Raw genomic sequence first — 57,671 nt, forward strand, 5'->3', positions numbered from 1 at the left:
AGCTATTTGACTGTGCTAACGCTCTACCGATAGAAGTTAAACTCAGTCTTGCGCCATGTTTAACTGCATCAACAGCTTCCATTAATGACTGTTTAATTCGTTTATCAAATTTAATTGGATCTATCATATTTAGTGTGGATAATGTCATTTGATGTCTGTATCTGTTAGGTTTGTTTTTTGGCGAAAGTATATTTAACAGATCACAGGCATCACTTCAAAAATTTGTGGGGATCCTTAAGGCTAAAGCCTCACCTACAATTCGATATCTGTTTTGTAGGTTGAGCTTTAGCTTAACTGGGTTGTTTTCCACCTCTTAATCACTCTTAACCTTGTAAGTCTAAAGCCTCACCTACAGGTCGATACCTGTTTTGTAGATTGAGCTTTAGCTTAACTTGGTTGTTTTCCTCCGATTAACCTTTTTTGATCTTCGTAAGACTAAAACCTCACCTGCGTTTAACTGTTATTTTAATATAAATAAATGACACTCTTTTTAAGCTATGCCCTAACATGTTATCTTATGCCCTATATTTATTGCTCTAAATGAAGCCAGCTCATGAGTCATACAAACAAAAAAATATTATTAGCTATTTCAGGTGGGATTGCTGCTTACAAATGCCCTGAATTAGTAAGACGTTTGAAAGAACGCGACATGGAAGTAAAAGTAGTGATGACTCAATCAGCACAATCATTTGTAACTCCCTTGTCCTTACAAGCAGTTTCAGGAGAGCCAGTTTCTGACTCTTTATTAGATCCCTCAGCAGAAGCTGCTATGGGGCATATTGAATTCGCAAAATGGGCTGATTTAATTTTAGTGGCTCCTGCCACCGCTAATATCATAGCCAAAATGACCCATGGCATTGCCGATGACTTGTTAACAACACTTTTATTAGCAACTCCCGCACAAGTGGCTATCGCCCCCGCAATGAATCAACAAATGTATGCTCACGCAGCAACACAAGCTAATTTAAATACTCTCAAAGAACGCGATATAAAAATCTGGGGACCAGCTAGTGGGGAACAAGCCTGTGGAGATTTAGGCTTAGGCAGAATGTTAGATCCATTAGACTTAGTTGATCAGTGTATTAAGTTTTTTGCATCTTCAAATTTAGACGAAAACAATACACTTTTACAAGGTAAAACAATTACAATCACAGCAGGACCCACTCAAGAAGCGTTGGATCCCGTTCGTTATATTAGCAATCATAGCTCAGGGAAAATGGGATATGCATTGGCCATTGCAGCAAAGCAGCTTGGCGCAACAGTAAATATTATCAGTGGCCCAGTTAATTTATCTACGCCTGAAGATATAAACCGGATAAACGTTTCAAGTGCCAGAGAGATGCAGCAAGCAGCGTTAGAGCTTGCATCACAATCAGATATATTTATCGGTTGTGCTGCCGTAGCTGATTATCGTGCAGCAGATATCCAAACACAAAAAATAAAAAAACAAGGTGATGAAATCACCCTCACGTTAGTTAAAAATCCAGATGTAATTGCCTCTGTAGCCGATTTAACAAAAAACAGACCTTTTACCGTTGGTTTTGCTGCTGAAACACAAAATGTGGCGCAATATGCACAAGGTAAATTAAAAAATAAAAATTTAAATATGATTTGCGCAAATGATGTTTCTCAACCGGGTTTAGGCTTCAATTCACACAGAAATGCTTTAACACTATATTGGTATGATAAATCAGGTAAAGATATGCAATTAAACTTACCCGAAAATACTAAGCAAGCATTAGCTATCGAGATCATAAAAACAATTGCTAATGCTTGTTTTTAAACTGTGCGCACTCTATTATGCAGAGCGCATACTTAGCATTAAATAATAAAATAAAAATTCAGTCCTAAAAATAAGAACAAGAAGTAAGGGATAATAAATGCCTGCAAAAAAAAGTAGCAATAGAAAAGAGCAAATACTGCAATCATTAGCTCATATGCTAGAAACAAGCCCAGGTCAAAGGATCACAACGGCTAAACTCGCAGCTGAAGTGGGAGTTTCTGAAGCCGCGCTATATCGCCACTTTCCAAGCAAAGCCAGAATGTTTGAAGGCTTAATTGAATTTATTGAAGATACCTTGTTATCGCGTATTAATATCATTTTAGATAATGAAAAAGATACAAAAAGCCGTATCTATAACATTTTATTATTACTATTAGGCTTTGCTGAAAAAAACCCAGGGATCACACGCATCCTAACTGGTGATGCTCTACAAGGTGAACAAGAACGTTTGCGTTTACGAATACAAGGATTATTTGAAAAACTTGAAACGCAATTTAAACAAGTATTACGTGAGCGAAAATTACGTGAAGGTAGAACTTTTAATATGGATGAATCCCAATTAGCTAATTTATTCTTAGCTTTTGTTGAAGGTAAAATGAACCAGTTTGTACGTTCTGACTTCAAACAAAAACCCAGCGTATCATTTGAAGCTCAATGGCCACAACTCGCTTTAGCTTGGCAATAACTCGTAAGTACCTACTTACACCCGTAACCCTTAATAATATGGGGTTTTAGCAAGCCAAATCTGAGTTATACTCTAGGCGTGAAAGTGAAGATGTGGTTATTCCCCTTTAAACTTTCACAACAAAAAAAAATGATTTTAATTGGGTTTGCCCTCTGGAAGCCTGAGGGAAAAATAGCTCAGCGTTACCTCTTTAACTAAGGGAGTAACCATTGGCTTCAAGTGATGCCTTGATCTGATGACCTCCACAAGCTCTGAAATCCGCACTTTGATAGGCTGCAAGTATAAATGTAGGCACCTTTAATCAAAAAAATATCTTTACCTATTATATTCATATCATTTTTTTATCTATTCATCTTATTTAACTCGACCTTGCTTATTGAATGTTTACAATGAACCTACCTTTGAAACAAATCAGTAGTTCTAAGTTAAATTTATGAAACAACTTTCCTCTTTAATAGCTGGTGCAATTATAATGGTTGCAACTTCAGCCTATGCACAAAAAGCACTGAAGTTTAATGATGTATTTGATTTTAAATATGCAAAATCACAACAGTTATCTGAAAATGGAAAGGTTTTGGCTTTTTCAGCTCAACCTTATCGCGGTAATGCTCAAGGCCATATTTATGATCTAACAAATAATCACTTGCTAGCCCAAATCCCAATGGGCACAGAACCTGTTATCAATAAAAATGCTAACTGGGTTGCTTTTACGATTAAACCGAGTCTGTTGAAAATAGAAAGCGCATCAAAAAAAGAAAAGAAAGAGCTTAAAAACTCACTTACAATTATAAACACCGTAACAGCTGAAAAATTCGAATTTGAAAATGTAAAAGATTTCAAGTTATCAGATGATGGTAACTGGCTTGCCTATCGTTTAGATCAAAAGTCAGATAAAAAAACTCCTGACAATGAAAACAAAATAACAGATAAAAACACGGAAAAAAAAGACAAGTCTAAATTAAAACCAGATAAAAAAGATAAACCGCTCAAATTAATTATTGTTAACTTAAAGACTCAAGAAACCCATCATCTAGACAATATTTTAAATTATGACATGAGTCATATCAGCGCTCAAATATTGGTGAGTGAAGTTTTTAAAAATGGTATAGAGAATCAAATTACTTTAGTTGATTTAAATAGAAATATGACCTCGACTTCAATAATGAATGACCCCGGCATAGTTGTAAGCCAAATAAGCTGGCACCCAAAAAATGCCAGCGTTGCATTTAGCACAGGTAATTACAGCAATGATGATAAACGTCGTCGAAAACATCACCTTCATATTTGGCATGATAAAAAAAGTAAATTAACTGAAGTTACAATACCTGAAAAAAATTGGTTTATAGGTAAAACGGCTAAAATAGACTGGTCAGAAAAAGGCGAACGGCTTTATTTTGAAACCCGTCCTAAACTTGATAAAAAAATAGATAAAAAGAAATATGAAACACCGGATGACTTAGTTAATTTTGAGACTATACGGGCACAAAAAGGTTTGAAAATTTGGCATAACAAAGATGTTCAAATAAAACCCAGAGAGCACATAACCTGGGATAAAGATAATAAAAATCGTCATTATCAAGCTGTTTATCATGTATCAAATAAGCAAAGTATTCAATTGGCAACGCCAGATATGAATAATGTCAATTTACATAAAGAAAGGTTATCCCTACTTGGCCAATCAAATAATCAACACTTAGAAAAAATCATGTTTGATGGTTTTTTTGATGATTATTATGCTGTTGATATACATACAGGTAAACGTAAAATAATCGTTAAAAATACTCGCTCAAAGCCAGTTTTATCTCCTAAAGGACGGTTTGCTGCCTATTTTAATAAAGGACATGTTCAACTTAAGAACATGCAAACAGCTAAGCTATATAATCTAACCAAAGAAGTTAAAAGCAGCTTTAGTGATGACCAGCATGATTACCCCACAGAAGTGCTCGGTTATGGTTTTGCAGGTTGGATGACAGATGGAAGCGCCGTTTTAGTTTACGATAAATATGACATTTGGGCATTTAATACAACTTCATTAAAAGCAAAACGATTAACTTACGGTAAAAAAAGCAATACCCGCTACCGTGTCATTAAACTTGATAAAAATACAGTGGGTTTCAAACAAGACAGTTCGATATTTATTAAAGCAGTTAATCTTAAAGACAAACAAACTGAAATTTCAAAATTAAACTTAACTAATAATGCTTTAACCAAAGTATTAACCGGCAAAGCACGCTTTGATTTACTCAAAAAAGCAAAATATTCAAATAAAGTGCTATTTACACAACAAAGCTACCATCAATTTCCAGATATCTGGCAAACAGATATTAACTTTGAAAATAAAAAACAAATTACTCATTTAAATCCTCAAATGAAAGATTTTTCATGGGCACAAAAACCTGAGCTTATAAGCTATAAAGGTTGGGATGGTGAAGATTTACAAGGAGTTTTAATTAAGCCTGAAGGCTATAAAAAAGGCGACAAACTGCCCGTTGTTATATATTTTTATCGTTATATGAGTCAGCGCATGTATGACTTTCCAAAAATGACGTTAAATCATAGACCTAATTTTCCAATGTTTACATCAAATGGATACGCAATATTTTTACCCGATATACGCTTTGAATTAGGCTATCCAGGTCGTTCATCAACCAAGACAATGATAAATGCAGCACAAAAACTCATAGATCTTGGTGTAGCTGATCCAAATAAAATTGGTTTACAAGGACATTCTTGGGCTGGTTACCAAAGTGCATTTATGATCACTCAAACAGATATGTTCAAAGCTGTTGTATCTGGCGCTCCTGTTTCAAATATGACCAGTGCTTATAGTGGCATTCGTTTAAAGTCAGGTTTAGCACGTCAATTTCAATATGAAACAGGTCAAAGCAGAATAGGTAAAACGTTATTTGAAGCTCCTGAGCTTTATATCGAAAATTCACCTGTATTTTTTGCAGATAAAGTAAAAACACCAATTATGATCATGTTTGGTGATAAAGATGATGCGGTACCATGGCAAGAAGGTGTGCAATATTATTTAGCATTACGTAGGGCAGGTAAAGATGCGATATTTTTACAATATGAAGGTGAGCCACATCATTTAAAAAAATTCCCTAATCAGGTCGATTTTTCAATCCGTATGATGGCATATTTTGATCATCACCTTAAAGGAAAACCAGCTCCTTTATGGATGCAAGAAGGCGAAGCTTTTATTGAAGAGTAATTTGTTTCATTCTTAAAGCTACAGTTTTGTTAGTTATAAAAAAGCAGTGATTCTTAAATCACTGCTTTTTTATTTTATTGAAAGTAATTTTTACTTACGCTTCTTATTATCCCCGACTCTCGGTTTTGTATTTGCGGTATTAAACTGGCTTGCACCTGTATGACGCGAAAGCGCTGGGCGCCCACCTCTTTTTGCCGCTAGCGATTTATTATTTGGGAATTTCCCCGCCACTTTACCTGAACCTCTTTGTTCATCTCTAGACTCTGGTGGTACTAAATGTTGTGGGGCTTTGCCTATTAAGTTTGCCATACCCATTTTTCGTAAAGCTTCACGAATTATCGGCCAACCAGCAGGATCATGGTATCTTAATATTGCTTTATGTAGCCGACGTTGACGCGCCCCCTTAGGCACCGGTACATGATCTTTATTATTTTTTATATTACGAAGTGAATTCATCTCCGTATGATAAATAGTTGTCGCATTTGCCATAGGTGAGGGGTAAAAATTTTGCACTTGATCAAGTTTAAAGTTTTGTGATTTTAACCAAATCGCTAAATTCACCATATCTTTATCAGTTGTGCCTGGATGTGCCGAAATAAAATAAGGAATTAAATATTGTTTTTTCCCTGCTTCTTTTGAGTATTTATCAAATAGCGCTTTAAACTTATCATAAGTCCCCATACCCGGCTTCATCATACGAGATAACGGCCCTTCTTCAGTATGCTCTGGTGCAATTTTTAAATATCCACCAACATGATGTGATGCTAACTCTTTAATATAGCGCGGATCTTCAATTGCTAAATCATAACGAACACCTGAAGCAATTAATATTTTTTTAATGCCTTTAACCTGACGGGCTTTTTTATATAAAGATATAGTAGGACTATGATCTGTATCCATGTGCTTACAAATTTCAGGGAAAACACAAGATAGACGACGACAAGTGCTTTCAGCCTTTTCACTTTTACAGCCCAATTTATACATATTAGCGGTTGGACCACCTAAATCAGAAATGACTCCAGTGAAACCAGGCACTTTATCTCTTATATTTTCAATTTCATTGATAATAGACTCTTCAGAACGGCTTTGGATCACGCGACCTTCATGCTCTGTAATTGAACAAAATGAACAGCCACCAAAACACCCTCGCATAATATTTACCGAGGTTTTTATCATATCAAATGCAGGTATTTTTTTATCGCCATAACTTGGGTGTGGAATACGTTGATAAGGTAAATCAAATACATGATCCATTTCAGCTGTTGCAAGTGGAATTGCAGGTGGATTTACCCAAACATGACGGTCACCATGGCGTTGAAATAACGCTCTTGCACAACCTGAATTAGTTTCTTGATGTAAAATACGAGAAGCATGAGCATATAAAGGTTTGTTAACACTTACTTGCTCAAAAGCAGGTAATTTAACGTAGGTATTTTCCCAAGGTTTTAACCTTTGCCCTTTAACCCTTACCGGTGCAGCTTGTACTGTGATAGGCTTTGCAGCATCACTGTCTAAATCAATACCTGCTTGTTTAAATTCAGATTTACTACAGCCAACATCATCTGCACCATACGGATTGGGAATAGGATCTATTTTGCCAATTTTATCAATGGCGGTTGAATCTGAACCTCGCCAACCATCTAAAGGTGTTTTACGAATAACAGCCGTTCCACGAACATTATGAATAGTGTCAACTGATTCGCCATTTGCAATTCTGTGCGCTACCTCTACAAGAGGCCTCTCTGCATTACCATAAATAAGAATATCGGCTTTAGCATCAAAAATAACACTACGTCGTACTTTTTCAGACCAATAATCAAAATGTGCAGTTCTGCGTAAACTTGCTTCTATGCCACCGATTACAACAGGTACATCCTTATAAGCTTCTTTACAACGTTGGCTATATACTAATACAGCACGATCTGGACGCTTTCCGCCTATATTATCTGGTGTATAAGCATCATCATGACGCATACGTTTTTCAGCGGTATAGCGATTGATCATCGAATCCATATTTCCGCCAGTGACACCGTAAAATAAGTTAGGTTTACCTAAACTCATAAAAGCATCTTTGTTTTGCCAATCCGGTTGAGAAATAATACCAACCCGAAAGCCTTGCGCTTCAAGAACTCTACCAATCACAGCCATACCAAAACTGGGATGATCTATGTATGCATCACCCGTTACAACTATCACATCACAACTATCCCAACCTAATGCATCCATTTCAGCACGAGTAGTAGGTAAAAAAGGCGCTGTATCGTAACATTCAGCCCAATATTTAGGGTAAGAAAACAGCTCGCGATGGGATGATAACGTGATCATGCAATAACTCAGATAAATGCAAAGGTTGCGGATTATACCTGAGTTTTACCTCAAGGTGAATTGATTAAAAAACAAACAGGAAAATCCAATTTAAAATTAAACACTCGAAAATGTAATGAAATTATCTTAAGGTTAAGTTGAAATACTATTTTCTTTCACAAATTCAATTAACTGCTCTACTGGTAGTGGTTTTGAATACATAAAACCTTGCGCTTCATCACAGCCTAAATTAATTAAATAATCGGCTTGATCTTGTGTTTCTATGCCTTCAGCAATTGTTTTAAGGTTCATTTTTTTACCTAAAGAAACAATTAATTCTGCAATGGCACCCGCATCTTTTTCTGGAATATCTTTAACAAATGCCCTATCGATTTTAATTCTATTGATAGGCAATTTTTGTAAATAGCTTAATGACGAAAAACCAGTACCAAAATCATCAATCGCAATTTCAATTCCAAACTCTTTTAACTCCGTAAGCACATTGATAACCACTTCAGGCTCATCCATTACAATGCTTTCTGTTACCTCAAGTTCTAAATAGTGCGGCTCTACTCCATACTTTTTAAGCGTATTTTTAACTTGCTGTACATAATTCGGGTCTCGAAATTGAGGAACTGAGACATTTACAGCCATCCTTACTTTATAACCAATCGATTCTAAATACTTTTGCTGTATACAGGCTTGCTCTAATACCCACTGTCCAATGTCAATAATTAAACCCGCATGTTCGGCTAAAGGAACAAAAACAGCGGGTGAAATAAACTTCCCATCACTTGTTGGCCAACGTAAAAGTGCTTCACACCCAATCATTTTTAAATTTTTAAAATCAATTTGAGGTTGATACCAAACTTTTAATTTATTATCTGAAAAGTCTTGTCTTAATTGGCGAATAATTCCCAAACGCCAAGTCATTTTTTCTTCCATTTCAGGATGGTAAAACTCAAAATTTAATTGCGGTTTCTTTTTAGCAAGATTAAGTGCGATATAAGCACTTTTAAGTGTTTGCAAACCACTCGAATGAAAATACTGGCCTTCACAAATACCAAATGTAAAGTTAATAGGTAATAAATGCTCTCCGGCCCTAAAAGGCACATTTAATATTTCATTTAACCTCATTGGTTCTAATAAAGACTTTTCTATTACAATGGCAAAAACATCAGCTCCGATACGTGCAAGCAATTTAGCGCTAGATAACTCTTCTTGCAATCGCGTCACAACCGACTTTAATAATAAGTTACCTATATCTTGCCCTAAACCATTGTTTATATCTGAGAATTGCGAGATATCAACTAAAAATAAACAGTTAGATTGTTCCGAATTATTAGCAAACAAAGCCACTCTCTCAACAAAATCGGTACGATTAGACAGGCCTGTTAAAGCATCTTTAAAAGCTGAATTTCTGAGGTTATTAAATAGCTTTATATTATCAAAACCAACACTTACATTAGTTAAAAATATTTCTGCAAACTGTAGTTGTGCTTCTGTGGGAGTATTTATGATCTCAAGAAAAACGGCCGCTTTTTGATCATTTTCACTTAATAAAAAAGTTACATCAAATTCAGTAACCTGTAGCTTTAATTGCGTTAAACAATTTTGAATTTGATGAATAGCTCTACCATTATCTAACTGCTCAATACCAGTACCAATATGACCTTGATAGTCAGAACTTCCACCTAAAACCAATAACCCTTGCTCATTTTGGCCACATAAAACCCCTAATGCAGGGCAAGCTAATATATCTGCTAGCTGAGTAACCACCGCATTTGAAAAATCAGTAATATCTGTGATACCTAATATAGATTTAGAAGCCGAGATAACTTTTTCTAAACCTAAACTTTGCACTTCTAATTGGCAAAGTTGCTCATAAGAACGAATTGCAGCAACCAAAGATGTCACTAACTTGCTACGTGTTAATTCTGTTTTAGTTTTGTAATCATTTATGTCATATTCACGGATGACTTGCTCTTCCGGTGCATAACCCGGCTGGCCCGTTCTTAAGATAATACGAATATTATGATTATTGAGTGTTTCTCGAATTTTCTGAACAGCAATTAAACCTGCATCATCTGTTTCCATTACGACATCAAGTAGTACGACGGCTATATTTGAATGTGTAGATAAAAAATCAATGGTCTCTTTACCAGAATATGCATGGAAAAACCTAAGAGGTTTATCCCAGAATAAAACACCTGATAATGCTAACTGTGTAACTGAATGAATTTCAGGATCATCATCAACAATCAATACATCCCAAAATTCACAATGCTGAACTTCTTGCTCAGGTTCATCCTCTTGTAAAAAAAGGAAGTCATCACGGTCTGTTTCAGTCATGTCACCTCAACAATTAAGAAATTGATTATTATAAGATTGTTACAATCACGTTTTTTATTATAGTGTTACTAGTATAAATATATGGAAGTTCTACGCAACCTTCAATCATTATAGTTGAATATCCGTAAAAAAATGTAGTTCCACAGCAATTAAGTTACAATTATTACCTTGATTATATTAACAAACAATTCTTTAAAAAGAGCTTATGGCTTAATGAAATAAAAGGTAGTTTAATGAAAAAGTCGCTCAAATTATTATTTCTTATTTTCTTAAATATAATCATTATTGGTCTATTTTTACCAACACAATACCATATAGAAAAAAGTATCAAAATTAATGCAAAACCCTCAGATATTCATTATTGGGTAAATGATTTAGCCCATTGGAAGACTTGGTCACCGTGGGAAATTATTGATCCCTCAATCAAAATGAAATTAGGAAACAAAACGAAAGGAGTTGGCGCAAACCAATCTTGGTTTGGAAAATCAGGAAAAGGAGAGTTAACTTTTATTCAAGTAAATCAAACGGGTGTGCACTATAATATGATTTTTAATGATGAACACTTGGCTACATCGTCAATTAGTTACCAAAAAAATAAAAAGAGTACCTTAGTGACCTGGGAATTAAGTGGCAGTAATCATGCTTTGATTACTGCTGGATATGAAGTACTTTTTATAAAATATATTTTTTCATCTAGTCTTGAATTAGGGCTGGAAAATCTGAAAAGTCAGACTGAAATGAATTTAAAAAATAAGAGTGATACTTAAAATGGATTTAAAAATATCTTCAGCCAGTGATAATTTAGCCCATATAATAAAAAGAAAACTCGGTACTAAAATACATAAAAGCGAACCTGTAGAACCATTACTTAAGCAAGAAAATACCATAGCAAGCAAACATGGTGTTGAACCAAAATACACAATAGATATGAGCGAAACATTACAACAACGCGCACAGAAAAGACAAAGATTAGCATTACTACGAAAACAACAAAATATAGAATCAATTATGGCATTAGCATTAGACTATTGCCCTCATACAGTATCTGAGCAGTCTCCCGATCCTGATTGGGTCGAGCGCTTTATTAGCTTAGCTGAAGACAGCTCAAATAAAAAAATGCAACAATTATGGGCAAAAATAATGATGGGTGAAACAACTCGTCCAGGTACCTTTTCCTATAAAAGTTTATTAACTTTAAAACAAATGACACAAAGAGAGGCTAGTGCTTTACAATTATGTGGGGGCTTGAGCGCTAAAAATATACTTGATAGTAGTAGTCTAATCTTGTTAAGTTATTATAAAAGACCCTCTCTTTTTAGCTTTTTACGCTTACAAAATAAAAACCACTTAAACTTAAGTAAAGCAGGATTAAACTTTCCTGATATTTTAACTCTAATTGATATTGATATTATATACGCCCAAGAAATTGAATCATCAGAATTAAAGACAGGTGATGAATATCAGCTTATATATCAAAATGCAGAACTCACCCTAAAAGCAAAAACATCAGGCTTAGTACTGAATTATTACAAACTCACACAAACAGGAAGTGAGTTAATTCAATTATCAAACTCCCCTATTAATAATCAATTTAAACATCAACTAGAGTCTATTTTTTTACGTGATTTTGAATTAATCTGGCGTTAGATATAGAATTTAGTCAATAAAAAAGCGAGATATCATTCTCGCTTTTTTATTGATTAAAACTTTGGCTAATCGTTAGAAATGCACTTGAACACCCAAAAATGGACCTTCAACTTCTAAGTCAGTTGTAATGTCATCAACATCATCAAGCTCTAATAATAATGAACGATAACCAAGCTTAATTGCAACATCCACCGCCATATTATCAATGACTTCCCAGGCAACACCTACTTGATAATCTTGAATTTTACTATCATCAATAGCCAATAAACTACCTTCAAAAAATACACTTAAACCTGTGAAAGGAAGACCCGCTTCTAAAGCTGCGTAACCTAAAGGAACATAACCTGAAAAGTTTTCTTTTTCAGAGATTGTATTCGTGCCATCTGTTCCAGTCACAGCAATACTGCCATCAAACTGCTTAATGTTAAAACCTAAATCAATTGAAACTAAAGAATTATCAAATATCTCATAATAAAAAACAAAATCGTTATGTGATAAATCAGAAACTGCATTTGCTTTTGAACCGACTTGGTAAACAGTATCCCCAAATTCAAAACCAGAGGTTAAAGTAGTAGTACCATTAACTTCAATTTCATTATGTTTAATCTTAACATTAGGCACTAAAGGAATAGGGTGCTCTAATGCAACATAAAAATTAGTCAAAGATTCATCTTCAAAATTAAAAGATTCTGAAGTGCCATTCCCTTCGGAAAAGTTACCCGTTGTTTCTGAGCGCCAGCCCTCTACGCCAGCATAAACACCCAATATCGTATCAGCTTGTGCTAACGGAGCAAGAAAACTTGTTGTGACTAGGCCTGTTGCAAGTAAAGCTGCTAAATAATGCTTTTTCATAATTTATCCCTGTGCTAAAAGTTCTGAAAGTTCAATCAAAGCGGCGTTTGCTCTAGAAATATAATTAGCCATTACTAAAGAATGATTTGCACCTATGCCAAAACCGCTACCATTTAAAATCATAGGGCTCCAAACAGTCTCTTGAGTTGCTTCTAACTCTCTGATTATTTGTTGTAAACTAATTTTAGCATTCTTTTTCTCTAAAACATCAGAAAAATCAAATTCAGCTGCTTTTAAAAAATGAAGTAACGCCCAAGATGCCCCTCTTGCTTCATAAAATACATCATCAATTAACCACCAAGATGTTTTTATTTGGTTTTGTTTTGGAGTTTGCGTTGCCTGCTGTGCAGCACTATCGCCAGCTAAATCTGTATTAATCCTTTCTTGACCAACACTTGCGCTTAACCGTTGGCTTAAGCTACCTAATCTTTTTTCAGACTCTTTTAACCATTCTCTTAAATTATCGGCTCGAGCATAAAATTGACTTGAATTTTCATTTTGATCTGCAATACCATTTCTGTATTGTATTAAATGATCGATACCTTTTTGATATTCTGATTCTGCACTAGGCCATGCCCAAGCAGTAGAGCTAATGTTAAACTGAGGCTGTGCTTTTTTTAGAGCGATATGCTCTGTAGACTGAGATTGCGAACGGCTAAAATCTTTACGCATTGATAGCGCAAGATCTCTGGTCATTTCTAAAGCTCCATACTCCCAGGCAGGCATGTTATCCATAAATACAGAAGGTGGCATCATATCATTTGAAAGATACCCACCAGGCTTATCTAACAAAGTACTAGCCACTTTAATTAAAGCTGATGTTGTAACATAGCCAACAACTAATTTTTGACTTTTTTCACCTGCGTGTTGCTGGGCTTCTTGCTTTACATTAAATACTGCAGGCTCAAAACTCCAATATACAGCCAAACAATAATTAATTAATAAAATACTTAATAGCCCTGTCGCTATTTTACCTTTATGTTCAAACATAACGCTCCCTTATTGATGGCTATGGTCTTATTATTCTTGACCCAGTTTTACAATATTAGCTTGAATAGAAATAGACTCACCTTTAAAAAAGTGAAGTTTTAATATGGTGGTTTCACCGGCCTTTATCAACTTTGTTGGTTCAAATAACATTAAATGTAAACCCCCAGGTCGAAATTTAATTTGGCTAAAAGGCGCAATATCAAGCATTGTTAATTGGCTCATTTTCATCATACCATCAATAAATTCATGTTGATGTATTTCAACTCGGCCAACTCCTTTTATTTCAGCACCAACAAGCGTTCGCATATCTTTAGTATCATTTTCAAGTGTGAAATATGCAACACTACTACTTGTTCCAGGAATAAAAGCGCGTACTTGAGCATCTATTATTAATGTATGAGCTAACGCTGAATTGATATTAAAAATGAAAAAAGTTAAGCAAAGGGCAATAAACTTCATAATCGTACCTAATTTATCTATTATGTATTTATTTTACCCCAACATCAAAACTGGTGCACTTATCTTATAGTTTTAATTTAAAAGAATATTTTAATTTAAAAAAGTAACTAAGTACGCTTTATTAATAATGTGATGAGTGTTGTTTTTTCTCACCTACTAATAACCAAATTACCAAACCCACTAATAAAAAAGGCCACAAAACAGCCACTCCACTAAATAATAATGCTGCAGCAACAACAAGTAAGCTAGCACCAATGATCCCAGCAATTCCCACCGCTAGAAAAACACACAGAGCAACTACTGCAAAAACGATAGCAATAACGAGCATTACTTTAGCAATCGGCTCAAACCATAAATTTTCAAACTGAAAGCTAAACGGCCAATGCATGTGAAAGTGATCAAAATGTACGAATCCACTTGCATATAAAAAGAAAATCAAACTAATAAAAATGATTGTTTTCATAAATACTCCTTAACTCTCACTTCGTATTCAATAACGTTCAGGTAAAACCAGAGCACCTATGAAGTAACCAATTAAGACCGCGACTGGAAACATAAAAAATAGCAGTAACGTTGCTAATCGAACTGACCAAATAGGGAAGTTATTACTTTTAGCTAAACCAGCACATATACCTGATATTTTTTTATTTAATTTATCTTTATAAAATGAATCTGTATCTTGATATTTACTCATAACTTGTTCCTTTAATACTAAAATCACTATGCTGCAAGTTTCTTTTTCAATTGTGTTAGTTCACTTTCAATTTCATCGTTTTTTTCAATTTCGTCAAATTGTTGCTGTAAACTTGAACTTCCTAAATCGTAAGATTCTACTTTCGCTTCAATTTCATCAACCTTGCGCTCAACCAATTCAAAACGTGCCAAAGCATCCTTTATTTGATTGCTATGTAGATGAGTTCGAACCTTTAATCTAGATAAAGCTGATTCTTCCTTTTGCATTAAACTCGCTTGTTTTATTTTAATCTGGTTTAATTTGACTTGTAAGCTATCAACATCTGCCTTTAACTGATTCAATGCAGAATCAATTTTAGCTAATTCATCTTTTAAACTATTAGCTTGCTTAGTTGCTTTATTCTTCTCTATTAATGCTGCTTTAGCTAAGTCGTCTCGCTGCTTTTCAAGTGCTAACTCAGCTTTTTTTTGCCAAAATATAATAGATTGATTCGCTGATTCAAGCTCACGGTTAAGTGTTTTTTTATCAGCCAAAAATTCAGCTTGTGTACTTATCACCTCAGCCAATGTTTGCTCCATTTCCTGGATCATTAAACGCACTAATTTTTCTGGGTCTTCAGCTTTATCAAGTGCTGATGCAATGTTTGATTGAATAATATCTGTTAGACGAGTAAATACTCCCATAACCATTCTCCTTGTTAATAAATAATAATTATATTTTTAAATTTACTAAATATAGCTATTACAATTGCCATGCCAATTTGAAAATAGAAATAATTCATTTAAATTCAGGGCCTTACAGGTAATTAAAATTTAAAAAATTATATGGTGATAATTACGATTAATTTTTAGTTGATTTAACGATTATGAATAGTCAAATTGACCAATCATTTTTTATACCCATCAATGCACATTAATTAGGTGAAATAACTTTTGTATTAAAAATAGATAACAAATTGAAAATTAACTGCGATTTGGAGAAAGCGATGAAGAAACGGTATTCGCTTTAGAGCAAAAGTGGAGATTATGAGTAAATTTGATAATGTTCAAAACTTAGCGTTTATTAAAAACCTAAAGTCATTTTCATACAATTTATAGAAGGTAAAACCAAACAAGTCTTATGAGTAGTTAGGTAGTTTTTGAAATAAATTAACACCAATATAAGTTGCAACCATACTCAATACGGGAATTAAAAATAAAGTTAAAAGCGGGAATAAATCAAACATAAAATTCACCTGATTTTTTACTAACTATTAAAAGATGACAGTAAAATAACGAAATAAATTTCAATATTTTTTTATTAGTGATGAATGGTTAAAATAAATGATGAGTGGAAAACAATTAAAATCCCCCTAAATTTAACCTAAATAACTTGTATCTAAGTTAAATTTATTTTCGCTCACTATACCATTGCACTAAGATAGGAGCTCGACGACTTAACTGAACTCCCATAAATGTCAGTAACAAACTTGCCACAGGAGTGAGCAATATACTGAACAATAAAGATGATTGGATCATAGCGAGTTCCTACTTAACGGCTTGAGCTATCATAAATGCTTTGTGCTTAACATGTATTTTTGCTTTTAAGTCTTTAATAATTACACTACTAGGACGAATCGCATTATCAAAGTCATTTAGTGCTGTTCGGATACTTCTTTGAGTATCTTTATTTATTTGTGTTTTTGCCTCATTTACTTGTGCCAAAACAGCATAATCCATCATGGTATTAAAACTAACTAGCTCCGCTTGAACTGAGGTAGATCCGGTAATAATTACAACACTTGCTACAACTTTTTGAATAAATTTAAACATTCTATTCTCCTTGAAATTAAATAATGTCGATATTGTTTTAAAGTTACATCAGGTATTACAAGGTATGTGCCAATAATGCACAAAAAACATAACAACATGATTTTAAAGGGTTATTAAAAAGATGGCTGTGATATTAGTTAATTTGACCAGTGGAATTAGTGGTTTTGACTAGAAAATTATAAATTTGATTTTTTGTATATTCCGATTTCGGGAATTAAAATCCCGAAATCAAGAAATACTAGGGTGACAAGCCTTAACTATTTATTCCGGCACAAACGAAAGTGCTTTTTCCATAGTTTGAATATCAGCGTCTTTTTTATGACCATTTTCAGATAAATATCGTCGAAACGCTCTGGCACCCGGCATTCCTTGAAAGATACCCAACATATGACGGGCTATATGCCAAAAATTTGCACCTAAAGCCATTTCACGTTCAAAATAGTCATACATATCACGCACTAATTCATGACGAGTAATAGGGTTAATCGTTTCAGCACCATAAATTAGGTGATCAACTTGAGCAAGCAGGAATGGGTTCGCATATGCTTCTCGCCCCATCATTACGCCATCTAACTGTTCTAAATGGGTAACAGAATCTGTAAGCGTCTTTATGCCACCATTAATACTAATATGTAATTGAGGATAATCTTTTTTAAGTTGATATACACGCTCGTAATCAAGCGGAGGAACTTCTCTATTTTCTTTTGGACTTAAACCATTTAGCCATGCTTTTCGGGCATGAATAATATAATCATCACAGCCAACTTTATGTGTTGTATCAATAAAATCACATAAAAATTCATAAGAGTCTTGTTCATCTATGCCAATTCGTGTTTTCAAAGTAACAGGAATATCAACTTGCGCTTTCATCGCTGAAACACATTCAGCAACTAACTTAGGTTCAGCCATTAAACACGCGCCAAAACGTCCATTCTGTACACGATCAGAAGGGCACCCCACATTTAAGTTAACTTCATTATAACCACGTTCTTGTGCTAATTTAGCACATTTTGCCAAAGCTTCTGGATCTGAGCCACCTAGTTGTAATGCAACCGGTTGTTCATGTTCATTAAAATGTAAATAATCACCTCGCCCAAATAAGATGGCACCCGTTGTAACCATTTCAGTATATAAAACCGTATGCTTAGTAAGCTTACGGTGAAAAGTACGACAATGGCGATCAGTCCAATCGAGCATAGGTGCTATGGAGAACCGTCTAAAGGCTGTATCTACTGGTTTTATTGGGTTGAGACCTTGGTTTACTTCTTTTAACATCTAACTGAATTACCTTAAGTGACCTTGAATTACCCCCAATTTCGCTATTAAAGTACTCCAAGGGTACTCCATAAATTGGTAGGACAAATGGCTTCTTTTACTATCACGAAACGTCAAAAAGCGAACGGTAGCTATAGTTATCGCTGCGGTATAGTTGTAAAAAAGAAAAGTACCATTATACACAGAGAGTATAAAACATTCAGTAAAAAAGAAACTGCTAGAACATGGGGGATTGCCCGCTGCTCTGCGATAGAAGAAGGTGAAATACTAAAAAAAGATAAAGTAATACCTATCAGAAACTTACTTGATTTATATTTCAACAATCATGAACTCTGGGAGAAAATAGGGCGAGCAAAGCAATACGTAATAAAGATGCTGATGGATTGCAAACTAATACGGTTAAAATTAGCAAAAAAGAAGGAGCGCACCAAGTATTCTCCACCCTTTCTTACTAGCTTTTATAATGCAACCCAAACGCATAAATTAACTTAAAACATTGTGTTGTTGTTTTTAGATGTTTCTGGAACAGGCTGCCCTGCCCCCCAGTGTTCCACAATCATTCCATCTTTCATTCGAAAGATATGAATAAGAGCTGCTCCGAGAGAGTCCGGTGTGCGCTTTGCATGAAGGTGTAACCAAACAAGTTCACCTTCGGAAGCGCTACGCTTAATAGACATAGAGAGCTTTGGGTATTCTTTATATCGACTTAAGAATAAGTTGAATAACCCTTCTCGCCCACCGCTTATATGGGGGGAATGCTCAACAAAGTTATCGGAATAGCATTCATTTCTTAATATATTAATCCTTTGCGAAGGTTTAAGGTCATTTCTACTTTCTAATATTTCCATACAGTATATGGCTTTCTTTAGGTTTGACTGCTCTAAAGAACTGTAGGACTTTTCATTCGCCCGACAAACCAAAGTAAAGGATAAAACTATAAATCCCGTAAAAATTAAATTAAATATTTTTTGAGCATTCATTTACAATTCCTTTATAAACACATATTTTTTCAATCAATAAGCACAAGCATAACATCTTGCTCACCGACAGCCGTGTGCGAAGCGCGCTTTAGGTTGTCAAGTGGAGGCCATTTTTAGCTGAAACAGCGGTAGTAGCGCAACATGTTATGTCTATTTCACAATAAGAGATTTCCATTTACAGGAGAAACCTCGAGTAGAAGAATAACAACATGTTACGAGCATTGCAGCAGATAAAATAGGGCTTATTTATAGGTGCCGGAATAGGTTAAATATTCGTAAGATGCAAACATGCTGCAAATTCCAGCCATAGACATAATGGAAGCTATAAATTTTCAATTTTTAGTAGGGCTGTATCACTGCCCCCTACAAAACGGACACATTTGATACATATTCTTTAGCTTCGCTTAAATTTTCATTACTACGACCATGAAAGGGGGCATTATTTGGATATGCATCAATACGAATACCATAAAACTCTCCGTATTGTTCTTCTCGAATTAAAGCTTCATCTTCATAGTCGCCAGAACCAGCTTTAAAGTTACTTTTTACTATATGAACTTCTTTTATCGTGCTTTCGCCGTAAATCCAACAACCACTCAATATCAACTTCTCATAAGTTTGACTCACCCCCTTTTAAGACATAATTTAATAACAAATTGATTTTAACGTTTTTTACACAAGTAAACCTGTAATAACATTGATTTACGGGACTTTTCATCAGAGCAAAAAATTCATTAGAACGGCCACATGTAAAAATAAAACCACATTAAACTGCGACCCCTCAAACAGCAGTAACCCCGTGATTATTTTTTTAATTTTCAGCAAATACCATCGCTATTAATACTATATTATGTACTAGTAGATAAAACCGTTTTTATCATTGGGTTTTCAATAATCAACCAAATACTTACGGCCATGAGACAGCCAGCATAAAAAAAGTTTAACCACTTTTCATATAATGGACTACTTGAAATTCTAGACAGCAATTCACCAATAGAAACCCATAAAAAATGAATTGAAATATTTAAAAAGGCCAACCAAATTATTAAAATAGCAATACCACTATCTCCAAATGTAGCCTGAGACTGTTCGCTGAACAAAGTAAACATTAAAAAAACCATCAGCCAGCCTTTACTATTCAAGATTTGAATAAGTAATCCATCAAAAAAACCAAGCGCTTTTGAAGTACTTTTGAGCTTTGAAGAGTTTGTTCGAAGAAACTTAGTGGCTACATAAACTAAATATATTGCGCCAAGTAATTGTAGGTAATTCATTAGTTCGGGGTGATTGTTGACAACTTCTCCTAATCCATAACCAATAATTATAGACTTAATGATGAAAACACTATCAATACCAGCAACTAACGGTATTGAACGTTTAACTCCAACCTGAGCCCCTGATGCTGCAAAAACAATGTTAGCCGGACCAGGGCTAAACACCAATGGAAACATCACCCCCAACCAAACAATAAACAAGCTCATAGTTACCTCCTTTATAAAAAGTAAATATTAACCAATCAAAATTGGACGGTCTTGTACAAAATTGAAACTTTAACTTTTACAAACTCGATAGTTTGATGGTGAGGTACCAAAGGCTCTCTTAAAATTACGGGTAAAATGACTTTGATCATAAAAACCACAGGAAAGTGATGTTTCAATACAGCTAACCCCTTTAGATAGTAATTTTTTTGCATGATTTACTTTTACTAAAAGTAAATATTGATGGGGAGTAACTCCAAACAAGGTTTTAAAGCTTTTAATTAATTGGAACTTAGAACAGTTTGACACGTACTCTAGCTCTGTCAATGAAGGGTTGAGCTCAAAGTTATCATGTATAAAGTCTCGAGCTAGATAGCTACTTTTGGAGCAAATACTATCAAACACTTCTTTTTTAGCAGAGCCATATTGAGTAAAAAGTTGTTCAAGAGCCAATGTAAATAATGACTCTTTTGTCAGCTGAAAAGAAGCCAACTCTAGTGATATATGTAATTGTAATAACACATCAAAAAGTAGTTCATCGTATATTATAGGCTGATTAATGATTGGATCAATTGGTAATCCACGATTAGCAAATTGACTACTAAGCTCATTTAAGTTGAAATAGAACATCCGGTACCGCCACCCATTTGGCGTACCAGAAAAACCAGTATGAACTTCAGCAGGGTTAATAGCGATAATATGTCGTTTAGGAATAATTATATTTTTACCACGATAAAGTAGTCCCTCCGCACCATCTTCTATCACTCCAATAGCCAATTCATCATGCCAGTGTTTTGTAAATTCAAACTTTGTATAGCGAGCACTAAGAAGCTCAACGCCAGAGAAAGTTTCATTGACCCATAGTTTCGATTTTTCCAATCACAAGCTCCTCATTCTTACTAAATATGCAAATATAAACTTAACATGTTCGTAGCAGCCATAAAAAGCCAAAAACGAATTAACCATATAAGTGCATTAAACCTAAGTTATTAAATAATATTGGAATTAAATAAATCGACAAACTACTTTCTGTTTTAAATTTTTAATAGTGTGTAAAATTTTTTATTTCCCATTCAAAGTTCCTCAACTTTTCATTGCCAAAGCCAACCCGTTCCCATATTGTAACCAAAAGTAAAGCATTACGATGAATTTATATATTTAAACTTAGCGCTTCATATGTGAAATGCACAGGCGGTATAAATCGCTAATTTAAGTCGAACGAAGGCATGTCGACTCTATTCATTTTAGAAGGCTACCCTTCCCTGCTTTATGTCGGTTTGTGGATCAAAAATATTTTTCAACCTCAAAACAAGGAAACTTTTATGAATACCTCAAATATTGTGCTCGTCTGTGCGCTAGTCAGCGGTTTATTATGCCATTCAGATCTAGCTAAAGCAGAAGATACACGCACATTTCCACCCCCCTTTGGTGCTGACAGCTTAGCTGAAGAACCCATAAAGCCGACTCATAAAAAATATAAAAAAGTGAAGCACCTGAAAATTAACTGTTCACGTAAATCAACAGCGCTAAAAAACACACTCAAAAGAAAAGCTTGGTCTGCTGAAAAAGTAAAATTGGTTATTTCAGGTGAGTGTCAAGGGCCACTCCTTATTGACCGCCATGGTATAGAAATTACCAATGATGCAGATCGGTCTGGCTCTATCAAAGTAACAGACAATAATATAGCAAACAGTGCAATCGTGATTAAATCAGCATCCGTCAATTTAAGCAATTTTAATATAGACGTGCCCGTGGGTATGATAGCAGTGACAGTCAAAGCCAATAGTACAGCTAACTTTGACCATATTACCACCAATGCAAAATCTGACTCAGAGACAGCATTTAGTCAGTTTGTAATCACTGACAATAGCAGCAGCTACTTCGCAAACTTATCTGGCAATCAGCTTATGATAGCAGGTGGATCATTTTCTGATTTTACAGTAGGCAATGATCAACTAACGATTAACATCACAGACACTTCAACGGCACGCTCTAGCGCTGAAAATCAATTTGACTCAGTCCAAGTATCAGGGAATGGTTATTTTTTAGCTGACAATAGAACACATATCGATTTACTCATGATTTGGAGTAAAGCCGCCGTTGAAATTAATCAAGAAAGCGCGGTAGGCCACCTGATGATGGGCGGACAAACCTTGTTTGCAGCTTATAAAAATTCAACGATTATAGGACCCTATAATATCTGGGGTAATGTAGTATTTGAGCTTGAACACTCCAGCGCAGATAATTGGAAAGCGATAGACAAGCCTCACTCCATTATCAGCGGTAACAACGCAACGGTGAATGGCATTCATTACCCTCAATGGAGCTGGTCGGGGCAAGATCACAGTGGGCTGTAAATAGTATACTTTACTGATTTTGCTCAATAGTAGAAAAACCTCCCCCGAGCTCAATGACTTCTTTTAAAATGTTCGGGGCATAGTGGTATTTTAAAGCTGAGATATCTAACGGCCCGAATAGGCGATACCTCGCCCAAATATCAATGATGATTAAATTTACAACCATCCATCTCCCTTCTATAATTTTGATAAACAATTAATTGTTTCTTTCATTGAAACTTGGCACTGCCACCATCCCTTATGCCAGAGTAGATGAGTGCTATTGCATTCTCATATAAAGCGCACGCCACCCTATCTCTTTATGTACTTTTGAGAGTACGCTTTAATAAAATATACTCACTTGTACAAATTAGATTCGCATTTATCTAAATGTTTTTCTAAAACGAATCAATTTAGCTTATTAAAGTCACATTTACGCTATAGAATAAAAGAACATTGGTATAGAATAAAATCCTTAATCAATACCAATTAGGCATTTTCGCTATTTGGTATAAGGATATAAATGCATGAAAATAGACTGTCAAATAGAGCAAAGCGCACTTGTTCAAAAAGCAAAAGATGTATGTGAAAGCAAAGGCACACGCTTTACAACAATACGTGAAAAAGTTTTTGGATTATTAGCTCAAACCGAAAGTGGTGTTGGTGCTTATGATTTATTAGAACAATTAAAAGTAACAGAGCCTAACGCTAAACCTGCGACCATTTATCGCGCTCTTGATTTTTTATCTGAAATGGGATTTATTCATAAAATAGAAAGCACAAATGCCTTTATGTTGTGCCATCATTTTGATCATACACACCCTGTACAGTTACTCATTTGCGATAATTGTGGTAATGTTAACGAGTTGCACTCAACAATTATATCTCACGAACTAAATAATCAGGCTCAAGATCTTGGTTTTACAGTTTCACGACAAACAATTGAAGCTCACGGCCTTTGCCAAAAGTGTAATTAAAATATCTTAAATAAAGAGTTTGCAGTTTAAGTTTAACATCACTTAAAATTAGCAAGTAGGAAAGGCCTAAAGGTCTTCGTTTGAAATAACCACTGGATTTGTATAATGAATGTAGAATTCATCAACCCTTTTTTATCATCTCTGATGAATGTATTAAGCACCATGGCTCAAACACAGCTAAAACCAAGTAAACCTATGATGAAAAAATCAGAGGTTGCAAAAGGCGATGTATCAGGTTTAATCGGTATGGTTGGGCCACAAACAAAAGGCTCTCTATCTATTTCATTTGATGAAGAGTTAGCACTTACCATAATGGAACGCATGCTTGGCGAACGCCCAGATAGCATTAATGAAGAAGTAACCGACATGGTAGGTGAAATTACAAACATGGTTGCTGGTGGTGCAAAAAACCTTTTAGGTGAAAAAGGTTATGAGTTTGATATGGCAACCCCTATTGTTGTATCTGGTAATAATCATACTATTACCCATAAATGTGATGGCCCAAAAGTTTTAATGCCATTTAATTCTGATGCAGGACTTGCCCATATTGAAGTTTGCTTTGATAAGTTATAAATAATATGACTTGGATCCAAAAAACAATAAACTTAAAACCGCGTTCTCGCGGTTTTCATTTAATTACGAACGATATAATACAATCTCTTCCTGAAATAAAAGAGTATAAGCTAGGTTTGGCGCATATTTTCATTCAACATTCTTCAGCAAGCCTCACCATAAATGAAAATGCAGATCCAACCGTACGTATAGATATGGAAAGTCATTTCAATCATTTTATACCCGAAAGACAAAGTTATTATTTACATGATTATGAAGGTGATGACGATATGCCTGCACATATAAAAGCCAGTACCTTAGGCAATAATCTTAGTATTCCAATTACAAATGGACAACTTAATTTAGGTACATGGCAAGGCGTTTATTTGGGAGAACATAGAGATCATGGCGGTATCAGAAAGCTTGTAATTACCTTACAAGGCGAAGTAAGTAGATTTTAAACTTTATGTATTTACTCCACATATTTATAATCTACTCTTGGCGTTATATCACATAATAATTCATAAGGTATGGTATCTGCGTGCTTTGCAATAATCTCTACTGGCAACTCAGGACCCCATAAAATAACCTCATCGGCCACCTTATCCTGTAAAACATCGCCTAAATCAACAGTGATCATATCCATAGATACGCGGCCAACTAAAGGTACCTTTCGACCATTGATCATTACTGGTGTGCCTGTATTTGCATGTCGAGGGTAACCATCTCCATACCCTATTGCAGCTATCCCTATATAAGTATCTTTAGAGGTGAGCCAATTAGCACCATAGCCTGCAGACTCTCCAGCTTTAATTTTTTTAATCGCAATTAATCGCGTTTTTAAACACATTACGGGTTTTAAATCATGATCATTACCTGTTTTTTCAAGCATAGGTGAAACACCATATATCATCAAACCAGGTCTTACCCAATCACCATGACTTTGTTGCCAACCAACAATGCCAGCAGAATTCGCTAAGCAAACTTCTTCAGACATATTCTTAATACAAGCGTCAAACTCTGCTATTTGTGATTGCGTCATTGTATTGAGTAAATCATCAGCACATGCAAAGTGAGTCATTAATTTTATATCTGCATTCACATTAGGATTATTAGATAATCTTTGATAAAAATTAATAAATTGAGATGGGTGAATACCGAGTCTATGCATACCGGTATCAATTTTTAGCCAAACGGTTAATTGCCCACCCAAATCACATTGCTCTATATCTTCAAGCTGAGTTTCATTGTGAACTATGGTTTGAAAATTATTAGCTAATAAAATCGGTAAATCCGTTTTATCAAAAAAACCTTCTAATAAAACGATTGGCTTAACTAAACCACCCGCCCTAAGTGCCAAAGCTTCATCCACTCTAGCAACAGCAAATGCATCTGCTTCATTTAAACTTTGCGCTATTTGCACTAACCCATGGCCATACGCATTGGCTTTAAGTACTGCCATTATTTTACTATTTGATGCAAAGTCACGTACTTTTTTTAAGTTATGAGTTAAGGCTGTTAAATTTATTTCTGCGGTAGCTAAACGCATGTATTTATTCCAATATTAGTAATCATCGTCTGCAGCAGGACCTGCGTAATTATCAAATCGAGAGAATTGCCCCTGAAAAGTTAAACGCACTCGCCCTATTGGACCATTACGTTGCTTACCAATAATAATTTCTGCAACACCTTTGTCAGCCGAATCTTCGTTATAAACTTCATCACGATAAATAAACATGATTAAATCGGCATCTTGCTCAATAGAACCCGATTCACGTAAATCTGAGTTAATTGGACGTTTATCAGCTCTTTGCTCTAGTGTACGGTTAAGCTGCGACAGCGCAACAACAGGACATTCTAGTTCTTTAGCCAAGGCCTTTAATGAGCGCGATATTTCACCAATCTCTAAGGTACGGTTGTCAGATAGACTAGGAACTTTCATCAATTGCAAGTAATCTATCATGATCATACTTACACCATCATGATCGCGGGCAATACGTCTGGCGCGAGAACGCAACTCTGTAGGTGTTAAACCCGATGAGTCATCAACAAACATTTTACCTTTTTCCATTAACAAACCCATAGTTGAAGATAATCGAGCCCAATCATCATCATCTAATTGGCCTGTTCTTACTTTAGTTTGATTAATACGACCTAAAGATGCGAGCATACGCATCATGATTTGCTCAGAGGGCATCTCTAATGAAAATATAATGACAGGTTTATCTTGCGTCATAGCAGCATGCTCTGCAATATTCATCGCAAAAGTGGTTTTACCCATAGATGGACGAGCCGCAACAATGATTAAATCTGAATTTTGAAAACCACAGGTCATTTTATCTAAATCTGAATAACCTGAGCTGATCCCTGTTATACCGTCTTGAGGTGATTGGTAAAGCTCTTCAATTTTATCAACCGTTTTCTCTAAAATTGTATGTATGCTTTGTGGTCCATCTGTACTTTTATTACGAGATTCAGCAATTTTAAATACCTTACTTTCAGCTAAATCTAGCAACTCATGACTATCTCTACCTTCAGGGTTAAAACCGGCTTCAGCAATTTCATTTGCAACACCTATCATTTCACGCACAACGGCACGTTCGCGTACAATATCTGCATAAGCTGTAATATTAGCCGCACTAGGTGTGTTTTTAGCAATTTCACCTAAATATGCAAAACCACCTATGCCTTCTAGCTGGTTATTTTTTTCTAGGGTTTCAGAGATAGTAATTAAATCAATTGGTTGATGTAAATCTACCAGCCTTTCCATAGCTTCAAAAATAAATTTATGAGTACGTGTATAAAAATCTAGCCCAACAACTCTCTCAGCAACACGATCCCATGCTTCATTATCCAGCATCAAACCACCTAAAACTGACTGTTCAGCTTCAATTGAATGTGGAGGTATTTTTAAGGTATCAATCTGCTTATCAAATTGTTTTTCAAATTTTGGAGACTTTTCGAACTTTGCCATTTCATCATACTAATAACTCATAATACTGCTATTCTATCGACTCTGATAATCAGTTAATACTAAAATTTTTCAGGAATGAAAAAGCTGAGCAGTGCTCAGCTTTTTTTAACTCGTTTTATAAAGACTTAAGACTAACACGACCACTAATAGTATCTATTTCAATATCAGCATTACCTGCTGACATTTCAAATTCTAATGAACTTGATGGACCATATTTGGCTTTTTTTATTTTATCTGATGTTAACTGGTTTTTTATACGTCCACCAGCATGAGAGTCAATTTCAAACTTGGCCGAAATGCTTTTTGCTAAAGCTAATTCCACATTACCACTTACAGTTTCAATTTGTACTCGCGCATTATCTGAAAAATCTGGTATAGATAAATCAAGTCGACCATTTACAGTATTAATATCTAGCCTCTGAATGACCTGAGCCTTAAGTTTTATTTCACCATTTACGTTTTCAATTCGAATATCTTCAGCTTTTGTTATGATTTCAATATCACCATTTACCGCATCAAAACGTAAACGACCTTGGGAATTAATATCATGAATATCACCGTTCACTGTTTCATAATGTATTTTACCATCAAGTTCTTTTGATAAAATAGCGCCATTTACCGTTGATAAGTTTATTTTTTCAGTTAATTTTTTTGCTGAAATATTGCCATTAACCGTTTCGATCCTCGCTCCACCTTGGATCTCCAATACATCAACGTTTACATTTACACCATCAAAGTTTAATTTACTATTAGTAGGAATATAAATAACTAAATTAGAGCCTTCCCCTGAATTCCAGCTACGCATTTTGTTAGGCATTTTAACTTTAAAAATAGTGTGGCTACCTGAGCTTTTAAACTCGTATCCAAGTGCTTTGTCATCTAACTCCCCTGTTACTTTAACTTCAGATTTGTCCCATCCTTTAATTTGAACATCGCCTCTTTGGTTTTTAATAACCACCTTACCATTACTTTCAACTGATAGAACTTCATCTATTTTCTCGCCAGCAAAAGTAAATGAACTTGAGATACTCAAAAGGGCTATTGCTATTAATTTCATTGTCATACTAATCTCCTAAATTTGTTGCCATTTTGGTTGGTGCACGCGATTAATAAGCTCCAACTCTTGTCTATACACTTGTGCTAGCATTCTTAATAAGGCAGAATTTTGCGGTTCATTTTTTAATGCTTGTTTAATTGCTTGCTCAGCTTGCTCTAAATCATCTAATTGTGCCTGCCAATCATCTGTTAAGGCAGGTTTTTCTTGATACTGTACTAATAAGGCATTCTTTTGCGTCTCAAATATTTCACTCATTGTTATAACATTATTAATCTCTGAGTCATTTGATTGCATCTGTATAGTAGATAAAAAATTAAAACTTAATAATGCAGCTGCAAAACAAGCTGCAACAACCGATAATTTAGTAAAGTGGTTTAAAGTCTTTGGTTTTACTTTAAAATCAATTGCTCTATCTATACCTTGCCATAAATCTTTTTTAGGCTGAATTTCTTCAGGCATATTCTCTAAAGAGTGTTTTAAAAAACTATCAAAATCTTTGTTACTCATTTTCATACCACTCCTTTAATAAATTACGGGCCCTATGGTATTGTGCTTTACTTGATCCTACGGCCATATTCAAAATAGTTGCAATTTCTTCATGGCGGTAACCTTCAACGGCATATAATACAAACACCATTCTAGCCCTTTCAGGTAAACGTAAGATAAGTTTATCTAAACCATTTAAATCATGTTCAGCTTCAATCGCATGTTCATCCATACCTTGTGTTTCTATGCTGACAACCTTTTGCAACCAACTTTTTTGTTTTCTAAGATAACTAATCGTGATATTTGCCGTCACACTATGTAACCAAGTAGAAAATTTTGCCTTACCATCAAAATTAGATATTTTTTGCCATAGCTGAACAAACACTTCCTGAGAAGCATCTTCCGCTATCGATTTATCCGCAGTTAAACGCAAACACAAACCATAAACACGGTTTATATATTGCGTATAAAGTTGTTCAAAAGCAGCCCTGTCACCTTGCTGAACTAAAGAAATCAATTGCTCTTCTTTTATCGCTGCAAACCTTTGCTCTGCTTTAATTAACATTGAAGCTCATCCAAACTAATCCTTTGAATTATTAATAACGAATTAAGTTGCTTTAATGTATTAGACGCGGTGTAAATAGGAAATGGTTTAAATAAAAAATTATTTATTTAAAAAATGAAAATGCGACTAATACATTGGAACTTTTAAGCCAATACATTAATCGCATTTTTATATTTATTAAAGCGTTAAATCACTTTATTAATGAATGAGTTAACCAGTAAAGGTCTGAGTGAATTCCTGCGGCAGTCACTTCTTGGCCTGCACCCGGCCCTTGGATCACTAACGCATTATCTTGATACCACAGACTATTTATCACAAAAATATTATCACCCGCTTTTAAACCTGCTAATGGTTCATCTTTTTTTACGGCCGAAAGCGCAACTTTTGCAACAAGCTTGTCTTGCTGTAAATTAAGCTCTGCAACATAACGTAATACTAAGTCTTCTTTTTTGGCTTGTATTAGTTTATCTGACATAAACGCGTCTAATTTGTCACGCTTTTCTAAAAAGGACAGCCAATCACCTTGTGCCAAGTCTGCTGGCATCATAGGCGTTAATGAAATATCATCTAAATCTAAGGTTAAACCTAATTCTCTAGCTAATATGAGCAACTTACGCTGTACATCTCGCCCTGATAGATCTTCTCTAGGATCCGGTTCGGTATAACCCATGTCTTTTGCTTTTAATAATAATTCAGAAAAAGGCACTGAACCATCATATTCACAACATAGCCAAGATAAAGTCCCAGAAAAAACACCTAACAAACGCTCTATTTTATCCCCTGAGTATTGCAGGTCATTTAATGCAAAGTTAATAGGTAATCCAGCACCAACACTTGTATTATATCGCCATTTTAAATTACGCTCATATAGCTTTTCTTTTAATGCATTATACCAAGTTGTATGGGCTGTTCCTGCATACTTATTAGCACTGATCAAATGGCAGTCTTGTGCTGCAAAATCAGGATATAACAAACTAAAATCTTCACTTGCAGTGATATCAATAACCACCTTATGTTCATAATCCAGCTGTTCAAGCGCTGCAATAAGCGATTTATTATCATAAGCAATCGCTGAAGTTTGCCATTGTTCAAGCCAATTATGTATTTTGATACCATCTGAGCAAAACAGCATATTTTCACTACGAACTAAGCCAACTAACTTTACAGGTAAAAGATAATTCAAACGTACTAATTGTTTTTCTAGTTGTGTAATGAAAGTTGCACCTACATTTCCTAAACCCGCAACAACAACTGCCAACTCTTGTGAATCACTGATCAACTCTTCATGTAAAATCGTTAATAAGTCTGTATCAAATGCCTGTTCGCACAAAACTAAACCGTATTCATTACCAGGCATATCTTTTTGAGAAAAAGCAAAGCGAATATTAATATTATATTTCTGTAATATCTTAGCCGCTTGTTGTGTTAATTGATGTGCAATATCGTTAGGACACACTATGCCTAAACCAAATAAATTTGACTCAACTAAGTTTGCTCGCCCAGACAAGTGATTAATTACAATATGAGTATAAGCGGCAGGAATTAACAAGTAAGTTTCTGAATCGAGTTCAAAGTGATGTAGTGTATGTTGAATTAATTGACTTAATTCACCGACTTCACCTTCAATTAATTGTTCTATTTTAACTAAATCATGATTATCTAACGTAGTTAAAAAATGCTTTTGTTTTGCATTACCTTTTTTAACAATTTCAGTACAAGCACTATGGCTATCAAAACTACTACGCACAACTAGCTTAATATTTGTATCTTTAAGTGGCGTTAAGGTTTTGGCATGCAATACAGGGTTACCTAGTCTTGCTAATAGATTTGCTTGCTCTCTACATACTTTAGCGTATTTAATTGCCTGTTTTACTTTACGAGGATCAGTACTATACACCCCTTGAGTATCGGTCCAAATAGTCACACTTTGTGCATTACAATATCTAGCAATTAATGTTGCACTGTAATCACTTCCATTTCGCCCTAACGTAACTGTTTCGCCACTTTCATTTTTAGCAATAAAGCCAGTTACAACATTAAATTGTTCAGAGTTTAAAACTTGACAACTTTTTTGATTTTTTTCATGTTGTAATTGCCCACCAGATAATAACAAAAGATCTCTTGCATCAAATGCATTCGCTTTGTGCTCTAACTGAGTTAAGTATTGAGCTAGTAATCTAGCAGACCATACTTCTCCATGAGCAAGCAACTGCGCCTCGACTAATTCTTGTTGTTGGGCTAAAGTTGCTATTAATTCCAACTCATCATTTAATTTTTGTAATGCAGTCTCTTGTAGCTCATCAATTAATAATTCAGAAATTAACTCTACCTGATGGTTTTTTAAAAGCTTAATAACATCAAGCGTGCCTTGACTATCATTTTGTTGATAACACAGCCAAAGTTTTACTAATGTATTAGTTGTTTTGCCCGCAGCAGAAACAACAACTGAATCTCCTGCCTGACAATGACTAATGATTATATTAGCAACCGCATGGTAACGCGCCGCTGAACTTAAACTAGAACCACCAAATTTATGTACTGCTGTATTCATTTCAATTTACCAAGTAGCTGCATGTGCAGGCGTTAAACAATTCACGTTTGCATTATCTAAACTTTCATCATTTTTATTTTTTTGTACTTCAGCCGAAGAATAAGTTACACCTTGACCAGGTTTTGTTTTCTCAAAAGTACGTTCTAAATCATTAATTAAATCTTGAACGTCTTCAATGCCTACCGATATACGAATCAAAGTATCTCCTACACCTGCTTCCAAACGAGCTTGGGGGTCCATTCCCGCATGTGTCATGGTAGCCGGGTGACAAATCAAACTTTCAACACCACCTAATGATTCTGCTAAAGTAAACTGCTCAACAGATGTTAAGAACTTTGCAGTATCATTTATATTTCCTTTTATATCAAAACTCACCATACCACCAAAGCCTCTTTGCTGTTTTTTAGCAAGCTCATGCTGAGGATGTGACTCTAAGCCTGGGTAATACACTTGCTCAACATAAGGGCTTTGTTCTAAATACTGGGCAACAGCAAACGCATTTTGTTCGTGTTGTTTAATTCTCACATTTAAAGTACGAATACCACGCAAGGTTAAATAGCTATCAAATGGCGCACCAGTAATGCCTATATTATTTGCCCACCAGGCAAGTTCCGCTCCTAATTCAGACGTTTTAGCGATAACTGCACCACCTACAACGTCCGAATGACCATTAATATATTTTGTTGTTGAATGAACAACGATATCAACACCTAATCCTAATGGATTTTGTAATGCAGGAGATAAAAAAGTATTATCGGCTGCAACTAAAGCTCCACATTTTCCAGCTGTTTCAACGACCTTGCTTATATCTGTTAAACGTAATAATGGATTACTTGGTGTTTCAATCCAAATTATTTTTGGTTGAATCTTAATTATTTCATCAAAGCTGGCTTCTAAGGTTAAATTAAGCACCTTAAGTTTTAATAGACCTCGTTTTTCCAAGCTGGTAAATAAACGGTAACTCCCTCCATAACAATCATGCGGGATCACTAATGTATCATTTACATTTAATAGCTGCGTAATTAAATGCACAGCAGCCATACCGGTTGCAGTAATAATGCCTTTTTCACCACCTTCTAACTCAGCCAAAGTCTCTGCTAATATATCTCGGGTTGGGTTACCACTACGGCCATAATCATAAGCACGTTTTTTATCAAAATCTGCAAATGAGTAAGTTGTTGATAAATAAAGAGGAGGCACCACAGCACCATGATGTTTATCAGCTTCAATACCTTTTCTTACTGCTGTTGTTGCTTTTTTAACTTGATTCATTTTTGATACCCACAACCAATTAGATGTTTAGACGTCTAAAAGATTAGATTAATAAGTTTAGGAAGTCAAAACTTTTATCCATCTAAATAGCCAAACGATGTAGATTTGACTATCCTAGATAAATAGATAAAATTTCGCCTCTAAATATAATTTAAGTTAGATAAAATAGTTCTATTAGACTATTCATATCAGTATAATTTAGCTTGACAACAAAAGCGCGATTTGAATAAAAGGCAATCAAAGTATATGGCTACAAAATGGAATGGTGAATATGTTCACCCATACGCAGAACATGGTAAAAAATCAGAGTTAGTAAAAAAAATAACAGTTTCTATTCCATTAAGCGTTTTAAAAGTGCTCACAGATGAAAGAACACGCCGACAAGTAAATAATTTACGCCATGCCACAAACAGCGAATTATTATGTGAAGCATTTTTGCATGCGTTTACTGGTCAGCCATTACCTGATGATGTAGATCTTAAAAAAGATAACCCAGATCATATTCCAGCTGAAGTAAAAAAAATAATGACTGAAATGGGCCTTGAATTACCATTACTTGAAGAAGAGTAATAAAATTTAAACAATATCAGTCTATTTAAAAATTTAAACATATAAAAAAGCCCCAATCTAAGATTGAGGCTTTTTTGTTTACCTTAGGTAGATTAAAACTAACTTTGCATATAGTTAGCAGGTAGTGGCAACTGAGCAACACCTGACTCTATGGCAGCATTTGCCACAGCCAAAGCAACACGTGGTAGTAAGCGAGGATCCATAGGTTTTGGAATAATATATTCAGAACCAAACTCAAGCGAATCAACTCCAGCAGCTTCCAAGACTTCTTTTGAAACAGGCTCTTTTGCAATTTCTCTAATTGCGTGAACCGCTGCTATTTTCATTTCGTCATTGATTTTACTTGCGCGTACATCTAATGCACCACGGAAAATAAATGGGAAGCACAAAACATTATTTACTTGATTAGGGTAATCCGAACGTCCTGTTGCCATAATTAAATCAGTTCTGGCTTCATGTGCTAATTCAGGTTTTATTTCAGGGTCTGGATTTGAACATGCAAATACCACAGGCTTATCAGCCATTAATTTAAGATCATCCGCCGATAATAAGTTCGGACCAGATACTCCCACAAAAACATCGGCATCAGAAATCACATCTTGTAGAGTGCGTTTATCTGTATTATTAGCAAAAAGTTGCTTATATTCATTTAAATCATCACGACGCGTATGAATGACACCTTTACGGTCTAACATGTAAATGTGTTCTCTTTGCGCACCACACTTTATTAATAATTCCATACAGGCAATTGCGGCTGCACCAGCACCTAAACATACAATTAATGCATCATGTATTTCTTTGCCCTGTACTTCTAAGGCGTTTAACATACCAGCAGCAGTTACAATAGCGGTTCCATGTTGATCATCATGAAATACAGGAATACTACAACGTTCGATTAATGCTTTTTCAATTTCAAAACATTCTGGTGCTTTAATATCTTCTAAATTAATACCACCAAAAGTATCTGCAATATTTTCAACAGTATTTATAAAATCCTGAGTCGTTCTATGTTTAACTTCAATATCAATTGAATCTAAATTAGCAAAACGTTTAAATAAAAGTGATTTACCTTCCATAACCGGTTTTGAAGCTAACGGACCTAAATTACCTAAACCTAAAATAGCAGTACCATTTGTGATCACTGCAACCATATTGCCTTTAGCTGTATATTTATAAGCATTATCGGGATCAGCTGCTATTTCACGTACTGGTTCGGCAACTCCAGGACTATAGGCTAAAGCCAGATCATTAACTGTCTCTGCTGGTTTTGTAAGTTCAATGCTAATTTTACCTGGAACGGGTTCGGCGTGATATTTCAGTGCTTGTTCTCTAAAGTCTGACATGATGCGAATTTTTCCTGCTAAGAAATTAAAAGTGTGAGAGATAAAAAAGTCGCTACTACGTTAAGCCACTAAATACAACAATACGTATATTATTTTTAAATTCAAGTAAAACACCTCATCAACAACATGAAATTTTATAACATTCAAACATGCTTTGCTTTAGCCGAACTTAGCCAACTTTTCTCTGATTTTATCAGCAAAACTGACTATAACCACTCTTACCAGTTAGCTTTATTAACCTTAAAACAATTAAAATTTAAAACTATATAGTATATAAAAATGGTTATTTATAACTAAAATTTAAAAACAACTCAATAATTTTAAACCACATGTTTTTATGAAACTTAACAGTAAGATCTAGGGTTTTAACTACAAAGTTAAACATAAAAGTTATTCAGAATACTAAAAACAACAAAAACAGATGAATTATTTTTTCAAAAAGGTGAACAAATATTCACTTTAATTAAAAGCAAATCAAATTGATAAACAAATAAAATAACAATCTTATTATTGAGAATAGTCGATTTATCACATAGAGAGGAATTATAATTTTTTATACCAATTATTTTACCTTGGCTATCAAATATAAATTAGAATAAATTTTCAAGGGCACAGATCGATTATTCCAGACGAATCCTAAGTAGTAACATGCAGAAGGTAGATTGAAAGCTACGTCGCTATTATATATTTAACTCCTTTATCAGAGCTGCGCATTTAATAAAATTGGCTTGAATATTCAAAATAAATTTCAGATACAAAAAAAGCACCCTTAGGTGCTTTTTTTTGCTTTAAACAACAATTATTTGCTGCTAAGTGCACCAAAACGCTTGTTGAAGCGATCTACACGGCCACCAGTGTCAATTACACGTTGAGTACCAGTATAGAAAGGGTGACATTTGCCACAGATATCTAGGTGAATGTCTTTACACAAAGTTGAATTCATTTCAAATTTGTTACCACAAGAACATGACGCATTTACTGTTTCGTACTTAGGGTGAATACCTTTTTTCATTTTGGAAAACCTCTGTTAAGGCCGCATCGCTCTCCAAACCCGAAGTCTGGTACCATACGTTGTTAATATACATCAATCATAGATTGATAAGTTAGGGCGCGTATTTTAGACAAAAAGGATATGTTCTTCAAGTATTATTATATATATCTACATAAGGCAACTCAGTTCTACTTATGTATGCCACGAGTAATAAGATTAAAATTATAACTATCAAGCTCGCGGCGATTTTAGTAAATTATAACCATATAAAATTGAGTTTGTTTATTAATGAAAATTGTCGCCGTTGCTTTAAAAGTGCCTTTACATAAAACCTTTGACTATCTTTTACCTGATCCCCTACCTTTTAGTGTAAAACTAGGTATGCGAGTTGAGGTGAATTTTGCACGTCAGAAAAAAGTCGGAATAATAGTAGAAATTAAAAACGACTCTGATTTTGATATAAAAAAGTTAAAAAAAATAGACAATATTTTAGATCTGAATCCAATTTTACAGCCCGATTTACTTGTATTATTAAAGTTTGCGGCTAAATACTATTGCTACCCATTAGGCGAAACTTTGCAAATCGCTTTGCCAAAATTACTTCGGCAGGGAAAAAGTCCTGATAAAACCAGTATTAGTTATTTAGAGTTAACCGAACAAGGCCTAACAAGTAAATCACTTAAAGGGAAAAAACAACAAGCCTTATTAGAGCAATTAAAGGGTTCAGGTAAAACTCCGGTGACTGAATTAAAAGCTTTGGGTTTTGCAAGCCAAACACTCAAATCTCTAATAAAAAATAATCTCATTAGAGAATTTATTGAATTTGATGAACAATGGCAATCTCGAGAACTCACAGTAAACAATCGACTTAAGCTTAATGATGAGCAAGCAATAGCCTGTGCTGCAATCAACCAAAATGATGGATATAAAACTTTTTTATTGGAAGGAATTACAGGCAGTGGTAAAACCGAAGTTTATTTACAAGCTTTAGAAAACACATTAAAACATGGTCAACAAGCTTTAGTGCTGGTTCCCGAAATTGGCCTAACACCACAAACAGTTAATCGATTTCGCAGACGATTTCCCGATACACCGATTATGTTATGGCATTCAGCTTTAACTGATAATGAAAGATTACAAACTTGGCGCTTTTGTGAAAAAGGTAGTTGCGCCATAGTAATAGGTACACGCTCAGCTATTTTCATTCCTTTTGCAAAGCTAGGTATGATAATAGTCGATGAAGAACATGATGCTTCATTTAAGCAACAAGATACACTACGTTATCATGCCCGTGATTTAGCAAGTTTTAGAGCAAATCAGTTACAAATTCCCTTAATATTAGGCAGTGCTACACCTGCATTAGAAACATTGCACAAAGCCCTCATTAATAAATATCAATTATTAACATTATCTAAAAGAGCCCAAACAACTACAGATAACCAATATTTTTTGATTGATATGAAAGGTCAAGAAGAACATGCCGGCATAGCAGAAGCCAGTATAGGCGCTATAAACCAACATTTAAAAAAACAAAAACAAGTCATGGTCTTTTTAAATCGCAGAGGATTTTCTCCTACCTTGATTTGCCATGAATGTGGTTGGTTAAGCCATTGCGGACGTTGCAGTACTAACGCAACTTATCATAAAAGTATGCAAAGTCTTATTTGCCATCATTGCGGGGAGCAAAAGCCACCACCACATCAATGCCCTGATTGCGGTAGTACACAAATTGTACCTGCAGGTAAAGGAACTGAACAAATTGAAGAATTCTTACATGAGCAATTTCCTGATATTCCAATTAACCGCATCGATAGAGAAACAACCCGAAAAAAAGGGAGCCTAGAGCAAGCATTATCAGAAATAAATACTCCTGGCCCCCGTATATTAGTGGGCACTCAAATGTTAGCGAAAGGTCATCATTTTCCAGATGTAACTTTAGTGATTATTTTAGATGTAGATTCTGGATTATATTCCTGCGATTTTAGAGCTACCGAACATTTAGCCCAGCTAATTACTCAAGTTTCAGGACGAGCAGGCAGAAGTGGAGAAGCTGGACAAATCTTATTGCAAACACACTTTCCAGAACACCCATTATTACAAGATTTAATCAATAATGGTTACCAAGACTTTGCCCGGTATGCACTCTCAGAACGTGAAATAACTGATTTTCCTCCTTATTCAAGCATGGCTCTTTTTCGTGCCGAAGCCCATAGTATGCAGCTGGTTACAAGTTTTTTAAATTTACTTATACCCGAGCAACCGCTCCATGGTATACAATTGCTTGGACCAATCCCTGCTCCTTTAGAAAAAATAGCAGGTAAATACAGATATCAAATTCATATTCAATCAAATAACAGAGCGACTTTGCATCAATATATTTCACAATTAGTTGATTATTTATCCACAAGTAAACTAGCAACTAAAGTAAAATGGAGTTTAGATATTGACCCTATTGACATGGCTTAAAAAGTTAACCTGCTAAAATTTAAAGTAATATTTCAAACTGATGATAAGGCATAACTAGAAATACAATGGTACAACACGATTTTATAAACAAAAAACGCCCTAAAAAAGCAAATAAACAGCCAAAAAAGAAATATCCAATTGTATGGATAGTTTTAGCTATTATACTGACAGCTGCTGCTTGTTATGGCCTATGGTATATAACAACCCATAGTAAAGAGCAGAAACAAAATGAAAGAAAAAAATCAATAGCGACAAAAAAAGAGATAATAGCAAAACCTGTGATCTCTCCATTTATCGATGAAATTAAAGCAGACGATCTTGTAAAAGTAGAAGTAACCGAGATAGAGCAAAAAGGGCCCTATGTTATGCAATGCGGCTCTTACAAAACAAAAACACAAGCTGAAACCTTAAAAGCACAAATCGCATTTTCTGGTTTGATATCATTTATAAAACCTCAAGGTTCTTGGTTTAAAGTACGTTTAGGGCCTTATGAAACAAAACGCCTAGCAGAAAGTGACAGAAACAAACTAAAACGTGCAAAAATAAGACATTGTGATATTTGGTTCTGGAATTGATAATACCTTCACTACTTGAAATTAATATCTCCCTCCCCCATCTACTAGTCATTAGAGACTAAAACATAATAATACAAAGCGGCCTACGCTGCTTTGTATTCACATTACAAAAGAGAATAACATGACTACAATTGTTTCAGTACGTCGCGACGGTAAAGTTGTGATCGGTGGTGATGGCCAAGTTTCACTTGGCAATACGGTAATGAAAGGCAATGCAAAAAAAGTGCGCCGCCTTTATAACGATAAAGTAATTGCAGGCTTTGCTGGCGGAACCGCCGATGCATTTACATTATTTGAACGTTTTGAAAGTAAACTTGAAATGCATCAAGGTCACTTAACACGTGCAGCAGTTGAAATGGCGAAAGATTGGCGTTCAGATAAAATGCTACGCAAACTGGAAGCCTTATTAGCTGTAGCAGACGAAACCGCTTCACTGATAATTACGGGTAATGGTGATGTTATCCAACCTGAAAATGATTTAATTGCGATTGGTAGTGGTGGTGCATTTGCGCAATCAGCAGCAACAGCACTGTTAGAAAATACTGAATTATCTGCTCGAGAGATAGCTGAAAAAAGCTTAACAATCGCAGGTAACATTTGTGTTTTCACTAACCAAAACCATACTATCGAAGAATTATAATAGGATTTATTATGTCAGCTATGACACCAAGAGAAATTGTCCACGAGTTAGATCAGCATATCATTGGTCAAAAGAACGCTAAAAAAGCAGTTGCTATCGCATTAAGAAATCGCTGGCGCAGAATGCAATTAGATGAAGACTTCAGAGCAGAAGTAACTCCTAAAAATATATTAATGATAGGCCCAACTGGTGTAGGTAAAACTGAAATTGCACGCCGTTTAGCTAAGTTAGCAAATGCGCCTTTCATTAAAGTAGAAGCAACTAAATTCACTGAAGTCGGTTATGTAGGTAAAGAAGTTGAAACGATTATTCGTGATCTTGCCGATATTTCGATTAAATTAACGCGAGAAATTGAAACTAAAAAAGTAAAACATCGTGCAGAAGAAGCTGCTGAAGAGCGTGTTCTTGATGCTTTATTACCACCAGCTAAAAATACATTTGGTGATTCAGAACCTGCAGACAACTCATCTACAAGGCAAGTTTTCCGTAAAAAGTTACGTGAAGGTCAATTAGATGACAAAGAGATAGAAATTGATATTGCACAGTCTCCTGTTGGAGTTGAAATCATGGCACCTCCAGGCATGGAAGACATGACTAACCAACTTCAAAGCATGTTCCAAAACATGTCGAGCGATAAAAAAGCTTCTCGTAAATTAAAAATTAAGGAAGCATATAAACTCCTTATTGAAGAAGAAGCGGCAAAATTAGTAAACCCTGAAGATCTAAAAGAAAAAGCCATTCAAGCAGTTGAGCAAAATGGCATTGTTTTCATTGATGAAATGGATAAAATTTGTAAACGAGGTGAATCATCAGGTCCAGATGTAAGTCGCGAAGGCGTACAGCGTGACTTATTACCCCTTGTTGAAGGCACAACCGTAAGCACTAAACATGGCATGGTGAAAACTGATCATATGCTATTTATTGCATCAGGTGCTTTTCAAATGTCTAAACCATCTGATTTGATCCCTGAATTACAAGGTCGTTTACCAATTCGGGTTGAATTAGAAGCTTTAAGTGCAAATGATTTTGAACGGATATTAACGGAACCACACGCATCTTTAACTGAGCAATACTCTGCATTGTTAGGTACTGAGGGTGTTAATGTTGAATTCACACCGGATTCAATAGTGGCTATCGCAGAGTCAGCTTGGCGTGTAAATGAAAAAACCGAAAATATTGGTGCTCGTCGTCTTCATACAGTTATGGAAAAGTTAATGGAAGATGTTTCATTTGATGCATCAGAAAAAGCAGGTGAAGCATTAACAGTCAATGCACAATATGTAGAAAAATATCTGGGCAGCCTAGTTGAAAATGAAGACTTAAGCCGCTTTATTCTTTAATAAGTTTTCAGTTTAAATTAATTAAAAGCCATAGCTATTAGGCTGTGGCTTTCATAAAAAACACAGGACAATTTAAATGTCTGCATTAGTGACTAAACTTCATTACCATAAAAAATCCAAAATACTCGATGTGTATTTTGAAGTCACTTCAGATACCATTAATGTATGTAATTTAAGTGCAGAATATTTACGTACACACTCACCCTCAGCAGAAGTTCAAGGACATGGCGCTAAAGAAATAAAATTAGTCGCGAATAAGAAACAAGTTGAAATAAACAGCATTGAACCTATCGGTCATTATGCGGTAAAGCTAGTGTTTGATGACGGACATGATTCGGGTATATATAGCTGGCAATATTTAGAGTATTTAAATTTAAACCAAAATAAATTATGGCAAACATATTTGCAACGACTAACCAGGCATAATGCAAGCCGAGAACAGATAATTCCAATTAGAATACAATAAATGGTATTCCCAGCTAACAAGGTGCTATTCTTTCTTGCTAACTGACAATAAGCAGTAATAATCCTCTAAAAAAATAATTTCTTTTTAATAAAGCCTCTTTTTTAAAGACGCTCATATAACTATATAAACTTTAAACTTTAAACTTAGCGATGGCCGAGTGTAATACTCTTGCTTGTTCAGAAACTTCCTCACTGGTATGCGCATTTTTACTTGCATGTTCAGTTGCTTGCTCAGCAATATCCCTTATTTTTACCACGTTTTTATTCACTTCTGACGCAACTAAGTTTTGTTCATCAATCGCAGTCGCTATTTGAGTGCTCATATCCATAATATTTTGCACGTCTTCAGTAATTGATTGTAATAGTTCACCTGCTTTTGAGGCCTGCGCAGAACTAGCATCCCCCTGAACACTGCATTGCTGCATTAAAGATACAACTTGCTGTGTTCTTTGCTGCAAGGTATTTATGATACTTTCAATTTCTTGTGTTGATTCTTGCGTTCTTTGTGCTAATGATCTGACTTCGTCAGCCACAACTGCAAAACCTCGCCCCTGTTCACCCGCTCTTGCAGCTTCTATTGCCGCATTTAAAGCAAGTAAATTCGTTTGCTCAGCAATACCTCTTATAACATCTAATACGGAACCTATGGTTTCTCCATCTTTTTCTAATTGCGATACGACTTCTGATGCACCTTCAAGTGAAGTTGATAGTTCAGAAATACGCGATACTGTTGAATTAACCTCACTTTTCCCCTCTAAGGCACTTAAATTAGTAGATTCAGCTTTATGTGCTGCCGCCTCAGTATTATGAGAAATATCTTGAATAGTAGCCTGCATTTGTGTTGCTGCTGTTGCAACCATATCTGCTTCATGTAACTGCTCTTGCATACCATCGCTGGTTGCTGAGGTTGTTTCTGCTAAATCCCCTGTTGCTATATTTAATGTTGTAAGTGCCGCATTCACTTCAAAAATCAGTGTTTTAAAGTCTGAAATTAAACCATTAAAATCATGGGTCATAGCAGAAATTTCATCATTGCCCTTATCAAAAATAGATACTGAAAGATCGTTTTCTCCTCTAATTTGATGAATTGTTTTACATACTTTATTTATCGGAATAATAATCGAACGACTTGTTAAATAAACCAAAAACATCACTAACGCAAGTGATATACCAAAAACAGTAAAGGCTGAAACCTTAGCTTGAACAGAAGCAGAACTTGTCATTTCGTTAGCTTCTAACAACATTTTAGTAAACATAGCATCAGTACTTTTTATCGATACTCTCATTCTACCTAATGCCCCAAGTCCCATATTTAAACCCAAAGCTTCACGGCTTCTAACTAACTTAGTAAATTTAGATTTATATACACTCAGCATAGATTCTAAGTTTTTTATTGTTTGATCAGGTAAGCCAGAAGATTCAACATCTTGATTAAGCTGCTGAATGTTATTTTCAAATTTATTTAAATATTTTAAGTCATGCCTTAACATAAAATCTTTTTCATTACGCCGTAATTGCAACATACCTGCAAGCAACTTATATGATTTATTTTGTTTTAATAAATCTTCAACTTGATGTACAGCATCTCTCAACTCACCATATAAAGCATCTTTAGGGTGTAAACCTATCTCTCTTTGCAAGCTAACAACATGATCAAAATCTTGTTTGTATTGCTTTACTAAGCTTTCAAATTTTAATAGCTTATTCTGATCTACCGACATGTCTGCATAATATACTTTAAGCTCTTCTAGCTTTTTTAACATTCCATTATATTTTGTTTCAAACTTGTCTAATGCTTTTTGTTTTTTGTATACCAAAAAATCCTTTTCATCTTTTCGCATGCCTAATTCCATTGCATTTAACTCTCCGGTTATGCCTGTTACAGCATTCAGAGTTTGCATAGTTTGAGCTTGAAACATAATTACTATCAACATCACCATCATAGCAATAGCAACTACCAAAGCATTTATTTGTAAACGCATTTTAATTGATAAGCGCTCTAATAGACCCATACCCTTATTATCCCTACATTTATAAATATTTTTTAAGTATAGATAATAAATATAAAACTGTTTACTAATATCAAAAATCAATAGCTTAATATAAATATTGTCTTGATTTCCAAGCTAGGTATACTAATACCATTGCTATCAGAACCTGCTTTTAAGACTTTTTAAAGGATCACAACATGGAATACAATACATCTGCATTATGTGATAAATACCCTAATCTAATTGATGTTTTAGAACCTATGTTCATAAACTTTGGTGGTAGAACGTCATTTGGTGGACAAGTTAAAACAATTAAATGTTTTGAAAGCAATGAATTGATCCGAGATATATTAGAACAAGATGGAACAGACACAGTACTTTTAATTGATGGCGGAGGTTCAACACGCCGTGCCTTAATTGACATCGAACTTGCTGAACTTGCACTAGAGAATAATTGGCAAGGTTTGGTTGTGTATGGTTCTGTACGCCATGTTGATGAGTTAGAAGAGCTAGATATTGGCATTCAAGCCATAGCCTCTATACCTGTAGCTGCCGATAGCAATGGCCATGGTGAAACAAATATAGGTGTTAATTTTGCTGGAGTTTCATTTTTTGATGATGATTATATATATTCAGATAGTACTGGCATGATTTTATCTCCTGAGCCACTTGAATCCGAAGAAAACTATTCTGTAGATGGATAATCCGTTTAATAAGTCTCTAGTTTAATAAAACCATCAATCGAGATGATAAGGAATAATATTATCATCTAATTTTTTTTGCCATTGCGTTAACCAACTAGACAAACCTTCTGAATGTAAAGGCCTAGTAAATACATACCCTTGAGCACCATAACAGTTAAAAGCCCCAATAAACTCAAGCAATTGCTCCGACTCTATCCCCTCACAAATGACACGTGTTTGTAAATTATTACCCATATCAATGATGCCCCCTAATAAAGTCCGTGCATTTACATTACGACTAAGCTCTTTAATAAGGTGTTCATCTATTTTAATGTAGCTTAAAGGCAAATGAGATAAGTTCGAAAGAGATAACGGACTAGCACCCACATCATCTAAACAAATAGGAAAGCCTATCGATTTGAGCCTTTTTAACATCATAGAACCGCTATCATCAAAATTTGTTAGAATATTTGCAGGGCATTCAATAATAATATCTTGCGTTGTTAAATTATGTTCTTTTAATATGAGATCAACTTTTTCAATAAATTCATCTTGCAATAATTCTGCACCAAATAAATTAATACTCACAGGTATTTTTATATTTTGACATTTTAATGCGAGCGCAATTTCAGCCGCTTTTTCAAATACCCATATTGCAACATCATACGCTAAACCAGCTAACCTTATTTCATTCACAAAAAAGGCGGCATTCAACACCCCTTTATCAGGATGTTTCCATCTAAGTAATAGTTCAACAAACTCAACTTTATTTGTTTCTAATACAATAATTGGGTGAAAATATAATTCAAAGGCCTCATCAAAATTCAAAGCAGCTAATTCACCAATGATTGTTAATTGTTGCTGTTGCTCTAAAGACATGTGTGGTTGATATTGTGCAATACGCTCACCTTCATACTGAACGCTATCAATTGCTAAATATGTATTTTCAATCAAACTTTCAATAGTTGCATTTTTGTCACCTTGAGCAAAAGAAGCTTTCAATGAAACACTATGTGAATGACCTTTTATCACAGAGGCTTGCTCCGTTGCAGCTTGAATTTGGTGAATGAGTTTTTCATGCAAATGCTGATGTTTACCATTGCCTATAATAAAAACAAAATCAACACTGCTTATATGAGCCAGTTTTATTTTTTCATCATTTTGCTCCAACATCGTAATTAAATCATCATGGTGTAATTGATTTTTAATACGCGTTGCTACTTGCGTTAATAATATATCACCAAATTCATGCCCTAACCTTTGATTAATTTCAATCAAACCATCAAATTTTAACAATACAAAAAGGCACTCTTCATGCCCTTGTTTACGCCAATTACTGAAAGCCTGCTTTAAAAGAGCACGATCTGGCAATAACAACCCTTGAGTTCCATTGTGTGTATATAGCTGACGAATATTGGTAGTTTCATTATTTTGAAAATTTAACTGTGTTATTACATTTGATTGTGAAAGTAAAAGGACGACGGAGATCAGTGAGAAACTACTTAAGGGTATAACGGAAATCCAAACTAGCGCTGATAAGCTAACAACTAGACCCAAGATACAAAATACACCAATTTTAATTTTGACATTTTTGAATGACAGGCTACATAAATAAATAATATGTATTAGGTTCAAAGATAAAAATACAAATAAAAGCCAGATACTATCAAAACTTAAAAATAATAAAGCTGTAATTGCAGATGCTAAATTTAGTAATCTGTGAGTAATTACTTGCGTTATCTGCATACATAAAAATAATGCTAAAAACACCATTCCAGCAAAAAAACTATTTAAATGCCCAGTTACTGAAGTTGTTGATGCATACGTAATAGGTGCATAAAAAATCATAGCTAAAATAAACAGTATGCTAAATCGATACATTCATCAGCCTCTTTATGATATTTCAGTGCCACATAAATTAACGTATTCAATGAAAATTAAAGTAGCACATGTATTAAGGGAGTATATCTTAAATTACGACATTCTCACCATCAATCCACTGTTTTTCAAGTGGATTAACCCCAAACTGATAAGCAAGTTCTGCTGGATGAGTAATATCCCACAAAACCATATCAGCTCGCATTCCTTTCGCTATAATTCCCCGATCATTTAACCCTAATGCCTTGGCAGCATTTACTGTTACACCCGCTAAAACATGTTCTGGTGTCATACTAAAAAGTGTACAACCCATATTCATCATTAACTTTAGTGAACAAACGGGAGATGTGCCCGGATTAAAATCGGTTGATATCGCTATTGGCACATTATATTGTTGTAGTAGCTTTATCGGTGGTAATTGTGTTTCCCTTAAAATATAAAATGCACCGGGTAATAACACTGCAACAGTACCTGAAGCAGCCATAGCTTTTACGCCTGCTTCATCCAAAAACTCGATATGATCAGCAGATAAACCTTTAAATTCAGCGACTAATTCAGCGCCTTTTAAATTAGAAAGTTGTTCCGCATGAAGTTTAACAGGTAAACCTAAAGATTTTGCTTTTTCAAATACTTTACGTGTTTGTTCATTTGAAAAACCCACACCTTCACAAAAAGCATCTACGGCATCGGCAAGACCCAGCTGCGCGACTTTAGGCATCATTTCTTCACACACTAAATCTATGTATGCATCTGGATCATTTTTGTATTCTGGAGGTAGAGCATGTGCGCCTAAAAATGTTGTTTTAACATCAACTTTATGATGCTCACCTAGCAACTTAGCGACACGAAGCATTTTAATTTCAGATTCTGTATCCAAACCATAACCAGATTTGATCTCAACAGTTGTTACACCTTCACTATATAACGCATTTAATCTTTTTTTAGCAGTAACAAACAGTTCTTCCTCAGAAGCTAAGCGTGTTGCTTTTACGGTTGAAACAATACCGCCCCCTTGTGCAGCGATCTCCTGATATGAAACACCTTGTAAACGCATTTCAAATTCACGCGCACGAGAACCACCAAATACTAGATGAGTATGACAATCTATCAGTCCTGGTGTTAACCACTTCCCTTTAGCTGCTACAACGGGCGTAGATAAAGTATCAAACTCAGGTAAATCCTCATATTTTCCTAACCAAGCTATTTTTCCATCTTTGAGTGCTAAAGCTGCATTTTCAATTGTGCCATAAGCTTTTGAAATTGTAGGGTCCATAGTGGCTATATTCACGTCAATTATAACTTGGTCAAACTCTTCAACTAAATTCATATCAATCCAAACCCCAATAAAATTTTAAATAGTCTAACACTAGAGCTTGTATATACAAGTAATGTATGTCACTTTATAATAATAGATATACTCTATTTACAATCAACTCACTTAACAAGATACAAATGGTATTGACGATGATTAAACCTAAATTTGCACAAATTAAGCGCTTTATTATCGACAAAATAAAGTCAGGTGAATGGCCTGAGCATAGCCGAATTCCATCAGAAAACGAACTTACAGTGCAATTTTCTGTGAGCCGAATGACTGCCAGACGTGCCTTAACTGAACTATCAGATGAAGGCATTTTAACGCGTTCACAAGGTTTAGGTACTTTTGTTGCAAGCTTTAAATCACAATCATCTTTATTAGAAATTAAAAATATAGCTGATGAAGTAAAAGATCGAGGTGGTCTTTATTCTTGTACTCCTATCATTTTAGAGTCAATTGAAGCGATCGCGCCAATTGCCATTGCCTTGGGTGTTGAGATAGACTCGGTAGTTTATCGTACTGTACTCGTTCATTTAGAAAACGAGAAGCCAATACAGGCAGAAGAACGTTTTGTGAATCCAGAACTTGCACCTGAATATTTACAACAAAACTTTGAGCATATCACGCCACATGAATATTTATGTCAAGCAGCACCACTTACAGAAGCAAGACATACCGTCGAAGCAGTCATACCTTCAGCTGATATATGTGAGTGGCTTACATTATATAATGAAGAACCCTGCTTACAAGTTATCCGACGAACCTGGTCAACAAAAGGCGTCGTAAGTTTTGCCCGCTTAGTATCTCCAGGTTCTAAATATCGCTTAGGCGGCCATTTAACATTCAAAAAATAAATGACTAACTTAACCTTAGCTAAAAAGATAATTTAATTTTAAAAATAAAACCCTATCCTGCTATCGGTTTTTTAGCAATTCAGTAAAGCTGTTGCTAATGATGGATAATAATACCTATAGCCCAGTTGTGTAATTTTATTGCCATCAATAATGCGATTTTCAACCTCATAATGACTAAAACTAGGTTCCATATTATTTAATAACTGACACGCTTGAGAATAAAACTTTTGTTTTGACGGATGATCAGGCGCCGTTAAATTATAAATATTATCAGCATGTTGCCAATGATTTAATAAATATATAATGCCATAAATCGCATCTTTTTGGTGCAACATATTAACACTTGCCAGAGCACTCGCATTTAATCTTTTTCCTGCAACAAACTGACCTGGATGACGATTCCTCCCCATTAAACCTGCAAGCCGTACCACTTTACCTTTATCACCTAATCGCAATACTAATTGCTCTGCTTGCTCTAATAGTTTTTGTTTATTCGTGACATGGCTTATTATACTTTTCTCATCAAATACTTTCATTTCACTTGGGTATATCCCCGTAGATGAGCATAATAAAAAACCTTTCATTTTTAATTTATTAGCAAGCTTTAAAGCATGCTCCAAACTCGCTACATAATTACTTTTTGGTGTGATACAAGAAACCCAATAAGCATCTTGTAAATCAATATTATGCTTTAGCTCTAAATTTTCATTTACATAGTAAAACTGCAACTTTTGCTTTTGTGCTTCTTGCTCTGAACGTATTGTTGCTTGAGTAAATACTCCATTTTCATGCAAAATACTCATTAATTCTTTACCAAGCCAACCTGCGCCTAAAATAACAACTTTTTTAAATGTATTTTTCATTAACAATTAATCAATATAGTAGTAGTTAGATAAGATATATGATTATATTAACATTATCTATTGAATGACGAGCTGTAGTAAATATTATGTTTCAGAATCTCTCTATTAGAAAAAAAATTCTCTTTTTAATTGGTGGTACTATCACCATATTATTGATAATAGCATCAACTTATTTAGTTAATCATATCGCTTCATTATCTAGAAGCTCAGTTGAAAATGAAGCTAAGAATTATCTTGAATCTCAAAAATTATCTATTGAATCATATTTCACACAATATGGACGTTTAGTTGAAACATTTGTCACCAATCCCCATTTTATTAAATGGTTTGAAAACTATGATGATCGTACCATTGACCTTAATACTTCAGAGGGTTTTAAAGAAGTAAATCAAGATTTCATCCGTATAAGTAGCAATGACGATAATATTCTCTCTGCTTTTTTTGGCTCTGCTAATACTGGCGTTTATTTCAGAGAAAACGCACGCACATTTGAAGCCAAAGGTGAAGATTATTACACTTATAAACGCCCATGGTGGAAAGAAGCACTTGCATATAACAAACTCTATGTCGGTTCTCTTTCAGTTGATTTTTCAGAAGGCACAGTTTCTTCTGCCTTACAACAACCAGTTTACAACAAATCAAACCAACTTATTGGCATTGGAGGCATAGATCTACAACTTAATAAAATTGCAGATATGATTGAAACAATTAACTTTAATGGTCAAGGTTATGGTTTTTTATTAGACGAAAAACAAAAAGTTGTACATCTTTCAAATAAAACAGCTCACAAGTTATCAATTACCGATGAAGACCCAAAAGGAAAACAAGGTTTAGATGCACTTGATACTGCATTTCAAAATACATCTGGTTTTTCTGAATTAAACTATGCCATGAAATCAAACCTTGCAGGTAATAGTACAGTATCATTCAAAGGCAAAGACTATTACGTTGTATATAACCGGTTACAATTAGATAAGCCTCTTTTAGATTGGTATGTTGGTTTATTAATCCCGATGAATATCATAGAAGATCCTGTAGATAATGCTGTTTTTACTACTAGCATGAGTGTATTAATTATTTTATTAATTATAGTGGCCGTTATTTTTTGGGCAACTCAGATGATCAGCAAACCTATCATAGAATTAACGGAAATAATGCAGGACATTGCATCTGGAGATGGGGATTTAACTAGAAAAATAGATATTCAAAGAACCGATGAAGTTGGCCAACTTGCAGAGCATATGAATAATTTCATCAGTAAATTACACGCTTTGCTATCAAGCACAGCGAAACAAGCCGAACAAGTAGGCGTAGCATCAGAACAACTCAGTAAAGTTTCTTATGAAACAAATTCAGAAATACAGCAAGAAAAGCAACAAGTTGATAGCGTCAGCACAGCCGTCACTGAGATGGCAACTACAGTTCTAGAAATATCACGCAATGCACAAGAAACAAACACCGCTGCCGAAGAAGTCCAAAGCCTAACGAAAGTAGGCACGGGAATTTCTAATGATGCACAAACAGCGATGACAACTTTAGCTACACATATCGGAGAAGCTTCACAAATTGTATCAGGGTTGGAACAAGAATCAGGTAATATCGGAGCGGTAGTTGATGTAATCAACTCTATTGCTGAACAAACAAATTTACTTGCTTTAAATGCAGCTATAGAAGCCGCTAGAGCGGGTGAACAAGGTCGAGGTTTTGCTGTTGTTGCCGATGAAGTTCGCTCACTTGCAAGTCGCACACAAGAATCAACCGATGATATTAGAAATATGATCACTAAGCTGCAGCAAATAGCACAACAAGCCTCAACTATGATGCAACAAGGTAAAAATCAGGCCGAAAATTCAGTAACGCAAACGCAAGATGTTTTAGACTCGCTTAAAGCGATTAGTCATTCCGTTGCGGTCGTGCAAGATCAAAGTCATCAAATTGCTACGGCAACCGAGCAACAAACTTTAGTTGCTGAAGATATTAATACAAGCCTAAATGCAATTAATGATTTAGTAAATAATACTTCTGAGCATGCAAATGAATTAGCCAGTGAAGCAAATGATTTAAATGAACTTGCTTCTGATCTTAATACGAGCGTTAATCAATTTAAACTTTAATGATGTATACTCAAGACCTTGATTCATTCAAGGTCTTTATTAACTTTAATCAAAATACCAATATCCTAAATTAATCCAATCTAATAATAAGTCAGTTAAATATTCATTATTTAATATCGGATTTAGCATATCCAAAGATAAACTGTGATGATCACATAACAAATAAATAATGGATGAAAATTCAGGTGCCAATTTTATCTGTTCGCCATTAATATAAAAAACCCCCTGTGAAACAGATCTTTCAAAATACAAACACCGTAATCCTCCCAATCGAATCAGTTCTTTTTGTTGAATATTCTCAAATAAATATACAGTATCAAAGCTAAAAATTTCCTCAGGCAAATCAAGTTCACATTTAGATTGTGTTAAATAACAACCCGAAAATTCACTGATCAAATTATCATCTAAAGTATTAAATAGCTGATTTTTGATTAGTGAAAAATCAGTATTATCAATTACACCACTGCAAATATTTAATTTCCTATCAGGATCTTCTATTTGATCTGACGCTAATTCTTTATCAATTAAATGATCAGCCAGTGCACTATGCATCTCTTTTGCTGATGACGTACGATAACCCACTGAAAAGCTCATTGACTCTTCTATTGTCACACCTTCATGAGGAAACCTTGGTGGTATATACAAGATATCACCTGGTAATAACTCGACATCAATAATAGAGTCAAATGCTTCTGTATGTAATAACGCTGGATGCGCAGCAAACTCCTGATGCTCACCTTTATCACCGACTCGCCAACGTCGACGACCAGAACCCTGACAAATAAATACATCATAAAGGTCTATATGTGGTCCTACACCACCGCCAGGTGTTGCATAGCTCACCATGACATCATCAAATCGCCAACGAGGAATAAAATCAAAGCAGTCTACTAAATTAGATATTTCAGGCACCCAATTGTTGACAGCTTGAACAAGCAAAGACCAACCTGATTTACCTAACCTTTCATAAGTTTCAAAAGGACCAAATTCTGCATGCCAATTATCATTTTTTTGATACACAATCCGTGACTCAACTAAGTCATCACATGCTAATCCGGCTAACTCATTGGGAGTTAAAAAATCTTGAAAATCCTTAAAACCTTGTCGAATTACTAAAGGTTGTTTTTGCCAATATAAAGCTAAGAAATCAGCTGGTGTTAATTGATTTAAATTAAGTTGAAGCATAAATATTGCCTGATAATATTTTTAAACAGGATATCAACTCGTTTTTAACTGAAAGCTCGATAAGATCAAAAGTTCAATAACTAATTTTATAATTTATATCACAAACCTTAATTTCTTACTTTTATTTTAACTAGGTTCATGCTTTAATCGAATACAACCAACTCATCCGACCAGTAAAATAATAAATTTCATTTGGAGAAAGCAAAATGCCGGAATATAAAGCACCACTTCGCGATACTAAGTTTATAATGCAAGAATTATTAGATTGTGAAACTCATTATGAAAAGCTTGGTTATGAAGATGCTACTCCAGATATGGTCGATGCTATCTTGACCGAAGCAAGTAAGTTCACTGAACAAGTAATTGCACCATTAAATCAAATAGGTGACCAACAAGGTTGTCACTGGAATGAAGGAGTGGTGACCACACCTGATGGTTTTAAAGATGCTTATAATCAATACGTCGAAGGTGGCTGGCCGACTCTATCACAAGATATAGACTTTGGCGGCCAAGGTTTACCCCACTCTTTGAATAATGCTGTTTCAGAAATGATGTCAACTGCTAATCATAGTTTTGCTATGTATCCTGGCTTAAGCCATGGCGCTATTGCAACTTTAGAAGATCATGGTTCCGATTTACAAAAAAAAATGTTCATGCCAAATTTAGTATCTGGTGAGTGGACTGGCACAATGTGCTTAACGGAAGCACATTGTGGCACTGATTTAGGCATGTTACGTTCAAAAGCTGAACCAAATGAAGATGGTACTTATAATATTACAGGTTCAAAAATATTTATATCTGCTGGTGAACATGACTTATCCGATAATATTATTCATATCGTCCTAGCACGCCTACCGGGAGCACCAGCTGGCGTAAAAGGTATCTCATTATTTATCGTACCTAAATTTAATGTGTCTGAAGATGGACAAAAAGAAGATAAAAACCAAGTAGCTTGTGGATCTATTGAGCATAAAATGGGGATCAACGCAAATGCCACCTGCGTAATAAACTTTGATAATGCCAAAGGTTATTTAATTGGTGAAGAAAACCGCGGTTTAAACTGCATGTTCACTTTCATGAATTCAGCACGTCTAGGTGTTGCAATGGAAGGAGTAGCAGCAGCAGAATTAGCATTTCAAGGTTCTTTAGCTTATGCAAAAGATAGATTACAAATGCGCTCGCTATCAGGTGTTAAAAACCCAGAAGGTACTGCTGATCCTATTATAGTTCACCCAGATGTACGTCGTATGCTACTGACACAAAAATCAATTGCAGAAGGGGGTCGAGCTTTAATAAGTTATTTAGGTCAATTAGTCGATATTACTCATGCCGAAAAAGATGAAACTCTAAAAGTAGAAGCAAATAACAAACTCGCTCTGTTAACTCCCATTGCTAAAGCATTTTTAACCGAACTTGGATTTGAAAGTGCAAGCCATGGTGTGCAAGTATATGGTGGTCATGGTTTCATCAAAGAATGGGGCATGGAACAAATTATGCGAGATACTAAAATTAGTTGCCTTTATGAAGGTACAACCGGTATTCAAGCACTCGATTTAATAGCACGTAAAGTCCTAGGTTCAAAGGGTAAATTATTAGAAGTTTTTGCTAGTGAAGTAGCTGGATTTTGCCAACACAATGCTACAGATGAAAACATGAAAGAGTTTATTGAACCTATTATGAAAAACATAGGTCAATGGCAACAATTAACACAAACGATAGGTGATAAAGCAATGGCTAACCCAGATGAAATGGGTGCCGCATCAGTCGATTATTTAATGTTCTCAGGGTATGTAACTTTAGCGTATTTTTGGGCTCGTATGGCTAAAACAGCTCAGCAAAAGCTGGCTGAAGGCACTGATGAAACTAAATTTTATGAAGCAAAAATTAAAACTGCACGCTTTTACTTTCAACGCATGTTACCAAGAGCAAAAGGTCACGTTGCATGTATTTTAAATGGTGCAGACTCATTAATGGCACTTGATGCAGAAGATTTTACTTTTTAAATCCAACTTATAAAATAAAACTAAACCCTTTGGCCAAATTAATGATTTAAATTTATTGTTTGGCCATTCATTTATTCAAACTACTTCCCAAATATTTATACAAACGTTTACATAAGCCTAGACATCATTCCTGACAATGATTAACTTATAATCAATAACGTAACTTAATACATGGAAATTAGTATGACTCTCATAAATGCTTTAACCTTTGCAGCTTCGCTTACTTTATCAAGCAGCTCACCATCTGTTTATTTGGCTGAGTTCTCTGATCAAAAGCAAAAAATTAAAACAAAAATTAGCTTTCACCATGCTTTGCTTGCATCAGAAGATGACGGATTATTATTAGAACTTACCAATAAAGAAGTACGTTTATTAGAAAAAAAAGGCATAACACTCACAGCCGCGGATAAAAAGTGGCAAAAAAAACTAAGTACAATTCAAAGACGAAGCTCAGCTAATCAAATGGGAGGAATTCCAGGTTTTAATTGTTATGAAACTGTTGAAGAAACATTTACAGAAGCGGACAAACTTGTAATACAAAACCCTAACCTAGCCCAGTGGATTGATATAGGTGATTCTTGGCAAAAGATAAATGGCGATAAAGGTTACGATTTAAAAGTATTAAAAATAGGTAAACAAAGTCTCATCGACCCTCCAATTTTATTTATACAAAGTGCCATGCATGCAAGAGAATATACAACGGCGGCTTTAACTCTCGACTTTGCAAAGAATTTACTCCAAAACTATGATTCAGATCCAGATATAAATTGGATTTTGAATCGCCATCAAATTCATATTTTATTTCAAACAAACCCCGATGGCCGAAAAATAGCAGAAACAGGTGTTTTTCAACGTAAAAATGTCAATATAAATCATTGCTCACAAGGACATACAGGGATAGATTTAAACAGGAATTTCTCATTTGGTTGGAATACAGTTGACGGGGGCTCTAGTGGTAATGATTGCGATGAAACCTATCGAGGCACACACCCAGCATCAGAACCAGAAGTTTCGGCCATTGAGGCTTATGTACGTTCAATTTACCCTGACGTGAGGGGTGAGAGTGATACTGATGCAGCTCCAATAGATACTAAAGGTTTATATTTAGATATTCATAGTTATAGCGAGCTTATTCTCTGGCCTTTTGGACACACAGAAACTTTAGCACCAAATAATAAAGGCCTTCAAGCATTAGGACGCAAGCTAGCTTATTTCAATGGATACGATCCAGGACAATCTGTAGGTTTATACCCAACCGATGGTACATCTGATAATTTAGCTTATGGCGAACTTGGTATTGCTCATATCACATTTGAACTAGGAACTGCCTTTTTCCAAAGTTGTAATATCTATAATAATAAAATAAAGCCCGATAATTTAAAGGCATTACTTTATGCAGCCAAAGCTGTTGAGGCTCCATATTTGATAACCTCCGGACCTGACATTGCTTCTATTGAAATAACAGATGCCGATGATATCTATATTACCATTGATGTATTGGCCACTGATGAGCAATTTAGCACTAAAGGTGGTATAGAGGCTAAACAAAATATAAATAAGGTTTGGTATAGCATAGGAGCATACCCTAATGAAGAAAACAGCTTACAAGCTGAAATAAAAGATGGGGCCGCAGACACAAGTAAAGAGGTGTTTACTGCACGAATAAAACGAGACGATTTAGTCAATGATCAAATAACGGTTTACTTTAAAGGTGAAGACAGCAGTAACAGCCAAGGTCCTGTTTCAGCAAAAACACTGACGCTTTCACAACCTATAGCAAATGCTGATATAAATTGCCAAGGTGCTAAATGTCACCTGTTAGGTAAAGAAATAGCAAACAGCTATTTATGGCAGCTAGAAGATGGTAGAACGAGTATCAATAAAGCAACAGATTTTATTTTCCCAAGCTTAGGTAGTTATCAAGCAACTTATACCGTGACCAATTCAATTGGGTTACACACTACACAAAATTATGATTTTACTGTGACTGAGCTTTTAAAACCTGACATTAAGTTTTCTGCAATATGCTCAAACATAACATGTAAATTTGATGCATCAGATACCATAGATCTAGATAGCGATAACTTAATTTATAAGTGGGATTTTGGGGATTCAACTTATTCAGATACTATGGTAACGAGTCATGATTATGCCAGTACCGGCAATTTTACAGTGACCTTAACCGTAACCGATGAACACAATCAAACCTCAGTACTCACGCAGGAAATTATAACTACACAAGTCGTTACTCAAGAACCAACACTAGAAAAAACACAAAGTTCTGGAGGAAGCTTTATTTATAATTTATTAATTTTAATTGTTTTTTTAAGAGTAAAACACAAATAAAAAATAAATGCAGGGTAGCTAACCCTGCATTTGCTAAAATTACTTTGTAATTTTAGCAAATGGTTGGCCCATTCTAGTAGTAGTTTCAGGTACTTCTCCTTCTAGAAACTCAGCAACTTGCTGTGGCCAGGCTAAAATAACCGTGGAACCTAATTTGAAGCGCCCCATTTCTTCACCTTTTTTCAAGCTGATTTTATTATCACCCTCAGTAGGGTAATCCCAGCTAAATACTTTTTTACCTGCAGGCGGTGTTACAGTGCCTGACCAAATAGTTTCAATGCTCGCAACAATTGTAGCTCCTACTAAAACCATAGCTAAAGGCCCTATTTCCGTTTCAAAAATAGCCACTACTCGCTCGTTTCGAGCAAATAAGTTAGGTACATTTTGTGCTGTCAAAGGGTTTACAGAAAACAAATCTCCAGGCACATATATCATTTGTTTTAACGTACCATCAATAGGCATATGAATACGATGATAATCTTTTGGTGCTAAATAAATAGTTGCAAATTTACCACCATGAAATGGTGTTGCCGTTTTTTCTTCGCCGCCGAGTAATGCTTGCAAACTAAAATCATGACCTTTTGCTTGAATTAATCTGTCATCAACAATATCACCTAACTGACTTATTTTTCCATCAACTGGATGCGCTATGACATGCTGTTCAGTAGCAATTGGGCGTAAACCATCTTTCAATGGACGCGTAAAAAATTCATTAAAACTTTTATAGTAGCTAGGGTCTTCATGTT

At 35.0% G+C, this 57,671-nt stretch carries 51 protein-coding genes (1 of these 51 running past the window's edge); 21 read left to right on the forward strand and 30 right to left on the reverse strand.

Annotated features, from left to right (window positions below; all coding sequences use genetic code 11):
- Positions 1 to 553: 553 nt before the first annotated feature.
- The 3 genes from coaBC to BM088_RS16815 all read left to right on the forward strand — a co-directional run bounded on the left by coaBC (position 554) and on the right by BM088_RS16815 (position 5,688).
- On the forward strand, positions 554 to 1,783 hold the full coding sequence (gene coaBC / locus BM088_RS16805) for a bifunctional phosphopantothenoylcysteine decarboxylase/phosphopantothenate--cysteine ligase CoaBC (protein ID WP_091986958.1): 1,230 nt from the start codon (positions 554 to 556) through the stop codon (positions 1,781 to 1,783).
- A 97-nt stretch (positions 1,784 to 1,880) separates the two neighbouring features.
- A complete protein-coding gene (slmA, locus tag BM088_RS16810; RefSeq protein WP_091986961.1) occupies positions 1,881 to 2,468 on the forward strand; it encodes a nucleoid occlusion factor SlmA in 588 nt (195 codons plus the stop codon).
- Between the two features lie 433 nt (positions 2,469 to 2,901).
- Entirely contained in the window at positions 2,902 to 5,688 is a 2,787-nt protein-coding gene (locus BM088_RS16815) for an alpha/beta hydrolase family protein (RefSeq protein ID WP_091986964.1), read from the forward strand.
- A 90-nt stretch (positions 5,689 to 5,778) separates the two neighbouring features.
- Here the strand turns inward: BM088_RS16815 and BM088_RS16820 are convergent, their stop codons facing one another.
- Positions 5,779 to 8,013 carry a YgiQ family radical SAM protein gene (locus BM088_RS16820; RefSeq protein WP_091986966.1) on the reverse strand — a complete coding sequence of 745 codons (2,235 nt, stop codon included), beginning with the start codon at positions 8,011 to 8,013 and terminating at the stop codon, positions 5,779 to 5,781.
- Between the two features lie 132 nt (positions 8,014 to 8,145).
- Positions 8,146 to 10,344, reverse strand: coding sequence for a bifunctional diguanylate cyclase/phosphodiesterase (locus BM088_RS16825; protein WP_091986969.1), 2,199 nt, complete (start codon positions 10,342 to 10,344; stop codon positions 8,146 to 8,148).
- A gap of 233 nt (positions 10,345 to 10,577) precedes the next feature.
- Between BM088_RS16825 and BM088_RS16830 the strand changes: the two genes are divergently transcribed.
- Both BM088_RS16830 and BM088_RS16835 read left to right on the forward strand, forming a co-directional pair.
- Positions 10,578 to 11,111, forward strand: coding sequence for an SRPBCC family protein (locus tag BM088_RS16830; protein WP_091986971.1), 534 nt, complete (start codon positions 10,578 to 10,580; stop codon positions 11,109 to 11,111).
- Between the two features lies 1 nt (position 11,112).
- Complete coding sequence (locus BM088_RS16835; RefSeq protein ID WP_091986974.1) at positions 11,113 to 11,991, forward strand: TIGR03899 family protein; 879 nt, start codon at positions 11,113 to 11,115, stop codon at positions 11,989 to 11,991.
- A gap of 72 nt (positions 11,992 to 12,063) precedes the next feature.
- Here BM088_RS16835 and BM088_RS16840 read toward each other — a convergent pair whose 3' ends face one another.
- The 9 genes from BM088_RS16840 to dusA all read right to left on the reverse strand — a co-directional run bounded on the left by BM088_RS16840 (position 12,064) and on the right by dusA (position 18,072).
- Positions 12,064 to 12,843, reverse strand: a complete 780-nt coding sequence (locus tag BM088_RS16840) for a TIGR04219 family outer membrane beta-barrel protein (protein ID WP_091986977.1) — start codon at positions 12,841 to 12,843, stop codon at positions 12,064 to 12,066.
- Between the two features lie 3 nt (positions 12,844 to 12,846).
- Positions 12,847 to 13,833, reverse strand: coding sequence for a DUF2333 family protein (locus tag BM088_RS16845; RefSeq protein WP_091986979.1), 987 nt, complete (start codon positions 13,831 to 13,833; stop codon positions 12,847 to 12,849).
- A gap of 30 nt (positions 13,834 to 13,863) precedes the next feature.
- Complete coding sequence (locus tag BM088_RS16850) at positions 13,864 to 14,292, reverse strand: copper chaperone PCu(A)C (RefSeq protein ID WP_091986982.1); 429 nt, start codon at positions 14,290 to 14,292, stop codon at positions 13,864 to 13,866.
- A 121-nt stretch (positions 14,293 to 14,413) separates the two neighbouring features.
- Positions 14,414 to 14,755 carry a hypothetical protein gene (locus tag BM088_RS16855; protein ID WP_091986984.1) on the reverse strand — a complete coding sequence of 114 codons (342 nt, stop codon included), beginning with the start codon at positions 14,753 to 14,755 and terminating at the stop codon, positions 14,414 to 14,416.
- A 27-nt stretch (positions 14,756 to 14,782) separates the two neighbouring features.
- The gene (locus BM088_RS16860) at positions 14,783 to 14,986 is read right to left on the reverse strand and encodes a PspC domain-containing protein (RefSeq protein ID WP_091986987.1); all 204 of its coding nucleotides are present in this window, start codon (positions 14,984 to 14,986) and stop codon (positions 14,783 to 14,785) included.
- A gap of 26 nt (positions 14,987 to 15,012) precedes the next feature.
- Positions 15,013 to 15,669, reverse strand: a complete 657-nt coding sequence (gene pspA, locus BM088_RS16865) for a phage shock protein PspA (protein ID WP_091986989.1) — start codon at positions 15,667 to 15,669, stop codon at positions 15,013 to 15,015.
- A 705-nt stretch (positions 15,670 to 16,374) separates the two neighbouring features.
- On the reverse strand, positions 16,375 to 16,503 hold the full coding sequence (locus BM088_RS27915) for a hypothetical protein (RefSeq protein WP_281247170.1): 129 nt from the start codon (positions 16,501 to 16,503) through the stop codon (positions 16,375 to 16,377).
- 9 nt (positions 16,504 to 16,512) lie between these two features.
- Complete coding sequence (locus tag BM088_RS16870; protein ID WP_091986992.1) at positions 16,513 to 16,797, reverse strand: hypothetical protein; 285 nt, start codon at positions 16,795 to 16,797, stop codon at positions 16,513 to 16,515.
- Between the two features lie 261 nt (positions 16,798 to 17,058).
- A complete protein-coding gene (dusA, locus tag BM088_RS16875; RefSeq protein WP_091986994.1) occupies positions 17,059 to 18,072 on the reverse strand; it encodes a tRNA dihydrouridine(20/20a) synthase DusA in 1,014 nt (337 codons plus the stop codon).
- Between the two features lie 87 nt (positions 18,073 to 18,159).
- Between dusA and BM088_RS16880 the strand changes: the two genes are divergently transcribed.
- A complete protein-coding gene (locus BM088_RS16880) occupies positions 18,160 to 18,564 on the forward strand; it encodes a hypothetical protein (protein ID WP_091986998.1) in 405 nt (134 codons plus the stop codon).
- On the opposite strand, the gene BM088_RS16885 is transcribed toward BM088_RS16880, so the two are convergent.
- The 4 genes from BM088_RS16885 to BM088_RS16900 form a co-directional block, all read right to left on the reverse strand.
- A complete protein-coding gene (locus tag BM088_RS16885) occupies positions 18,561 to 19,052 on the reverse strand; it encodes a nuclear transport factor 2 family protein (protein WP_091987001.1) in 492 nt (163 codons plus the stop codon). The genes BM088_RS16880 and BM088_RS16885 overlap by 4 nt on opposite strands.
- Before the next feature lie 363 nt (positions 19,053 to 19,415).
- Complete coding sequence (locus BM088_RS16890) at positions 19,416 to 19,652, reverse strand: hypothetical protein (RefSeq protein ID WP_091987003.1); 237 nt, start codon at positions 19,650 to 19,652, stop codon at positions 19,416 to 19,418.
- A gap of 248 nt (positions 19,653 to 19,900) precedes the next feature.
- Positions 19,901 to 20,533: a LysE family translocator gene (locus BM088_RS16895; protein WP_091987006.1), complete on the reverse strand. Its 633-nt coding sequence runs from the start codon at positions 20,531 to 20,533 to the stop codon at positions 19,901 to 19,903.
- A gap of 69 nt (positions 20,534 to 20,602) precedes the next feature.
- Entirely contained in the window at positions 20,603 to 21,409 is an 807-nt protein-coding gene (locus tag BM088_RS16900) for an AraC family transcriptional regulator (protein WP_091987010.1), read from the reverse strand.
- Positions 21,410 to 21,852: 443 nt separating this feature from the next.
- Between BM088_RS16900 and BM088_RS16905 the strand changes: the two genes are divergently transcribed.
- The 4 genes from BM088_RS16905 to BM088_RS16920 all read left to right on the forward strand — a co-directional run bounded on the left by BM088_RS16905 (position 21,853) and on the right by BM088_RS16920 (position 24,856).
- Positions 21,853 to 22,887: a hypothetical protein gene (locus BM088_RS16905; RefSeq protein WP_091987013.1), complete on the forward strand. Its 1,035-nt coding sequence runs from the start codon at positions 21,853 to 21,855 to the stop codon at positions 22,885 to 22,887.
- 506 nt (positions 22,888 to 23,393) lie between these two features.
- Positions 23,394 to 23,843 carry a transcriptional repressor gene (locus BM088_RS16910; RefSeq protein ID WP_091987016.1) on the forward strand — a complete coding sequence of 150 codons (450 nt, stop codon included), beginning with the start codon at positions 23,394 to 23,396 and terminating at the stop codon, positions 23,841 to 23,843.
- Positions 23,844 to 23,948: 105 nt separating this feature from the next.
- Positions 23,949 to 24,416, forward strand: a complete 468-nt coding sequence (locus tag BM088_RS16915) for a chemotaxis protein CheX (RefSeq protein WP_091987019.1) — start codon at positions 23,949 to 23,951, stop codon at positions 24,414 to 24,416.
- 5 nt (positions 24,417 to 24,421) lie between these two features.
- A complete protein-coding gene (locus BM088_RS16920) occupies positions 24,422 to 24,856 on the forward strand; it encodes a secondary thiamine-phosphate synthase enzyme YjbQ (protein WP_091987021.1) in 435 nt (144 codons plus the stop codon).
- Between the two features lie 11 nt (positions 24,857 to 24,867).
- Here BM088_RS16920 and alr read toward each other — a convergent pair whose 3' ends face one another.
- The 7 genes from alr to metB form a co-directional block, all read right to left on the reverse strand.
- On the reverse strand, positions 24,868 to 25,944 hold the full coding sequence (alr, locus tag BM088_RS16925; protein ID WP_091987024.1) for an alanine racemase: 1,077 nt from the start codon (positions 25,942 to 25,944) through the stop codon (positions 24,868 to 24,870).
- A gap of 15 nt (positions 25,945 to 25,959) precedes the next feature.
- Positions 25,960 to 27,369 (reverse strand): replicative DNA helicase, encoded by a 1,410-nt coding sequence (gene dnaB / locus BM088_RS16930; protein WP_091987027.1) that lies wholly within the window; start codon positions 27,367 to 27,369, stop codon positions 25,960 to 25,962.
- Positions 27,370 to 27,484: 115 nt separating this feature from the next.
- Positions 27,485 to 28,426 (reverse strand): DUF4097 family beta strand repeat-containing protein, encoded by a 942-nt coding sequence (locus tag BM088_RS16935; protein WP_091987115.1) that lies wholly within the window; start codon positions 28,424 to 28,426, stop codon positions 27,485 to 27,487.
- 15 nt (positions 28,427 to 28,441) lie between these two features.
- Entirely contained in the window at positions 28,442 to 28,933 is a 492-nt protein-coding gene (locus tag BM088_RS16940) for a hypothetical protein (protein ID WP_091987119.1), read from the reverse strand.
- Entirely contained in the window at positions 28,926 to 29,477 is a 552-nt protein-coding gene (locus BM088_RS16945) for an RNA polymerase sigma factor (RefSeq protein WP_091987029.1), read from the reverse strand. Before BM088_RS16945 ends, BM088_RS16940 begins: the two co-directional genes overlap by 8 nt.
- Positions 29,478 to 29,667: 190 nt before the next feature.
- Positions 29,668 to 32,028, reverse strand: coding sequence for a bifunctional aspartate kinase/homoserine dehydrogenase II (gene metL / locus BM088_RS16950; RefSeq protein ID WP_091987032.1), 2,361 nt, complete (start codon positions 32,026 to 32,028; stop codon positions 29,668 to 29,670).
- Positions 32,029 to 32,034: 6 nt separating this feature from the next.
- On the reverse strand, positions 32,035 to 33,300 hold the full coding sequence (metB, locus tag BM088_RS16955) for a cystathionine gamma-synthase (protein ID WP_091987034.1): 1,266 nt from the start codon (positions 33,298 to 33,300) through the stop codon (positions 32,035 to 32,037).
- 246 nt (positions 33,301 to 33,546) lie between these two features.
- On the opposite strand from metB, the gene metJ reads away from it, so the two are divergent.
- Complete coding sequence (metJ, locus tag BM088_RS16960; protein ID WP_091987037.1) at positions 33,547 to 33,870, forward strand: met regulon transcriptional regulator MetJ; 324 nt, start codon at positions 33,547 to 33,549, stop codon at positions 33,868 to 33,870.
- 98 nt (positions 33,871 to 33,968) lie between these two features.
- On the opposite strand, the gene BM088_RS16965 is transcribed toward metJ, so the two are convergent.
- Positions 33,969 to 35,213 (reverse strand): malic enzyme-like NAD(P)-binding protein, encoded by a 1,245-nt coding sequence (locus tag BM088_RS16965; RefSeq protein ID WP_091987040.1) that lies wholly within the window; start codon positions 35,211 to 35,213, stop codon positions 33,969 to 33,971.
- A gap of 799 nt (positions 35,214 to 36,012) precedes the next feature.
- A complete protein-coding gene (gene rpmE / locus BM088_RS16970; RefSeq protein ID WP_091987044.1) occupies positions 36,013 to 36,225 on the reverse strand; it encodes a 50S ribosomal protein L31 in 213 nt (70 codons plus the stop codon).
- Positions 36,226 to 36,492: 267 nt separating this feature from the next.
- Here rpmE and priA point away from each other — a divergent pair, with 267 nt between their 5' ends.
- From priA to BM088_RS16995, 5 genes are all read left to right on the forward strand, one after another.
- The gene (priA, locus tag BM088_RS16975) at positions 36,493 to 38,670 is read left to right on the forward strand and encodes a primosomal protein N' (protein ID WP_091987047.1); all 2,178 of its coding nucleotides are present in this window, start codon (positions 36,493 to 36,495) and stop codon (positions 38,668 to 38,670) included.
- 65 nt (positions 38,671 to 38,735) lie between these two features.
- Positions 38,736 to 39,245: an SPOR domain-containing protein gene (locus BM088_RS16980; protein WP_091987051.1), complete on the forward strand. Its 510-nt coding sequence runs from the start codon at positions 38,736 to 38,738 to the stop codon at positions 39,243 to 39,245.
- Between the two features lie 121 nt (positions 39,246 to 39,366).
- Entirely contained in the window at positions 39,367 to 39,885 is a 519-nt protein-coding gene (gene hslV / locus BM088_RS16985; RefSeq protein WP_091987056.1) for an ATP-dependent protease subunit HslV, read from the forward strand.
- An 11-nt stretch (positions 39,886 to 39,896) separates the two neighbouring features.
- On the forward strand, positions 39,897 to 41,225 hold the full coding sequence (gene hslU, locus BM088_RS16990) for an ATP-dependent protease ATPase subunit HslU (protein ID WP_091987060.1): 1,329 nt from the start codon (positions 39,897 to 39,899) through the stop codon (positions 41,223 to 41,225).
- Positions 41,226 to 41,301: 76 nt separating this feature from the next.
- A complete protein-coding gene (locus BM088_RS16995) occupies positions 41,302 to 41,691 on the forward strand; it encodes a gamma-butyrobetaine hydroxylase family protein (RefSeq protein ID WP_091987064.1) in 390 nt (129 codons plus the stop codon).
- A gap of 130 nt (positions 41,692 to 41,821) precedes the next feature.
- Here the strand turns inward: BM088_RS16995 and BM088_RS17000 are convergent, their stop codons facing one another.
- Positions 41,822 to 43,702, reverse strand: a complete 1,881-nt coding sequence (locus BM088_RS17000) for a methyl-accepting chemotaxis protein (RefSeq protein WP_091987067.1) — start codon at positions 43,700 to 43,702, stop codon at positions 41,822 to 41,824.
- Positions 43,703 to 43,878: 176 nt separating this feature from the next.
- Here BM088_RS17000 and rraA point away from each other — a divergent pair, with 176 nt between their 5' ends.
- Complete coding sequence (gene rraA / locus BM088_RS17005) at positions 43,879 to 44,385, forward strand: ribonuclease E activity regulator RraA (protein WP_091987071.1); 507 nt, start codon at positions 43,879 to 43,881, stop codon at positions 44,383 to 44,385.
- Positions 44,386 to 44,418: 33 nt separating this feature from the next.
- Here the strand turns inward: rraA and BM088_RS17010 are convergent, their stop codons facing one another.
- Both BM088_RS17010 and hutI read right to left on the reverse strand, forming a co-directional pair.
- Positions 44,419 to 46,245, reverse strand: a complete 1,827-nt coding sequence (locus BM088_RS17010; RefSeq protein WP_091987074.1) for a GGDEF domain-containing phosphodiesterase — start codon at positions 46,243 to 46,245, stop codon at positions 44,419 to 44,421.
- 88 nt (positions 46,246 to 46,333) lie between these two features.
- A complete protein-coding gene (gene hutI / locus BM088_RS17015) occupies positions 46,334 to 47,569 on the reverse strand; it encodes an imidazolonepropionase (protein ID WP_091987077.1) in 1,236 nt (411 codons plus the stop codon).
- 137 nt (positions 47,570 to 47,706) lie between these two features.
- Here hutI and hutC point away from each other — a divergent pair, with 137 nt between their 5' ends.
- Positions 47,707 to 48,414, forward strand: a complete 708-nt coding sequence (hutC, locus tag BM088_RS17020; RefSeq protein WP_091987079.1) for a histidine utilization transcriptional repressor HutC — start codon at positions 47,707 to 47,709, stop codon at positions 48,412 to 48,414.
- 71 nt (positions 48,415 to 48,485) lie between these two features.
- On the opposite strand, the gene BM088_RS17025 is transcribed toward hutC, so the two are convergent.
- Positions 48,486 to 49,277 (reverse strand): Rossmann-fold NAD(P)-binding domain-containing protein, encoded by a 792-nt coding sequence (locus BM088_RS17025; protein WP_091987082.1) that lies wholly within the window; start codon positions 49,275 to 49,277, stop codon positions 48,486 to 48,488.
- 86 nt (positions 49,278 to 49,363) lie between these two features.
- On the opposite strand from BM088_RS17025, the gene BM088_RS17030 reads away from it, so the two are divergent.
- The gene (locus BM088_RS17030) at positions 49,364 to 51,391 is read left to right on the forward strand and encodes a methyl-accepting chemotaxis protein (RefSeq protein WP_091987085.1); all 2,028 of its coding nucleotides are present in this window, start codon (positions 49,364 to 49,366) and stop codon (positions 51,389 to 51,391) included.
- Positions 51,392 to 51,436: 45 nt separating this feature from the next.
- Here BM088_RS17030 and BM088_RS17035 read toward each other — a convergent pair whose 3' ends face one another.
- On the reverse strand, positions 51,437 to 52,576 hold the full coding sequence (locus tag BM088_RS17035; protein ID WP_091987088.1) for a ribosomal protein uL16 3-hydroxylase: 1,140 nt from the start codon (positions 52,574 to 52,576) through the stop codon (positions 51,437 to 51,439).
- A gap of 206 nt (positions 52,577 to 52,782) precedes the next feature.
- Between BM088_RS17035 and BM088_RS17040 the strand changes: the two genes are divergently transcribed.
- Both BM088_RS17040 and BM088_RS17045 read left to right on the forward strand, forming a co-directional pair.
- On the forward strand, positions 52,783 to 54,579 hold the full coding sequence (locus tag BM088_RS17040; RefSeq protein WP_091987092.1) for an acyl-CoA dehydrogenase C-terminal domain-containing protein: 1,797 nt from the start codon (positions 52,783 to 52,785) through the stop codon (positions 54,577 to 54,579).
- A gap of 183 nt (positions 54,580 to 54,762) precedes the next feature.
- Positions 54,763 to 56,925 carry a M14 family zinc carboxypeptidase gene (locus BM088_RS17045; RefSeq protein WP_177208086.1) on the forward strand — a complete coding sequence of 721 codons (2,163 nt, stop codon included), beginning with the start codon at positions 54,763 to 54,765 and terminating at the stop codon, positions 56,923 to 56,925.
- A gap of 39 nt (positions 56,926 to 56,964) precedes the next feature.
- Here the strand turns inward: BM088_RS17045 and asd are convergent, their stop codons facing one another.
- On the reverse strand, positions 56,965 to 57,671 hold the 3' portion of the coding sequence (gene asd, locus BM088_RS17050; RefSeq protein ID WP_091987099.1) for an archaetidylserine decarboxylase. Its footprint extends 160 nt past the window's final position; the window shows 707 of its 867 coding nt (coding positions 161–867); the start codon falls outside the window, past its right edge; it ends in the stop codon at positions 56,965 to 56,967.

The sequence above is a fragment of the Pseudoalteromonas denitrificans DSM 6059 genome, from assembly GCF_900112265.1.
GTDB lineage: Bacteria > Pseudomonadota > Gammaproteobacteria > Enterobacterales > Alteromonadaceae > Pseudoalteromonas > Pseudoalteromonas denitrificans.

Excerpts from the sequence above, each read along its gene's own strand:
- BM088_RS17025 (WP_091987082.1), bottom strand. The coding sequence starts at position 49,277 with ATGAAAAATACATTTAAAAAAGTTGTTATTTTAGGCGCAGGTTGGCTT.
- BM088_RS16920 (WP_091987021.1), top strand. The coding sequence starts at position 24,422 with ATGACTTGGATCCAAAAAACAATAAACTTAAAACCGCGTTCTCGCGGT.
- BM088_RS16940 (WP_091987119.1), bottom strand. The coding sequence starts at position 28,933 with ATGAGTAACAAAGATTTTGATAGTTTTTTAAAACACTCTTTAGAGAAT.
- BM088_RS17000 (WP_091987067.1), bottom strand. The coding sequence starts at position 43,702 with ATGGGTCTATTAGAGCGCTTATCAATTAAAATGCGTTTACAAATAAAT.
- hutC (WP_091987079.1), top strand. The coding sequence starts at position 47,707 with ATGATTAAACCTAAATTTGCACAAATTAAGCGCTTTATTATCGACAAA.
- hslV (WP_091987056.1), top strand. The coding sequence starts at position 39,367 with ATGACTACAATTGTTTCAGTACGTCGCGACGGTAAAGTTGTGATCGGT.
- BM088_RS16840 (WP_091986977.1), bottom strand. The coding sequence starts at position 12,843 with ATGAAAAAGCATTATTTAGCAGCTTTACTTGCAACAGGCCTAGTCACA.
- BM088_RS16855 (WP_091986984.1), bottom strand. The coding sequence starts at position 14,755 with ATGAAAACAATCATTTTTATTAGTTTGATTTTCTTTTTATATGCAAGT.
- metB (WP_091987034.1), bottom strand. The coding sequence starts at position 33,300 with ATGAATCAAGTTAAAAAAGCAACAACAGCAGTAAGAAAAGGTATTGAA.
- coaBC (WP_091986958.1), top strand. The coding sequence starts at position 554 with ATGAGTCATACAAACAAAAAAATATTATTAGCTATTTCAGGTGGGATT.
- BM088_RS16830 (WP_091986971.1), top strand. The coding sequence starts at position 10,578 with ATGAAAAAGTCGCTCAAATTATTATTTCTTATTTTCTTAAATATAATC.
- dusA (WP_091986994.1), bottom strand. The coding sequence starts at position 18,072 with ATGTTAAAAGAAGTAAACCAAGGTCTCAACCCAATAAAACCAGTAGAT.
- BM088_RS16850 (WP_091986982.1), bottom strand. The coding sequence starts at position 14,292 with ATGAAGTTTATTGCCCTTTGCTTAACTTTTTTCATTTTTAATATCAAT.
- rpmE (WP_091987044.1), bottom strand. The coding sequence starts at position 36,225 with ATGAAAAAAGGTATTCACCCTAAGTACGAAACAGTAAATGCGTCATGT.
- BM088_RS17035 (WP_091987088.1), bottom strand. The coding sequence starts at position 52,576 with ATGCTTCAACTTAATTTAAATCAATTAACACCAGCTGATTTCTTAGCT.
- metL (WP_091987032.1), bottom strand. The coding sequence starts at position 32,028 with ATGAATACAGCAGTACATAAATTTGGTGGTTCTAGTTTAAGTTCAGCG.
- BM088_RS16915 (WP_091987019.1), top strand. The coding sequence starts at position 23,949 with ATGAATGTAGAATTCATCAACCCTTTTTTATCATCTCTGATGAATGTA.
- BM088_RS16945 (WP_091987029.1), bottom strand. The coding sequence starts at position 29,477 with ATGTTAATTAAAGCAGAGCAAAGGTTTGCAGCGATAAAAGAAGAGCAA.
- dnaB (WP_091987027.1), bottom strand. The coding sequence starts at position 27,369 with ATGGCAAAGTTCGAAAAGTCTCCAAAATTTGAAAAACAATTTGATAAG.
- metJ (WP_091987037.1), top strand. The coding sequence starts at position 33,547 with ATGGCTACAAAATGGAATGGTGAATATGTTCACCCATACGCAGAACAT.
- pspA (WP_091986989.1), bottom strand. The coding sequence starts at position 15,669 with ATGGGAGTATTTACTCGTCTAACAGATATTATTCAATCAAACATTGCA.
- priA (WP_091987047.1), top strand. The coding sequence starts at position 36,493 with ATGAAAATTGTCGCCGTTGCTTTAAAAGTGCCTTTACATAAAACCTTT.
- rraA (WP_091987071.1), top strand. The coding sequence starts at position 43,879 with ATGGAATACAATACATCTGCATTATGTGATAAATACCCTAATCTAATT.
- BM088_RS16905 (WP_091987013.1), top strand. The coding sequence starts at position 21,853 with ATGAATACCTCAAATATTGTGCTCGTCTGTGCGCTAGTCAGCGGTTTA.
- BM088_RS16995 (WP_091987064.1), top strand. The coding sequence starts at position 41,302 with ATGTCTGCATTAGTGACTAAACTTCATTACCATAAAAAATCCAAAATA.
- BM088_RS27915 (WP_281247170.1), bottom strand. The coding sequence starts at position 16,503 with ATGATCCAATCATCTTTATTGTTCAGTATATTGCTCACTCCTGTGGCA.
- BM088_RS16980 (WP_091987051.1), top strand. The coding sequence starts at position 38,736 with ATGGTACAACACGATTTTATAAACAAAAAACGCCCTAAAAAAGCAAAT.
- BM088_RS16845 (WP_091986979.1), bottom strand. The coding sequence starts at position 13,833 with ATGTTTGAACATAAAGGTAAAATAGCGACAGGGCTATTAAGTATTTTA.
- BM088_RS17010 (WP_091987074.1), bottom strand. The coding sequence starts at position 46,245 with ATGTATCGATTTAGCATACTGTTTATTTTAGCTATGATTTTTTATGCA.
- BM088_RS16870 (WP_091986992.1), bottom strand. The coding sequence starts at position 16,797 with ATGTTTAAATTTATTCAAAAAGTTGTAGCAAGTGTTGTAATTATTACC.
- BM088_RS17040 (WP_091987092.1), top strand. The coding sequence starts at position 52,783 with ATGCCGGAATATAAAGCACCACTTCGCGATACTAAGTTTATAATGCAA.
- BM088_RS16860 (WP_091986987.1), bottom strand. The coding sequence starts at position 14,986 with ATGAGTAAATATCAAGATACAGATTCATTTTATAAAGATAAATTAAAT.
- BM088_RS16965 (WP_091987040.1), bottom strand. The coding sequence starts at position 35,213 with ATGTCAGACTTTAGAGAACAAGCACTGAAATATCACGCCGAACCCGTT.
- hslU (WP_091987060.1), top strand. The coding sequence starts at position 39,897 with ATGTCAGCTATGACACCAAGAGAAATTGTCCACGAGTTAGATCAGCAT.
- BM088_RS17045 (WP_177208086.1), top strand. The coding sequence starts at position 54,763 with ATGACTCTCATAAATGCTTTAACCTTTGCAGCTTCGCTTACTTTATCA.
- slmA (WP_091986961.1), top strand. The coding sequence starts at position 1,881 with ATGCCTGCAAAAAAAAGTAGCAATAGAAAAGAGCAAATACTGCAATCA.
- BM088_RS16935 (WP_091987115.1), bottom strand. The coding sequence starts at position 28,426 with ATGAAATTAATAGCAATAGCCCTTTTGAGTATCTCAAGTTCATTTACT.
- BM088_RS16910 (WP_091987016.1), top strand. The coding sequence starts at position 23,394 with ATGAAAATAGACTGTCAAATAGAGCAAAGCGCACTTGTTCAAAAAGCA.
- BM088_RS16815 (WP_091986964.1), top strand. The coding sequence starts at position 2,902 with ATGAAACAACTTTCCTCTTTAATAGCTGGTGCAATTATAATGGTTGCA.
- BM088_RS16885 (WP_091987001.1), bottom strand. The coding sequence starts at position 19,052 with ATGAATGCTCAAAAAATATTTAATTTAATTTTTACGGGATTTATAGTT.
- BM088_RS16835 (WP_091986974.1), top strand. The coding sequence starts at position 11,113 with ATGGATTTAAAAATATCTTCAGCCAGTGATAATTTAGCCCATATAATA.
- BM088_RS16825 (WP_091986969.1), bottom strand. The coding sequence starts at position 10,344 with ATGACTGAAACAGACCGTGATGACTTCCTTTTTTTACAAGAGGATGAA.
- hutI (WP_091987077.1), bottom strand. The coding sequence starts at position 47,569 with ATGAATTTAGTTGAAGAGTTTGACCAAGTTATAATTGACGTGAATATA.
- BM088_RS16895 (WP_091987006.1), bottom strand. The coding sequence starts at position 20,533 with ATGAGCTTGTTTATTGTTTGGTTGGGGGTGATGTTTCCATTGGTGTTT.
- alr (WP_091987024.1), bottom strand. The coding sequence starts at position 25,944 with ATGCGTTTAGCTACCGCAGAAATAAATTTAACAGCCTTAACTCATAAC.
- BM088_RS17030 (WP_091987085.1), top strand. The coding sequence starts at position 49,364 with ATGTTTCAGAATCTCTCTATTAGAAAAAAAATTCTCTTTTTAATTGGT.
- BM088_RS16880 (WP_091986998.1), top strand. The coding sequence starts at position 18,160 with ATGGCTTCTTTTACTATCACGAAACGTCAAAAAGCGAACGGTAGCTAT.
- BM088_RS16820 (WP_091986966.1), bottom strand. The coding sequence starts at position 8,013 with ATGATCACGTTATCATCCCATCGCGAGCTGTTTTCTTACCCTAAATAT.